This is a genomic window from Aliivibrio sifiae (assembly GCF_002954705.1).
Lineage (GTDB): Bacteria > Pseudomonadota > Gammaproteobacteria > Enterobacterales > Vibrionaceae > Aliivibrio > Aliivibrio sifiae_A.
Genome location: NZ_MSCO01000001.1, coordinates 649,361 through 696,258, shown reverse-complemented (window position 1 = coordinate 696,258; position 46,898 = coordinate 649,361). Strand labels below are relative to the sequence as shown.

Annotated in this window: 44 protein-coding genes; 25 read left to right on the top strand and 19 right to left on the bottom strand. The window is 38.8% G+C overall.

The genetic code is table 11. From position 1 onward, the window contains the following. Positions 1–260: 260 nt before the first annotated feature. Positions 261–1,415: a 2-octaprenyl-3-methyl-6-methoxy-1,4-benzoquinol hydroxylase gene (locus BTO22_RS03205; RefSeq protein WP_181044606.1), complete on the bottom strand. Its 1,155-nt coding sequence runs from the start codon at positions 1,413–1,415 to the stop codon at positions 261–263. Positions 1,416–1,645: 230 nt separating this feature from the next. On the opposite strand from BTO22_RS03205, the gene miaB reads away from it, so the two are divergent. The 5 genes from miaB to lnt all read left to right on the top strand — a co-directional run bounded on the left by miaB (position 1,646) and on the right by lnt (position 7,329). After that, positions 1,646–3,070, top strand: coding sequence for a tRNA (N6-isopentenyl adenosine(37)-C2)-methylthiotransferase MiaB (gene miaB / locus BTO22_RS03200; protein ID WP_105054246.1), 1,425 nt, complete (start codon positions 1,646–1,648; stop codon positions 3,068–3,070). Positions 3,071–3,214: 144 nt separating this feature from the next. Beyond that, positions 3,215–4,285 carry a PhoH family protein gene (locus tag BTO22_RS03195; RefSeq protein ID WP_105054245.1) on the top strand — a complete coding sequence of 357 codons (1,071 nt, stop codon included), beginning with the start codon at positions 3,215–3,217 and terminating at the stop codon, positions 4,283–4,285. 21 nt (positions 4,286–4,306) lie between these two features. Then, entirely contained in the window at positions 4,307–4,768 is a 462-nt protein-coding gene (gene ybeY / locus BTO22_RS03190) for an rRNA maturation RNase YbeY (RefSeq protein ID WP_105054244.1), read from the top strand. 69 nt (positions 4,769–4,837) lie between these two features. Next, positions 4,838–5,713: a CNNM family magnesium/cobalt transport protein CorC gene (gene corC, locus BTO22_RS03185; protein ID WP_105054243.1), complete on the top strand. Its 876-nt coding sequence runs from the start codon at positions 4,838–4,840 to the stop codon at positions 5,711–5,713. 110 nt (positions 5,714–5,823) lie between these two features. Continuing rightward, positions 5,824–7,329, top strand: coding sequence for an apolipoprotein N-acyltransferase (lnt, locus tag BTO22_RS03180; RefSeq protein ID WP_105054242.1), 1,506 nt, complete (start codon positions 5,824–5,826; stop codon positions 7,327–7,329). A 64-nt stretch (positions 7,330–7,393) separates the two neighbouring features. Here lnt and BTO22_RS03175 read toward each other — a convergent pair whose 3' ends face one another. Then, positions 7,394–7,876: a zinc ribbon-containing protein gene (locus BTO22_RS03175; protein ID WP_105054241.1), complete on the bottom strand. Its 483-nt coding sequence runs from the start codon at positions 7,874–7,876 to the stop codon at positions 7,394–7,396. Positions 7,877–8,043: 167 nt separating this feature from the next. Here BTO22_RS03175 and leuS point away from each other — a divergent pair, with 167 nt between their 5' ends. From leuS to lipA, 12 genes are all read left to right on the top strand, one after another. Beyond that, complete coding sequence (gene leuS, locus BTO22_RS03170; RefSeq protein ID WP_105054240.1) at positions 8,044–10,620, top strand: leucine--tRNA ligase; 2,577 nt, start codon at positions 8,044–8,046, stop codon at positions 10,618–10,620. 254 nt (positions 10,621–10,874) lie between these two features. Further along, positions 10,875–11,435, top strand: coding sequence for an LPS-assembly lipoprotein LptE (locus BTO22_RS03165; RefSeq protein ID WP_172795098.1), 561 nt, complete (start codon positions 10,875–10,877; stop codon positions 11,433–11,435). A gap of 2 nt (positions 11,436–11,437) precedes the next feature. Next, positions 11,438–12,472 carry a DNA polymerase III subunit delta gene (gene holA / locus BTO22_RS03160; protein WP_105054239.1) on the top strand — a complete coding sequence of 345 codons (1,035 nt, stop codon included), beginning with the start codon at positions 11,438–11,440 and terminating at the stop codon, positions 12,470–12,472. A gap of 52 nt (positions 12,473–12,524) precedes the next feature. After that, positions 12,525–12,842: a ribosome silencing factor gene (gene rsfS / locus BTO22_RS03155; RefSeq protein ID WP_181044551.1), complete on the top strand. Its 318-nt coding sequence runs from the start codon at positions 12,525–12,527 to the stop codon at positions 12,840–12,842. Between the two features lie 4 nt (positions 12,843–12,846). Further along, entirely contained in the window at positions 12,847–13,317 is a 471-nt protein-coding gene (rlmH, locus tag BTO22_RS03150) for a 23S rRNA (pseudouridine(1915)-N(3))-methyltransferase RlmH (RefSeq protein ID WP_045101495.1), read from the top strand. Positions 13,318–13,319: 2 nt separating this feature from the next. Beyond that, entirely contained in the window at positions 13,320–15,197 is a 1,878-nt protein-coding gene (mrdA, locus tag BTO22_RS03145) for a penicillin-binding protein 2 (protein ID WP_105054238.1), read from the top strand. Continuing rightward, entirely contained in the window at positions 15,197–16,318 is a 1,122-nt protein-coding gene (gene rodA / locus BTO22_RS03140; RefSeq protein ID WP_105054237.1) for a rod shape-determining protein RodA, read from the top strand. Before mrdA ends, rodA begins: the two co-directional genes overlap by 1 nt. Beyond that, complete coding sequence (locus BTO22_RS03135; RefSeq protein ID WP_105054236.1) at positions 16,318–17,124, top strand: septal ring lytic transglycosylase RlpA family protein; 807 nt, start codon at positions 16,318–16,320, stop codon at positions 17,122–17,124. The genes rodA and BTO22_RS03135 overlap by 1 nt, the downstream gene beginning before the upstream one ends. Positions 17,125–17,384: 260 nt before the next feature. Beyond that, positions 17,385–18,560, top strand: a complete 1,176-nt coding sequence (locus tag BTO22_RS03130; protein ID WP_105054235.1) for a serine hydrolase — start codon at positions 17,385–17,387, stop codon at positions 18,558–18,560. Between the two features lie 155 nt (positions 18,561–18,715). Continuing rightward, positions 18,716–18,985: a DUF493 family protein YbeD gene (gene ybeD / locus BTO22_RS03125; protein ID WP_105054234.1), complete on the top strand. Its 270-nt coding sequence runs from the start codon at positions 18,716–18,718 to the stop codon at positions 18,983–18,985. A gap of 139 nt (positions 18,986–19,124) precedes the next feature. Further along, a complete protein-coding gene (lipB, locus tag BTO22_RS03120; protein WP_181044550.1) occupies positions 19,125–19,811 on the top strand; it encodes a lipoyl(octanoyl) transferase LipB in 687 nt (228 codons plus the stop codon). Further along, complete coding sequence (lipA, locus tag BTO22_RS03115; protein ID WP_061005116.1) at positions 19,804–20,769, top strand: lipoyl synthase; 966 nt, start codon at positions 19,804–19,806, stop codon at positions 20,767–20,769. The genes lipB and lipA overlap by 8 nt, the downstream gene beginning before the upstream one ends. 90 nt (positions 20,770–20,859) lie before the next feature. Here the strand turns inward: lipA and BTO22_RS03110 are convergent, their stop codons facing one another. The 5 genes from BTO22_RS03110 to BTO22_RS03090 form a co-directional block, all read right to left on the bottom strand. Further along, positions 20,860–22,116, bottom strand: a complete 1,257-nt coding sequence (locus BTO22_RS03110) for a glutamate-5-semialdehyde dehydrogenase (RefSeq protein WP_181044549.1) — start codon at positions 22,114–22,116, stop codon at positions 20,860–20,862. 15 nt (positions 22,117–22,131) lie between these two features. Then, positions 22,132–23,241 carry a glutamate 5-kinase gene (gene proB / locus BTO22_RS03105; RefSeq protein WP_105054233.1) on the bottom strand — a complete coding sequence of 370 codons (1,110 nt, stop codon included), beginning with the start codon at positions 23,239–23,241 and terminating at the stop codon, positions 22,132–22,134. A gap of 164 nt (positions 23,242–23,405) precedes the next feature. Next, positions 23,406–24,647, bottom strand: a complete 1,242-nt coding sequence (frsA, locus tag BTO22_RS03100) for an esterase FrsA (RefSeq protein WP_105054232.1) — start codon at positions 24,645–24,647, stop codon at positions 23,406–23,408. Positions 24,648–24,790: 143 nt separating this feature from the next. Then, complete coding sequence (gene gpt, locus BTO22_RS03095) at positions 24,791–25,249, bottom strand: xanthine phosphoribosyltransferase (protein ID WP_045101484.1); 459 nt, start codon at positions 25,247–25,249, stop codon at positions 24,791–24,793. Between the two features lie 37 nt (positions 25,250–25,286). Next, positions 25,287–26,579, bottom strand: a complete 1,293-nt coding sequence (locus tag BTO22_RS03090) for an NCS2 family permease (protein WP_105054231.1) — start codon at positions 26,577–26,579, stop codon at positions 25,287–25,289. 825 nt (positions 26,580–27,404) lie between these two features. Between BTO22_RS03090 and BTO22_RS03085 the strand changes: the two genes are divergently transcribed. Then, the gene (locus tag BTO22_RS03085; protein WP_105054230.1) at positions 27,405–28,859 is read left to right on the top strand and encodes an aminoacyl-histidine dipeptidase; all 1,455 of its coding nucleotides are present in this window, start codon (positions 27,405–27,407) and stop codon (positions 28,857–28,859) included. Between the two features lie 69 nt (positions 28,860–28,928). On the opposite strand, the gene alr is transcribed toward BTO22_RS03085, so the two are convergent. The 11 genes from alr to bolA form a co-directional block, all read right to left on the bottom strand. Then, a complete protein-coding gene (gene alr / locus BTO22_RS03080; protein ID WP_105054229.1) occupies positions 28,929–30,140 on the bottom strand; it encodes an alanine racemase in 1,212 nt (403 codons plus the stop codon). 213 nt (positions 30,141–30,353) lie between these two features. Then, positions 30,354–31,451, bottom strand: coding sequence for a DNA polymerase IV (gene dinB / locus BTO22_RS03075; protein ID WP_061005128.1), 1,098 nt, complete (start codon positions 31,449–31,451; stop codon positions 30,354–30,356). Positions 31,452–31,578: 127 nt separating this feature from the next. Then, a complete protein-coding gene (nqrM, locus tag BTO22_RS03070) occupies positions 31,579–31,812 on the bottom strand; it encodes a (Na+)-NQR maturation NqrM (RefSeq protein ID WP_060993542.1) in 234 nt (77 codons plus the stop codon). Between the two features lie 11 nt (positions 31,813–31,823). Further along, positions 31,824–32,858, bottom strand: a complete 1,035-nt coding sequence (locus tag BTO22_RS03065; protein ID WP_105054228.1) for an FAD:protein FMN transferase — start codon at positions 32,856–32,858, stop codon at positions 31,824–31,826. Positions 32,859–33,022: 164 nt separating this feature from the next. Beyond that, positions 33,023–34,249 carry an NADH:ubiquinone reductase (Na(+)-transporting) subunit F gene (gene nqrF, locus BTO22_RS03060; RefSeq protein ID WP_105054227.1) on the bottom strand — a complete coding sequence of 409 codons (1,227 nt, stop codon included), beginning with the start codon at positions 34,247–34,249 and terminating at the stop codon, positions 33,023–33,025. A 29-nt stretch (positions 34,250–34,278) separates the two neighbouring features. Next, complete coding sequence (nqrE, locus tag BTO22_RS03055) at positions 34,279–34,875, bottom strand: NADH:ubiquinone reductase (Na(+)-transporting) subunit E (protein WP_060993545.1); 597 nt, start codon at positions 34,873–34,875, stop codon at positions 34,279–34,281. Positions 34,876–34,882: 7 nt separating this feature from the next. Next, positions 34,883–35,515 carry an NADH:ubiquinone reductase (Na(+)-transporting) subunit D gene (locus BTO22_RS03050; RefSeq protein WP_060993546.1) on the bottom strand — a complete coding sequence of 211 codons (633 nt, stop codon included), beginning with the start codon at positions 35,513–35,515 and terminating at the stop codon, positions 34,883–34,885. Beyond that, positions 35,515–36,282: a Na(+)-translocating NADH-quinone reductase subunit C gene (locus tag BTO22_RS03045; protein ID WP_105054226.1), complete on the bottom strand. Its 768-nt coding sequence runs from the start codon at positions 36,280–36,282 to the stop codon at positions 35,515–35,517. Before BTO22_RS03045 ends, BTO22_RS03050 begins: the two co-directional genes overlap by 1 nt. Further along, positions 36,272–37,516, bottom strand: coding sequence for an NADH:ubiquinone reductase (Na(+)-transporting) subunit B (locus tag BTO22_RS03040; RefSeq protein ID WP_105054225.1), 1,245 nt, complete (start codon positions 37,514–37,516; stop codon positions 36,272–36,274). The genes BTO22_RS03045 and BTO22_RS03040 overlap by 11 nt, the downstream gene beginning before the upstream one ends. A 3-nt stretch (positions 37,517–37,519) precedes the next feature. Beyond that, positions 37,520–38,860, bottom strand: coding sequence for a Na(+)-translocating NADH-quinone reductase subunit A (locus tag BTO22_RS03035; RefSeq protein WP_061005130.1), 1,341 nt, complete (start codon positions 38,858–38,860; stop codon positions 37,520–37,522). Positions 38,861–39,254: 394 nt separating this feature from the next. Further along, complete coding sequence (gene bolA, locus BTO22_RS03030; protein ID WP_105054224.1) at positions 39,255–39,569, bottom strand: transcriptional regulator BolA; 315 nt, start codon at positions 39,567–39,569, stop codon at positions 39,255–39,257. 92 nt (positions 39,570–39,661) lie between these two features. Between bolA and BTO22_RS03025 the strand changes: the two genes are divergently transcribed. The 7 genes from BTO22_RS03025 (at position 39,662) to BTO22_RS02995 (ending at position 46,111) form a co-directional block, all read left to right on the top strand. Next, positions 39,662–40,807: a methyltransferase gene (locus BTO22_RS03025; RefSeq protein WP_105054223.1), complete on the top strand. Its 1,146-nt coding sequence runs from the start codon at positions 39,662–39,664 to the stop codon at positions 40,805–40,807. 13 nt (positions 40,808–40,820) lie between these two features. Then, positions 40,821–41,390: a YajG family lipoprotein gene (locus BTO22_RS03020; RefSeq protein WP_105054222.1), complete on the top strand. Its 570-nt coding sequence runs from the start codon at positions 40,821–40,823 to the stop codon at positions 41,388–41,390. Further along, a complete protein-coding gene (locus BTO22_RS03015) occupies positions 41,390–41,950 on the top strand; it encodes a peptidylprolyl isomerase (RefSeq protein ID WP_105054221.1) in 561 nt (186 codons plus the stop codon). Before BTO22_RS03020 ends, BTO22_RS03015 begins: the two co-directional genes overlap by 1 nt. A gap of 81 nt (positions 41,951–42,031) precedes the next feature. Then, positions 42,032–43,375, top strand: a complete 1,344-nt coding sequence (locus tag BTO22_RS03010; RefSeq protein ID WP_105054220.1) for an AmpG family muropeptide MFS transporter — start codon at positions 42,032–42,034, stop codon at positions 43,373–43,375. Between the two features lie 284 nt (positions 43,376–43,659). Then, positions 43,660–44,523, top strand: coding sequence for a nucleoside-specific channel-forming Tsx family protein (locus BTO22_RS03005; protein WP_105054219.1), 864 nt, complete (start codon positions 43,660–43,662; stop codon positions 44,521–44,523). Between the two features lie 107 nt (positions 44,524–44,630). Further along, positions 44,631–45,524 carry a 2-dehydropantoate 2-reductase gene (panE, locus tag BTO22_RS03000; RefSeq protein WP_181044548.1) on the top strand — a complete coding sequence of 298 codons (894 nt, stop codon included), beginning with the start codon at positions 44,631–44,633 and terminating at the stop codon, positions 45,522–45,524. Then, positions 45,521–46,111, top strand: coding sequence for a DJ-1 family glyoxalase III (locus BTO22_RS02995; RefSeq protein WP_105054217.1), 591 nt, complete (start codon positions 45,521–45,523; stop codon positions 46,109–46,111). The genes panE and BTO22_RS02995 overlap by 4 nt, the downstream gene beginning before the upstream one ends. 113 nt (positions 46,112–46,224) lie before the next feature. Here the strand turns inward: BTO22_RS02995 and BTO22_RS02990 are convergent, their stop codons facing one another. Beyond that, positions 46,225–46,623, bottom strand: coding sequence for a LysM peptidoglycan-binding domain-containing protein (locus tag BTO22_RS02990; RefSeq protein WP_105054216.1), 399 nt, complete (start codon positions 46,621–46,623; stop codon positions 46,225–46,227). Between the last annotated feature and the right edge of the window lie 275 nt (positions 46,624–46,898).

Here is a 46,898-nt window from a genome sequence, read left to right as displayed (position 1 = left end):
TTTAAAAAAGCTCATCATTAATTTGATGGGCTTTTTTTTCGTCTGTACTATTCCTTTCACTATCTCTTCTCCTATATCCATGTTCTCTTTGTACCAATAACAGTAAGTAAGTGTTTATAAATAGCGCTGGAACAAGGCCACACTTTTCAAAAAATAGTGATTCTACAAATAAAAAAAGGGGGACCAAATGATCACCCTACTTTGTACAGATTCGTTTTTACTCGTCCCTAAGCTCTAGTCCCTGATATGATTTAATATTTCTATAAACCTAATGCATACTTCAACGCTTGCGTTTTTAACGCCCCTGAAGAGTCAGCGAATTTCAAACCTACATTACGTAAAAATTTAACTGACGGTAAAGAGTTACTGAATAACGTATAAAACAAATCCATACTTGATTGCATCGCTAAATTATCTGTTTTTCGTCTTGATTCATAAATACGTAACGCCCTATCTGTCTCTGCGCCTTTGGATTCAATTTCTTCCAATAGCACCTTTACATCTTTAAAGCCCAAATTCACCCCCTGTCCTGCTAAAGGATTAATAGTATGAGCTGCATCCCCTAATAAAACACAACGCTGAGCGACATATTTTTGAGCATGTCGACGCGTTAAAGGAAAAGAACCATGCTGCTCTACAGTAAATTCTCCCAATTCCTGTGGGAAATAGGCTTTAATTTCTTTTTCTAATTGAATTGAACTCATAGAAGAAAGCTGTTTAATACGCTGAGGGGAGTCATACCAAACTAAAGAGCCTTTATTTCCATGTAAGGGAAGGAATGAGCGAGGACCAGAAGGAGTAAACCACTGCCAAGTTATATCTTGTTGATTTTTTTCTGTTTCTATATTAATTAACATGCAGTGCTGACGATAATCCCAAGCAGTGATACCTATTTTTGCTTTCTGACGGACATAAGAATTCGCGCCATCAGCACCAATAACCCATTTTGCTTTAATTTTATCGCCACTTTCCAATGTCAGTACATTGTGGTCAGTAAAAAACTCAAGATCAGCGATTTTTGCAGGAGTAATAATCGTCAGATTTTCAAAAGTAGAAAACGTCTGCCATAGCCCTAATTGCATAAGGCGATTTTCAACAATAAAACCAAGCTGATCCATATTTAATGCATTTGAATGAAAACGAGTTCTGCATTCGGGGTGCTCCCATGTTTCTAATCGCTTATAAGGACATACACGCATTTCTTTAATAGATTGCCAAGCCCCCAATGCTTCAAGTAAGTCAACGGAAGATTGAGAAATAGCAGAAACACGAATATCCATTGCTTGACTATCATCAAAAGAATCGGGAGCTTTATATTCAATAACAGCAACTTGATACCCTAATTTCGATAAACCAATAGCGGTAGCGGCTCCCACCATTCCACCACCAACGATAGCGTAATCATATTCTTTCATCATCCATAGACCTTATATGAGTCAATAATTTCCTTCATTCTACCGTGATTCACTCTTAATCTAAATCATTCAGATAAGTCATGCCCTAATACCCTTAAAATATTCAAGGACGTCTACATCTAGTCATTAAGCGTGGAAAGCAGTACAATACGCGCCCTATCCGTTTTGATTGAGCTTGTCTCTCAAAACTGTACCGAATTCTAGTAATAAAATACGAGTGAAAAAGTTACATGACTAAGAAACTGCTAATCAAAACCTGGGGCTGCCAGATGAACGAATACGATTCATCTAAAATGGCCGATCTTTTAGGTGCCGCAAATGGTTATGAATTAACTGAAGATCCAAAAGAAGCGGATGTTCTGTTATTAAATACCTGTTCAATTCGTGAAAAAGCACAAGAAAAAGTGTTTCACCAACTGGGCCGCTGGAAACATTTAAAAGATAAAAAACCAGACTTAGTTATTGGTGTTGGCGGTTGTGTTGCTACACAAGAAGGCGATCATATTCGTCAACGAGCTCCTTATGTAGATGTTATTTTTGGGCCTCAAACGCTTCACCGTTTGCCTGAAATGATCAAACAATCTCAATCAAATGAAAAACCAGTAATGGATATTTCATTCCCTGAGATAGAAAAATTCGATAACCTTCCTGAGCCAAAAGCCGATGGCGTATCTGCGTTCGTTTCTATCATGGAAGGTTGTTCAAAATACTGCACTTATTGTGTAGTTCCTTATACTCGTGGTGAAGAAGTTAGCCGTCCATTAGATGATGTATTGTTCGAAATTGCACAGCTGGCCGGTCAAGGTGTACGTGAAGTAAACCTACTAGGTCAAAACGTAAATGCTTACCGCGGTCCTACCTATGATGGTGACATTTGTACTTTTGCTGAATTACTTCGCATGGTTGCCTCTATTGATGGTATCGACCGCTTGCGCTTTACAACAAGCCACCCATTAGAGTTTGGTGACGACATTGTTGCGGTTTATGAAGATACACCTGAACTAGTAAGCTTCTTACATTTACCAGTACAAAGTGGCTCAGATCGCATTCTAACGATGATGAAACGCCCTCATACTGCTATTGAGTATAAATCTATTATTCGTAAACTACGTAAAGCACGTCCTGATATACTAATAAGTTCGGATTTCATCGTTGCTTTCCCTGGTGAGTCAGAAAAAGACTTCCAAGACACAATGAAACTAATTAAAGACGTAGATTTTGATATGAGCTACAGTTTTGTCTTCTCTCCACGTCCAGGTACACCTGCTGCTGATTATCCATGTGATATCCCAGAGCAAACGAAAAAAGATCGTTTGGCTGAACTTCAACAACAAATTAACTTCCAATCAGCGCGTTTCTCTCGTCAAATGCTAGATACAGAAGTTCGTGCGTTAGTTGAAGGTCCATCAAAACGTAACCCAATGGAGTTACGTGCTCGTACTGAAAATAACCGTGTTGTTAACTTCATCGGTAGTCCTGAGTTAATCGGCCAGTTTGTTGATATTCATATTACTGAATCATTCACTAATTCACTACGTGGTGAGCTAGTTCGCACCGAAAAAGACATGGGACTACGCGTTGCAGTTTCACCTTCAGAGATGATAGAAAAAACTCGTCGTGAAGATGATCTAGGTGTAGGTACTTTTACACCATAATGTGATCACCTCAATAAAATCAAACACTAAAAAAGATGATTAAGGTTACTTGATCATCTTTTTTCTTATTCGGTCTTGAGAAAGTTTAGTATTTACCCAATAAATAATAGACATACCCCATAGTTACCAATACGCGAGGCGACATTGAGCATTAAAACAACCAAATTAGAGTTGACCTTAGAGCCAGCAAATAATCAGAGATTATCAAGCCTGTGCGGCCCATTTGATGACAATATAAAGCATCTTGAGCGCCGTTTAGGTGTAGAAGTAAACTATCGCGGCAATCTTTTTACTGTCGTAGGTAAGCCTCATACCGTTTCGGCTGCTGTTAATATTTTAAAAGATTTGTATGTTGATACTGCACCCGTTAAAAACCAGTACCCTGATATTGAGCCAGAACAAATACATTTAGCAGTAAAAGAATCAGGCATATTAGAGCAAGACAAAGAAGACGTTTCTACCATCCCTTATGGCAAAGAAATCTTTATCAAGACTAAGAAGGGCCTTATAAAACCACGAACAGAAAACCAAGCGCAATATGTAACCAATATGGTAACTCATGATATTACGTTTGGTATTGGTCCTGCGGGTACTGGTAAAACCTATTTAGCAGTTGCAGCAGCAGTTGATGCACTTGAACGACAAGAAGTTCGTCGTATTCTTCTAACCCGTCCAGCGGTTGAAGCAGGCGAAAAACTGGGTTTCTTACCAGGTGACCTAAGTCAGAAAGTCGACCCTTACCTACGCCCTCTTTATGATGCGCTATTTGAAATGCTTGGGTTTGAGCGTGTTGAAAAACTCATCGAACGTAATGTAATTGAAGTAGCACCACTGGCCTATATGCGTGGTCGTACATTAAACGATGCTTTTATTATTTTAGATGAGAGCCAAAACACCACTGTAGAACAAATGAAAATGTTCTTAACTCGTATTGGTTTTAATTCTCGTGCGGTAATTACAGGCGATGTCACTCAAATAGATTTACCCCGTGGAGCTAAATCAGGTTTACGTCACGCTATTGAAGTATTATCTGAAGTTGATGAAATTAGCTTCAATTTCTTTATTGCCGATGACGTTGTCCGCCACCCGGTTGTCGCCCGTATTGTAAATGCTTATGAAAAATGGGAAGCAAATGATCAAAAAGAGCGTAAACTAGAAGAACAGCGTCGAAAGCAAGAACGTGAAGCATATTTAATCGACTCTGAAAATAACTAGTACCATAATTTTAGGTGAACGATGAGCATTGAACTCGATCTACAAATTGCATGTGAAAATGAAAAAGATCTGCCTTCAGAAAAAGACATGATGTCTTGGTTAAATGCAGTAATTCCTCAATTTCAACCACAAGCAGAATTAACGATTCGAATTGTAGATGAAAAAGAAAGTCATGAGTTAAACCATCAATATCGTGGAATGGACAAACCAACAAATGTGCTGTCTTTCCCATTTGAAGCACCACCAGAAATTGAAATTGATTTACTTGGTGATTTAATCATCTGCCGTCAAGTCGTTGAAAAAGAAGCTGTTGAACAAAACAAGCCTTTATTAGCACATTGGGCGCATATGGTTGTACATGGCAGCCTCCATCTGCTAGGTTATGACCATATCGAGGATGAAGAAGCTGAAGAGATGGAATCACTCGAAACAGAATTAATGCAAGGCATGGGATTTGAAGATCCATATCTTGCTGAGAAATAATTATTGGAATGATCCAATAGTTACCTATGTGAGCTATCCACATTGATAGCAACTACTTTTAAAGAAGCCATGAACGACGAAAATTCACAGAATACAGAAGGTCCGAGTAGAAAGTCCTTCTTAGGACGCCTTTCACAACTGTTCCAAGGAGAACCTAAAGATCGCCGAGAATTGGTAGATGTATTTAGAGATTCTGAGGAAAATGAAGTTATTGACCACGATACCCGAGACATGCTCGAAGGTGTAATGGAGATATCTGAAATGAGAGTTCGCGATATTATGTTACCGCGGTCCCAGATGGTCACTGTAGAAAAAACGCAAAATCTTGAATCACTGATAGCGACAATCATAGAAGCGTCACACTCACGCTACCCTGTGATCAGTGAAGACAAAGACCATGTTGAAGGAATACTCCTTGCGAAGGACTTACTAAGATACTTAGGCTCAGATTGTGAAGCCTTTGAAATCGAACAAGTTATTCGACCTGCTGTTGTAGTACCAGAAAGCAAACGTGTTGATAAACTTTTAAAAGAGTTTAGAGAAGAGCGTTACCACATGGCCATCGTAGTCGATGAGTTTGGTGGAGTTTCTGGTTTAGTTACCATTGAAGATATCCTTGAAGAAATTGTTGGGGATATTGAAGATGAGTTTGATGACGAAGAAGAAAAAGACATCCGTCAGTTAAGCAAACACACTTTTGCTGTGAAAGCCTTAACTGAAATCGATGACTTTAATGACGCTTTTTCAACACACTTCAGTGACGAAGAGATTGATACCGTTGGCGGTTTAGTATTAACCAGTTTTGGGCATTTACCTGAAAGTGGCGAAACTATCGAAATATCAGGCTTTACTTTTAAAGTAACCGCTGCCGATAACCGTCGCATCATACAACTTCAAGTGACGATTCCTGAAAAAGAATCGGAAAAGAAACACGAAGAAGAGTAATATCCTCAGCCGCTTAGCAATAAGCGGCTGAACTTTATCAGACTTTTGAAGACTAATTACAACAACTGATATTACCTAACTGTTCTTTCATTATTTGTTTGAGACCTTTCATGCCATTTTCGAACCATTACCTTATTCGCCTTCTTATTGCCATTCTCTCTGGTGCAAGTGCCACTCTGGCTTTTGCTCCCTATTCTTTATGGCCTTTTGCTTTTATTTCCCCACTTTGCCTATTTTTATTATTGCACCAACAAACAACCAAGCGAGCAACTTGGCTCGGATTCTTTTGGGGTTTAGGCTATTTTGGTTGTGGGATCAGTTGGGTTCATATAAGTATTGATAACTTTGGCGGGATGCCAATGGCTGCTGGGCTTTTCTTAATGATTGGTCTTATCAGTTATCTTGCTCTTTATCCGATGCTATTTACTTTTCTAGCAACCCGATTATTTTCACACTCATCATTAAGTAAATACTTACTTGCTTTACCTGCACTCTGGTTGATCACTGATTGGCTTCGTGGTTGGGTCTTTACTGGTTTTCCGTGGCTGTGGCTCGGTTATAGTCAAATAGACAGCCCATTATCCGCATGGGGTCCTATCTTTGGTGTTGAAGGTATAACCGCCATTATCATTATCTCTGTTGGCGCTATCACCTATTCTTTATTAGAAAAAAAATGGTGGCTTTTACTTATTCCCGCAATTTTAGTGGTTACTTCTTTTGCGATAAAGCCTTTTGATTGGGTAACTCCGCAACCAGAAAAAGTCACTAAAGTTGCCTTAATTCAAGGGAATATTAATCAAGCCTTGAAATGGTTACCTAGCGAACGCTGGCCGACCATCATGAAGTACATGGATTTAACTCGTCAAAATTGGGATGCTGATTTAATTATTTGGCCTGAAGCGGCAATACCAGCTTTAGAAATGGAAATACCGAGTTTTCTACGTAATCTTGATAGTGCAGCTACAATGAACAACAGTACAGTCATTACTGGAATTGTAGGCGAAAGCCCGACAGGAAACTTCTATAACAATATTATTTCTCTAGGCGTAAACGGAACTGGTGGTTACAACTATCTCGACCAACCAAGATATAGTAAGCATCACTTACTTCCTTTTGGTGAATTTGTACCATTCGAAGCATTACTTAGACCATTAGCGCCAATATTTAATCTACCAATGTCATCATTTAGTCGTGGTGATTATATTCAACCAAATATGGAAGCTAGCGGCACCCATTTAGCTCCTGCATTATGCTACGAAATCGTTTATGGTGAGCAAGTGAGAGAAAACATCACACCGCAGACTGATTATATTTTAACGCTGTCTAATGATGCTTGGTTTGGTACTTCTATTGGTCCATTACAACACATGGAAATGGCTCAAATGCGAGCTTTAGAGATAGGAAAACCAGTTATTCGCTCAACCAATAATGGTGTAACCGCCATTACCGACCATAGAGGTAATATTACCAAGCAAATTCCACAGTTTACAACGGCAGTATTGCGTGGTGAAGTGATCCCGACAACAGGGACGACCCCTTATCGCTATTGGGGAACATGGCCCCTGTATCTACTCGTCATGCTATCGTTGGTTATTGCTTGGCGTAAGCGTCAATAATCACACTAAAGGGTCTGTATATCATCTTGAGATACAGACCTTCTCTCTTTTAAATAGTGGAGAACTATGGTTTCAATGACACACGCGTAAACGCTTCATTTTCACAATGTGTGCATGGTTGAATAATTTGAGCATGATTAAATTGCTCACGGTGACCACATTTTTCACACACTAAAATACCTAAACCGACAACTTCACCTGCTTGATAAACACCTTGATGCTCTATATCATCAAACACCTCTTTCCATTCCACTTGTGTTTTGTCGGTTATTTCAAGTAACCCATGCCAAACTGAATCTGCAATTAATCGGTAAAAAGGAGAATCAGGAAACGTTGTTTTACTCTCCTCATAGCTTTGCGCAAACTCCTTAATATCTCTTCTTACATAACTCGATATTAATTCCAATTCGTCTTTCGTCATATCAGAGGCCGCTTCAATGACTTCTTCTGATGATTTAGCCCAATGCTGAAATTCTTCAGGACTTCTTTCCAATACGTTCATCACACGCTCAAAGACAGCGTTATAACCTGTTTTTTGCTTAGACATAAGTCACCTCCAAGAATTCGCTAGATTTATTATAGCGAAGAGTGAGTTAAAGGTTATCAGGTCGCTTGAGTATAAGCGCTCCATTAGTTATTCTATGCTGATCAAGTATTATCTGATCAAACCGATCTCACAAATTTTGTGATCCACTGACATAACTGGGTAAATCGATGCAAGAACAATATAATCCACAGGATCTTGAACAAAAGATCCAAAAACATTGGGACGACAACAAAACATTTGTTGTAACTGAAGACGCAAGCAAAGAAAAATTCTATTGCCTCTCAATGTTCCCATACCCAAGTGGTCGTCTACACATGGGTCACGTTCGTAACTACACCATTGGTGACGTAGTTTCTCGTTATCAGCGCCTTCAAGGCAAAAACGTAATGCAACCTATCGGTTGGGATGCGTTTGGTCTTCCTGCTGAGAATGCGGCTGTTAAAAACAACACAGCACCAGCACCTTGGACTTACGAAAACATCGAATACATGAAAAACCAGCTTAAGCTATTAGGCTTTGGTTACGATTGGAATCGTGAGTTCGCAACATGTACGCCTGAGTACTACCGTTGGGAACAAGAGTTCTTCACAAAACTGTACAACAAAGGCCTAGTTTACAAGAAAACCTCTTCTGTAAACTGGTGTCCTAATGACCAAACTGTTCTTGCAAACGAACAAGTTGAAGACGGTTGTTGTTGGCGTTGTGATACCCCTGTTGAACAAAAAAAGATTCCACAGTGGTTCATTAAAATCACCGAATACGCACAAGAACTTCTTGACGATCTAGATAACCTTGATGGTTGGCCTGAAATGGTTAAAACCATGCAACGTAACTGGATTGGTCGTTCTGAAGGCGTTGAGCTATCTTTTGCTGTTAACGGCGAAGAAGCACCTTTAGAAGTATATACCACACGTCCAGATACGCTAATGGGCGTGACTTACGTTGCTATCGCAGCTGGTCACCCTCTTGCAGAAAAAGCAGCAGCAACAAACCCAGAGTTATTTGCTTTCAATGAAGAATGTCGCAATACCAAAGTTGCTGAAGCTGAACTAGCAACAATGGAAAAGAAAGGCATGGATACCGGCTTAACGGCAATTCATCCTCTTAATGGCCGTGTTGTTCCTGTTTTTGTCGCTAACTTTGTACTAATGGACTACGGCACAGGTGCGGTAATGGCGGTTCCTGCTCACGATCAACGTGACTATGAATTTGCAACTAAATACAGCATCGACATCATCCCTGTAATCAAGCCTGAAGATGGTTCTGATGTTGACGTATCTGAAGCCGCTTACACTGAAAAAGGCGTTCTGTTTGATTCAGGTGAATTCGACGGTCTTGCTTTCCAAGAAGCGTTTGATGCTATTGCTGCGAAATTAGAAGCAGAAGGTAAAGGCAAGAAAACAGTAAACTTCCGTCTACGTGACTGGGGTGTTTCTCGTCAACGTTACTGGGGCGCTCCAATCCCAATGGTAACAACTGAAGATGGTGAAGTTCACCCAGTGCCTGCAGATCAATTACCAGTTATTCTTCCTGAAGATGTAGTAATGGATGGCGTAACTAGCCCTATCAAAGCCGATAAAGAATGGGCGAAAACCACATTCAATGGCGAGCCAGCACTTCGTGAAACAGATACCTTTGATACCTTCATGGAATCATCTTGGTACTATGCACGTTACTGTTCACCACAAGCTGACGATATTCTAGACCCAGAAAAAGCAAACTACTGGTTACCAGTAGACCAGTACGTTGGTGGTATTGAACATGCATGTATGCACCTTCTTTACTCTCGCTTCTTCCACAAGCTTCTACGTGATGCGGGCTATGTAAACTCTGATGAACCATTCAAGCAACTTTTATGTCAAGGTATGGTACTTGCAGATGCATTTAGCCACACTAATGAAAAAGGCACAAAAGAGTGGATCGCACCAACAGATGTAACGATTGAGCGTGACGCAAAAGGTCGCATCGAGAAAGCAATCGACAACCAAGGCCGTAACGTTGACCACTCAGGCATGATCAAAATGTCTAAGTCTAAAAACAACGGTATTGACCCTCAAGAGATGGTTGATAAATTTGGTGCAGATACCGTTCGTCTATTCATGATGTTTGCAGCGCCTGCTGATATGACACTTGAATGGCAAGAATCAGGTGTTGAAGGCGCAAGTCGCTTCCTAAAACGTGTATGGAAATTAGTTCACGAGCACACAACAAAAGGTGCAACTGAAGCGTTAGATATTGCAGCTCTTTCTGGTGACCAAAAAGCACTACGCCGAGATGTTCACAAAACCATTGCAAAAGTAAGTGATGATATTGGCCGTCGCCAAACATTCAACACTGCGATTGCTGCAATCATGGAATTGATGAACAAACTAAATAAAGCACCTCAAGAATCAGCACAAGACCGTGCCCTTCTTGATGAAGCATTAAAAGCGGTTGTTGTAATGCTTTACCCAATGACTCCACACGCAAGCTTTGCAATGTGGGATGCATTAGGTGAATCAAATATCGATACAGCGGCATGGCCAACATTTGATGAAAAAGCACTTGTTGAAGATGAAAAAACTATCGTTGTTATGATTAACGGTAAATTGCGTGCAAAACTGATTGTTGCTGCTGATGCAACAGAAGAGCAAGTTAAAGAGCTTGGTCTAAAAGATGAAAACGCAATTAAATTCTTAGATGGTTTAACTATCCGTAAAGTTATCTATGTACCGGGCAAACTATTAAACATTGTAGCTAACTAATTTTACCAATTTACTGGTTTATTAATTAGCAGCAAAAAAGTAATTTGAACCTTTTTTCTAATTACTTTTCTATTTAAAACATAAGCGGAATTATCCGCTTATGTTTATTTAAGTGTTTTATCTTATGCAAGATATCGCATTACCTATAGAATAATTAAATAAACATTTTTATCACCATTTGAGGGAGTTACTCGGTGAAACGACTTTTATCTCTATTTTCTCTTCGTACAACAATTGTATTAACTCTATCACTCATGATCTCTGCATGTGGTTTTCATCTACGTGGAAATTACCTTCTTCCTGAAGAATTGCACGAAATATCACTAACCAGTTTTGACCAATACAGTGATTTAACCCGTAACGTACAAAAACAACTTAGAATGAATGGGATCAGCCAAGTTGCTCCAACAACCGTTACACCTAGCTTGAACTTAATTAGTGAAAGTATCAGTGAAAGAACGCTCTCTCTTTATCAAAACAGTCGCGCTGCTGAATTAGAATTAACCTACACTGTTAGTTATAGCGTACTTATTCCTGAGCATGACATCAAAGCCTACACAACAACCGTAAACCGTAATTACCTTGATAACCCATTAACTGCATTGGCAAAATCAGTTGAACGAGACATGATTGAAGATGAAATGCGCACTCAAGCTGCAGAGCAAATCTTACGTCAAATGGCTCGCCTGAAAGCTGATGATAATGATGAAACAGTGCTAGATGACACCATTACGAACGCTGATAAATCCGAAACAACAGTAGCAACAAAAGAAGTCATTAAAACAATGAACTCATCAGCAGACAACGCACAATAACGATGAGAATATTCCCAGAACAATTAGTGCAAAATTTAGAACGTGGTTTACGTCAATGCTATCTTTTATTTGGTAATGAACCACTTCTAAAACAAGAATGTCTTGATCAAATTCGTCAATGCAGCCAAAAGCACGGCTTCGAAGAAAAACACCAATTTGTATTAGATAAACAACTTGATTGGAATGTAATCTTCGATTGCACTCAAGCCTTAAGCTTATTTTCATCTCGACAAGTATTAGAGTTAACCATTCCAGATACAGGGTTAACTACTGCACATACCAGTAAAATAAAAGAACTGGTACCAGCTCTTCACGATGATATTTTATTAGTCGTTCAAGGGCCAAGAGTTAATAAAGCTCAAGAAAATAGCCAGTGGTTTAAAGCATTAGTTCAGCTTGGTTTGTTTGTTCCTTGTAATACGCCCGATAATCAACAGCTACCTCGTTTTATTCAACAGCGTTGTAAAAAGCTAAAATTACAACCAGATGCAGAGGCAATACAAATGCTTGCTCAATGGCATGAAGGTAACCTACTTGCCCTTGCACAAAGTTTAGATAAGTTAGCTCTTTTATACCCTGACGGCTTACTAACTTTAATTCGTATTGAAGAAGCGCTAAATAGAAATAATCATTTCACACCTTTTCAATTAGTTGACACTTTACTGTCAGGTCAAGCAAAACGAGCACAAAGGATCCTTCGTCAATTAGAGAGCGAAGGTACTGAAATGGTGATTCTTTTAAGAACATTGCAAAAAGAACTCTTTGTATTACAGAACTTTCAACAAGCAATCACTCAAGGTGAAGCTATATTTACTGTTTTTGACCGCCATAAAGTTTGGCAAAACCGCCGTGCTTTGTACCAAGCTGCCTTGCAACGTTTATCAATGGTGCAAATACAACATTTAATTCGCTCACTAGCGAGAATGGAAATTGCGACAAAAACAGATTTTGATACTAATTGTTGGCCACAACTTAGCCAATTGACATTAGACATGTGTAATATTCACATTTCAGTGACACCCAACTTCTCTCATTAACCGAGTTTCACTGATATACTCCTTATAAATAACCCATTTCTAGGTGATTACTTTGCAAGATAAAGAACTGCATGATTTTCTGTTCAACCACGTTGATGATATGAAAGCTGAAAACATCATAACTCTTGATGTTCGTGACAAATCAAGCATTACCGATTTTATGATTGTATGTACAGGCACATCAAAACGCCATGTAAGCGCCATTGCTTCTAATGTTTCAGATAAAGTAAGAGAAGTGGGTTTAATGCCATACGGTGTTGACGGCGAAGCTGAAGGTGAATGGGTTGTTGTTGATATGGGTGACGTCATGATTCATATCTTACAAGAAGAACATCGCGAGCTATATCAACTAGAAAAATTATGGAGCTAATTCTTTGAAACTTCAATTAATTGCTGTTGGTACTAAAATGCCAAAATGGGTTGAAGAAGGCTATAAAGAATATAGTCGTCGATTCCCAAAAGACATGCCTCTTGAACTTATAGAAATCACTGCTGGTAAGCGTGGAAAAAATGCTGATATCGCACGCATTCTTCAAAAAGAAGGGGAAGCGATGCTTGCTGCTGTCCCAAAAGGAAATCGTATCGTCACTTTAGATATTCCAGGTAAACGTTGGGATACTGAACAACTTGCTGAACAGTTAGAAGTATGGAAACTGGATGCCCGTGACGTGTCTATATTGATTGGTGGCCCTGAAGGATTATCTCCAGCATGTAAGGCTGCAGCTGAACAAAGTTGGTCCCTATCTCCTTTAACACTGCCTCACCCTCTTGTTCGTGTTGTTATGGCTGAAAGCCTATATCGAGCATGGAGCATTACAGCCAATCACCCTTACCATAGAGAATAGAGTTGATTAAACGCAAACGTACACAAATTCGTGATTATCACGCCGAAACGAGATTATTTGCTTCCCGCGCAATAGTCTCGTTTGCGGGGATCATTGCGCTTATTGGTCTGCTATTGACCAATTTGTACAATATTCAAATCAATGAATTTCAAGATTATAAAACACGCTCAAATGATAACAGAATCAAAATTGTCCCTATTGCACCTAATCGAGGACTTATTTTTGACCGTAATCACGTTCCTTTAGCGGAAAACCGCCCTGTTTTTAATTTAGAAATCAGCCCAGACAAAGTAAAAAACTTACCTTTATTATTCACAGAATTGCAAAAAATCCTACCAATTACTCAAGATAATATTGATGATTTCCAAAAAGAACGTCGCCGCACTCGCCGTTTTAAATCTGTTCCTATTTTATCTCAACTAACTCAAGAGCAAGTGGCTGTCTTTGCGGTTAATCAACACAAATATTCAGGCGCTGAAGTCAAAGCTTATCTAAAACGTTTTTATCCCTATGGTAAAACCTTTACTCATGTACTTGGCTATGTTGCTAAGATTAATGACCGCGATCTCGCTCGTTTAGCTCGTGAAGAAAAAGACGCGAATTATCAGGCTACTCGTGATATCGGCAAACTAGGTATTGAACGTTATTATGAAGACGTTCTTCACGGCACTGCTGGCTATCAAGAAGTCGAGGTTAACAGCCGTGGTCGTGTTGTTCGTACTCTTAAATATGTACCGCCGATCCCTGGTAAAAACATCGTATTAAACCTGGATATTGAATTACAACAATTTGTTGAAAAACAACTTGATGGTCGACGTGGTGCTGCGATTGTTTTAGAACCAAATACAAGTGCGGTATTAGCTATGGTCTCTAGTCCAAGTTATGATCCCAACTTATTTGTACATGGTATTTCAAGTAAAAACTACAATGCCTTATTAAATGACATAGATCGTCCATTAGTTAACCGAGCAACCCTTGGTATATACCCACCCGCATCAACAGTAAAACCGTTTATTGCAGTATCGGCATTAGAAGATAAAATTGTCACCCCAATGACGACGCGTAACGACCCTGGTTATTGGCGTATTCCAAACTCAAAAACCCGACCATTTCGAGACTGGAAACGTTGGGGACATGGCACTGTTAATTTAAAACAGGCCATTGAAGAATCCGTTGATACTTTCTTCTATCAAATCGCTTTTGATATGGGAATTGACCGTTTATCTGCATGGATGATGAAATTTGGCTTTGGCGATTACACCGGCATTGATATTCATGAAGAAAGTAAAGCGAACATGCCTACTCGTGATTGGAAGGTCGCTCGTTTCCGTACCCCTTGGTATCAAGGAGATACAATCCCAGTTGGTATAGGTCAAGGTTATTGGACAGCAACACCAATGCAAATAGCTAAAGCAACGTCAGTACTGGTGAATCACGGAAAGGTCCAAGCTCCGCATTTATTAAAAGCAATCGTTAGTAATAATGCCGAAACGCCATTTGAACCAGAGCCATACCCTCCAATTCAAGGAATTAGAGACAGCTATTGGCAATTGGCTATAGATGGTATGATTCTAGTAAACAATGGTCCGAAAGGTACCGCAAGACGTATTTTTGCTGGTACGCCTTATGTCAGTGCAGGGAAATCAGGTTCATCTCAAGTATTTGGCTTAAATGGTCAAGAATATAATGCAGACGAGATTGCTGAACGCTTACGAGATCATGCTTTATTCACTGGCTTTGCTCCTGCAAAAGATCCAAAAGTCATCATTTCACTCGTTCTAGAAAACGGGGGTGGCGGTTCAACACAAGGTGGACCAATTGCACGTAGTGTATTTGACCATGTACTGCTTCCGAATTCAGAAGAGGTAAGTAAAAAATAATGAGAGTAGATATCGCATCAGGAAAGAACCGAGATTTTTTTCACCGTATTCACATCGACTTACCATTGCTATTAGGCATTTTATTATTAATGGCTTGCGCCCTTGTCATTATGTACAGTGCCAGTGGTCAAAGCTTATTGATGATGGATAAACAAGCGATGCGTATGCTTCTCTCATTAGGCGTCATGTTTGTATTAGCCCAAATATCTCCCAGAGCATATGAGGGTGCAGCTCCTTACTTATTTACTATTGGTATTGTTTTATTATTAGGCGTTCTCTTTTTTGGTGAAGCATCTAAAGGTGCTCAACGATGGCTTAACCTTGGATTTATCCGCTTTCAGCCTTCGGAATTAATAAAACTCGCGGTCCCTTTGATGGTCGCAAGATATATTGGCAACAAACCACTACCACCAAGCGTTAAAACTCTTTTTTGTGCTTTATTAATGGTATTTGTTCCAACAATTATGATTGCTAAACAACCAGATTTGGGCACCTCAATACTGATTGCCGCTTCTGGTATTTTTGTTATTTTCTTGGCAGGGATCAGTTGGAAAATAATCTGTGCAGCAGGGGTGGCCGTTGGTGGTTTTATCCCTATTTTATGGTTCTTCTTAATGCGTCCCTATCAAAAAGTAAGGGTACAAACATTATTTAACCCAGAATCAGACCCACTTGGGGCTGGATACCATATTATCCAATCAAAAATTGCAATTGGTTCAGGAGGCCTAGTTGGTAAAGGATGGTTACATGGAACGCAATCTCAATTAGAGTTTATTCCTGAGCGCCATACCGATTTCATCTTTGCCGTCATAGCTGAGGAATGGGGCTTAATTGGGGTTATGGCTTTACTCTCCATTTATTTATTCATCATTGGCCGTGGTTTATTCTTAGCAAGCCAAGCGCAAACTGCTTTTGGTCGAATGATGTCAGGCAGTATCGTATTAAGCTTCTTTGTTTATATTTTCGTAAATATAGGCATGGTAAGCGGCATTCTTCCCGTTGTTGGCGTCCCACTTCCATTAGTCAGTTACGGCGGAACCTCAATGGTAACTCTAATGGCAGGTTTTGGTATTCTGATGTCAATTCATACACATAGAAAAGTTCACTCAAAGGCTAATTAATGCGCATTTTTTTACTCGCACTGACTCTTGTATTAGCAGGCTGTGCTTCTGAGCCTCCAGTAAATAAAGATGAACCGAATACTGGTCGCTATCAAATAGATAGTGATATAGCTCCTCATGTACCTATTTCCGTTGAACACATTGAAGATGCTCATCCTCGTTATGAGCCGAAAAGTTTATACGGCAATAAAGATTACACTTTATTAGGTAAAGACTATCCAATAGTTAAAGAGCCAAAAGGCTTTACTCAAGAAGGAAAAAGCTCTTGGTATGGTAAAAAATTTCATGGGCACAAAACATCAAATGGTGAAGTATATGATATGTACTCAATGAGTGCCGCTCACAAAACACTGCCCATTCCAAGCTATGTAAAGGTAATCAATAAAGACAATGGCAAAACTGCAATTGTTCGCGTTAATGATCGTGGGCCTTTTCATGAAGGTCGCATTATTGATTTAAGTTTTGCGGCAGCAACAAAGTTAGATGTCATAAAAACAGGCACAGCGAACGTAAAAATTGAATATATCTCAGTTGATAAACCTAAAAATGCCCATGAGTGGCATGCAATAGACCCAAACCAGTATTACATTCAAATGGTTGCATTAAAAAGTGAAGATGGTGCAAAAAAGGCAGCCGAAAAACTACAAAAGCAATTCAATAGTCCAACAAATATTGTGAAATCCAACTCTGTTTACCGTGTACGTTTAGGTCCATTTTTAGATCGTGATATTGCAGACTCAACACTATTAGACGTCAAGAATAGTAGCTACATTTCTGCATTTATAATTCAAGAACTTAAAAAATAGCCCTCTTGAATGTCAACGTTAAGTAAATATTGTAACTGGATATCATATAAAATTTAGAAAGACAGCATTAATTGAACTAGTTTAAATTAGCATTGTCTTTATATAACAATAAGATATCCTTTAAGTAAAACGTACGTCTATGAATTTTTATTAGCTTTCCTTTCATAGAAAATCAGTTATTTAATTACACATCTGGTCATGATATTCAAATCTGCTATTATGTATTCAGTTTCACTACCTCACAGTGCAAAGTTATTATTATGAAAAATTCAGCGAAACAGTTAAAACGAATCATTTTATCGAGCTTAATTCTTGGCTCAACCGTTGCCGTTGCGGCACCTGCAGTTATCCCGAATGCACCTCAAATTGCAGCAAAGGGTTACGTACTAATGGATTACCATTCAGGAAAAGTTCTTGCCGAAAAGAACATGAATGAACGTATGAATCCAGCAAGTTTAACGAAGATGATGACAAGTTATGTTATCGGTCAAGAAATTGAGAGTGGTAATATCTCAATGGATGACGATGTTGTTATCAGTAAAAATGCATGGGCCAAGAACTTCCCAGGCTCATCAAAAATGTTCATCGAAGTCGGCAGTACAATTAAAGTACGTGACTTAAACCAAGGTATTATTGTTCAATCAGGTAACGATGCTTGTGTTGCTATGGCTGAACACGTTGCTGGATCTGAAGATGCTTTTGTTGATCTAATGAATGCTTGGGGTAAAACTCTAAAACTTGAAAATACACACTTTGGTAATGTTCATGGTTTAGATAGCAAAGACCTATATTCCACTCCTTATGATATGGCACTTATTGGCCAAGCTTTAATCCGTGACGTACCTGAAGAATACCGTGTTTATTCTCAAAAATCATACACCTACAATGGTATTACACAATATAACCGTAATGGCTTATTGTGGGATAAAAGTATGAATGTTGATGGTATCAAAACAGGTCATACTGATGGCGCAGGTTACAACCTAGTAAGTTCTGCCACTGAAGGGAAAATGCGTTTAGTTGCCGTAGTTATGGGCACTAAATCTGGTAATGCTCGTAAAGCAGAGAGCAAAAAGCTGCTTAATTACGGCTTCCGATTCTTTGAAACAGTTTCTCCACACAAAGCAAACGAAACCTTCGTTACTGAAAAAGTATGGATGGGTAGCACTGATGAAGTTGCTCTAGGTGTTGCTGAAGATACTTATGTAACTCTTCCTCGTGGTCAAGCTAAGAAAATGACAGCAAGCTTTGTCCTAGAAAAAACGCTTGAAGCTCCTATTTACAAAGGTGATGTTGTTGGTAAACTTTTCTACCAAGTTGATGGTGAAGATATTGCTGAGTACCCATTACTAGCTCTACATGATGTAGAAGAAGGTGGTATCTTTAGCCGTCTGATTGATTACATTGTTTTAATGTTTAAAGGTTGGTTAAGCTAAATTCTAGCTAACTAATTGATTAAAGCGGCTTCGGTCGCTTTTTTTATATCCGATTTTTAGTGATATAAGCTCGATAACTGATAACTCTTGTTATCTGACTTAGGTCACAGTAAAATTGCTCTCTAATATTTATCCACTCTCGATTGGAGACGGTTATGCAAGAGCAACCAAAGCTAAAAGATCTTCTTGAATTCCCATGTAACTTTACTTATAAAGCCGTTGGCCTTGCTCATGAAGACCTTCCTGTACTTGTACTTGAAGTAATTCAACGTCATGCACCTGGTGATTACACACCACAAGTAAAAGCAAGTGGCAAAGGTAACTACAACTCTGTATCTGTAAGCATTACAGCAACATCGATTGAACAAGTAGAAACACTATATAAAGAGCTAGCAGAAATCGAAATGGTTCGCATGGTTCTTTAATATACTTGGTAGGTAATAACCCGCTCTATTTAGCAGAAAATATTGCCTACCATTTTTAACTTTTGATATACCCCTACATTTCTTATCTATTCCTTCCTTTCTATCCTTGCTATCATTGGCGTAAATTTTCAAATCAAGTGTGATCCTATTGAACAAGCGTCTAGTAGTTAAAAACCTTGGCCGACAAGATTATGAGCCGGTATGGAAGGCAATGCATACTTTTACTGATGAACGCGATGAAAATACGTGTGATGAAGTTTGGTTAGTAGAGCATAATCCTGTATTTACACAGGGACAGGCAGGCAAAGAAGAACACGTTCTTGCCGCTGGTAATATTCCAATTGTCAAAAGCGATCGAGGTGGGCAAGTAACCTACCACGGTCCTGGTCAGCTAGTCGCTTATGTATTGATCAATTTACGCCGAAAAAATATCGGCGTTCGAGAACTCGTCACTCATATTGAAAATACAGTGATTAACACCTTGGGGCAATTTAATATTATCTCAGCAGCACGACCTGATGCTCCGGGCGTGTATGTTGATAATAAAAAAATCTGCTCGCTTGGTCTGCGTATCCGTAAAGGTTGCTCCTTCCATGGATTAGCACTAAACGTGAATATGGATTTATCTCCTTTCCTTCGTATTAACCCTTGCGGATATGCAGGAATGGAAATGATACAACTACACGATTTACTAAAAGAAAATGATACAGTAGAGAATAAAGCAGAACACGTTGAAGATGTTCATCCTCTATTAATTAAACAATTAACAACATTACTTGATTACACTGATATTGAGTACATAACGGAAAGCAGCCATCATGAGTAAGCCAATTCAAATGGAAAAAGGCGTGAAATACCGCGATGCCGACAAAATGGCATTAATTCCAGTTAAAAATATGCCAACCGAGAAAAAAGAAGTATTACGCAAGCCTGAATGGATGAAAATTAAACTTCCGTCAAGCAGCAAACGTATTGATGAAATCAAATCTGCAATGCGTAAAAATAACCTTCATTCTGTATGTGAAGAAGCTTCTTGCCCTAACCTAGCAGAATGTTTTAACCACGGTACAGCTACCTTTATGATCTTAGGTGCAATTTGTACTCGTCGTTGCCCTTTCTGCGATGTTGCTCATGGCCGCCCAGTGACTCCTGAAGCAGAAGAGCCGAAGAAGTTGGCAAAAACGATTCAAGACATGAAACTGAAATATGTTGTAATCACTTCTGTAGACCGTGATGATTTACGTGATGGTGGTGCACAGCATTTTTCTGATTGTAACCGTGAAATTCGTGAATTAAACCCTGAGATCCGTATTGAAACACTAGTACCTGATTTCCGTGGCCGAATGGATCGTGCATTAGATGCTATGCATGGCAACCCACCAGATGTGTTTAACCACAACTTAGAAACTGCACCGCGTTTATATCGTAAAGTGCGACCTGGTGCCAATTACCAATGGTCACTTGATCTATTGAAGAAATTCAAAGAACAGCATCCCACAGTACCAACAAAGTCTGGTGTTATGATGGGGCTAGGTGAGACAAAAGAAGAGATTGTTCAAGTACTAAAAGACTTACGAGCTCATGGTGTAACGATGTTAACACTAGGTCAATATTTAGCACCAAGTCGCCACCACTTACCTGTTGAACGTTACGTTCCACCTGCTGAGTTTGATGAACTAAAAGAAATCGCACTTGAGCTTGGGTTTACTCATGCCGCTTGTGGACCCTTTGTTCGTTCTTCTTACCATGCAGATCTTCAAGCAAAAGGCGAAGAAGTTAAATAGGGTCTAGGGTCTAGGGTCTGGATAATAAAAAAGGTTGACGTTTTGGCGTCAACCTTTTTATTTATTTGCTAGATGCTAATTGAAGAAAGATTAACTACGGATTAGATAATCCGCTTTACCTACCCATTTATAGCTTGTTAGCTCTTCTAAGCCCATAGGACCGCGAGCATGAAGCTTCTGAGTAGATACAGCAACTTCTGCACCTAAACCAAACTGAGCGCCATCAGTAAAGCGTGTTGACGCATTCACATACACAGCAGCAGAACCAGCTGTATTAATGAATTTCTCTGCCGACTCAATATTATTTGTTAAGATCGTATCTGAATGGCTCGCATTATGTGTTTGCATGTGCGCTGCAGCTTCATTTACATCAGCAACTACTTTTACGCCTAACGTATAACTTAACCATTCAGTATCAAAGTCACCGTCTTGCGCTTCACGTAGTGACACGCCTTTACACTCTTTCAGTAACGAATAAGCTTTTGGTTCAGCAACTAATTCAACACGACCGGCCATCTTATTTGCTAACAATACTAAGAATTGTGGAGCCACAGCTTCATGAACTAACAATGTATCAAGCGCATTACATGCAGATGGGCGTTGTGCTTTTGAATTATCAACAACCGCTAATGCTCTTTCTAAATCAGCACTGTCATCAACAAACGCATGACTAATACCAAAGCCACCAATGATCACTGGAATAGAGCTGTTTTCTTTACACATTTTATGTAAACCAGCACCACCACGTGGAATAATCATATCTACATAATCATCAAGACGCAGTAATTCAGAAACTAATTCACGATCTGGTTTCTCAATATATTGTACTGACGCAGCTGGTAAACCTGCTTTTTCAAGAGCGACTTGAATCACCTTAACTAACTCCATATTAGAAAAGAACGTCTCTTTACCACCACGGAGAATACTCGCATTACCTGTTTTTAAACATAACGAAGCGATATCGATCGTCACATTTGGACGTGCTTCATAAATTACGCCAATAACACCAATTGGTACACGGCGACGCGAAAGCGACATACCGTTTTCAAGCATTTTGCTGTCAATTTCACTGCCAACAGGATCATTCAAATTAATCACATTACGAACGTCGTTAGCAATAGCGATTAAACGCTCTTCTGTTAGTAATAAACGATCTTGCATTGCATCTGAAATACCCGCTTCTACCGCTGCACTAATATCTTTTGCATTCGCAGCAAGAATCGCTTCTTTGTTCGCTTCAAGTTCATCAGCAATAATCGCTAATGCTTTGTTCTTCTGGGCTGTTGGTACAACCGCTAAATCAAAAGCAGCAGCTTTTGCTGCCTGACCCATATTCGTTAAATTCACACTATAATCCCTTTACTAAATCAGTACTAAATCATCACGGTGGATAGCTACAGGCCCATACTCGTAACCTAATACTGCGTAAATATCCTGACTGTGTTTACCTAAAATCTTATTTAAATCGTCACTTGAGTAACGAGAAATACCACGGGCAATAAGCTCACCTTTAGTATTTACAATCTTAGCAACGCCACCACGGACAAAAGACCCCGAAATAGAGGTAATCCCTTTGCTCAATAAGCTGCTGCCTTTTTGCTGTACCGCATTAACTGCACCGTCATCAATTACGATATTACCATTAGAGGCAGGGCCAGCCAAAATCCAACGCTTACGGCTCTCAAGGGCACATTCAACCGGTAAGAATTTTGTGCCTTGTGGTTTGGAATGCACTACATCACTAATAACATTTTCAGCACTACCAGCAGCAATAACGACTTCAATACCTGCACGGCGTGCAATGTCTGCTGCCTGCAATTTAGTCGCCATGCCACCAGTACCTAAAGTCGTACCACTGCCACCTGCAATCTTACGTAATGTTTCATCAATAGTGTGAACTTCTTTAATCAATTCAGCTTTTGGATCTTTACGCGGATCTGCGGTAAATAGACCAGACTGATCAGTCAACAATAATAATTTATCAGCACCTGCAAGAATCCCCACTAAAGCAGATAGATTATCATTATCACCCACTTTAATTTCATTTGTTGCTACCGCATCGTTCTCATTCACAATAGGAACGATGTTATTTTTAAGTAGTGCTTTAAGCATGTCACGAGCATTCAAGTAACGCTCACGGTCATCTAAATCTGCACGAGTTAACAGCATTTGACCAACATCAACGCCGTAGATTGCAAATAAACTTTGCCATGCTTGAATTAAGCAACTTTGACCAACTGCAGCCAATAACTGCTTGTTGGCCATGGTTTTGGGTAGTTCGGGGTAGTTAAGATGCTCACGACCAGCAGCAATCGCTCCAGATGTAACAACAATAACTTGGTGGCCCAACTTTTTAAGATGAACACATTGGCGAACAAGTTCAACCATATGAGCTCTATCAAGTTTTAATGTGCCACCGGTGAGTACACTTGTACCAAGTTTAACGACTATGGTTTGAGATTGTGTATTCAATTCCCTACTACCTATTTAACTAATAATGTTTTGAGTTACGAAAATATATTCATCGTAACAATAATGGAAAAAACACCCTATTTTTAGCAAGCAAATCAGAACAGTACAAGCCAAAAATACGATTTAATGATATTTCACTTTAATAAGAGAAATAAAATGTCAGATTATTGCTTCATTTCTTCTTTTATCCACTCAATCATCTGATTTAACGCTTCTTCATAACCACTATGCAAGGTCTTACTTTTTAACTCAATACCTTTACCATACTGGCTAAATAAAGCCGCAAGTTTGTTATCTGATTTAGGAGAGACAGGATCATCTTGCAAACCAATCGAAAGAACCGATACTGACGTTTTACGGCCACCAGACAGAAAACCTTGATTCTTTAAAGACCACGCTTGCATTTGGCTAGTTAAGCTATTTATATCAACTACTTGCTTGCCTAATCTAGACGCCAAAATATCCAAGTACATTTTAGGCATTTTCTTCAATTGTGCAGAATTAGATAAAATATGATGGATCGGAGCACCAAGAGCCACACACGCTTTTAATCTATCCGGTTCTAAAAAAGAAAGGCGTAACGCTACATTTCCGCCAAATCGAAATCCCATTACCGCCGCATGAAAACGATCAACCCATGGTATATTCGGTAAATGGTTTAGTACAGCTTGATGTAAACAACTAGAATCTTCCGTTAATGGCCAATGAGAGCTGTGGCCAATCGATGGCATATCCAGCGTTAGCATCGCCATATTATTTGGCGCAAGAAAGTCACGATACAGTCGCCACATATCTGTTTGTAATGAATCCATTCCACCACTAACAATGACAACTGGTAACGGTTTTTCTGTACTTGGTAAGTGCAAATAACAGGTTATTTTTTTGCCCTTATATGGCACTTGAATTTTCTCTATTCGATGAGACGTTTGCTGTGCAGCCATGTCATATGCTTTATTTGCAAGAACCTGAGCTTGCGTTGCTAAATTATCCCCTTTTATATGTGGATAACCAGCGATGCTAAAATATAAGCTGGCTTTAAAGCACTCCTCAGCAGCCTCATCGCCCGTTAATTCTGCTGCTTTTTTTTGATGTTCTGTTCCTGCATGGATCCACTCATAAGCCCAATTACCGGTATGGTAGCCACTGACTGTATCTAACCATTCATCACGAGTTCGATTTTTATCACTGCTTGCTATTCTCGAAAGAATAGATTCCAACTCTATTGGGTCAACCCCCTGCCAAATCCACTGTGGACGACGAAGTTCGCGATACCAACTTCTTTCACCACTTGCAGAAACTTTTTCTAAACTACTTGGAAGATAAGGAACGAGACCTGATGTCTCTAAGGCTTGCTTCTGGTTTTTAAATAACGTTACGGAGAGGTTTTCACTTTCAGATTGAGACATAGCCAACACCAATAATACGAAGGTTCATTGCCTTTACTATATACTGAAAGACCTAAGAGAAATACGCCGTTCACAATAAAATCAAACGCCAAACAAAAAAAATGACCCTACAAGAGAGTCATTTTTTATCAATTTGATTTCAATTACTTTTTACAAATAGGATCTACGTATGTTACCGCCATATCCCATGGTTGCTCAATCCACGTATCTTGTGGAATATCGACAACATAAGCGTCAACTAAATGAATACCTGCAGGTTTAGCACATACTGTTACTAATTTACCTTTAGGGTACATTTCACGTAGTTTAACCGCCGTATCACCACTATCAACTAAATCATCAATGATGATGAAGCCTTCGCCGTCACCTTCCATTGCTTTAACAACCGTCATATCACGCTGATGATCATGATCGTAACTTGAGATACAAACAGTATCAACGTAACGGATATTTAACTCACGAGCTAAAATAGCAGCTGGTACTAGGCCACCACGGCTCACAGCCAAAATACCTTTCCATTGTTCCGCAGGAAGTAACTGTTCAGCAAGCTGACGAGTGTACATCTGCATGTTATCCCAAGTAATTACAAATTTATTAGCCATAATTGACAAAACCTCTAAGTGACACAATCATCAACGACTATGCCGTAAAAATAAATTTCAGCGTGAATAGTGCAGCAAGAACCCAAACACTGATATGAACATCGCGACCTTTACCACTTAATAATTTGATTGCAGCATAAGAGATAAAGCCCAAAGAAATACCATCAGCAATAGAGAAGGTTAAAGGCATAAGCAAGCATACCACAACAACAGGGGCTGCTTCAGTAAGATCTCGCCAATCTATGCTCACAAGACCTGACATCATTAAAATCGCGACATAAAACAATGCACCAGCAGTAGCATAAGCTGGAACCATCCCCGCTAAAGGGGAGAAAAACAAAGCCAAAAGAAATAACACACCAACAACAACTGCAGTTAAACCTGTGCGACCACCAGCGGCGACACCTGCAACACTTTCAATGTATGACGTAGTATTTGATGTACCTAAAAGCGCACCAACAGATGTTGCTGTTGAATCTGCTAATAATGCTTTATTTAAGCGTGGAATATTACCATCTTTATCCATGATCCCTGCTTTTTGAGAAACACCAACTAGCGTTCCAGCAGTATCAAATAAATCGACAAATAAGAAAGCAAAAACAACCGTTAACATACTAAGTTCAAACGCACTAGAAAAGTCTAATTGTAAAAATGTAGGTGCGATACTTGGTGGCATTGACATGATACCGGCATACTGAACATCACCGAAAAGTAGTGAAATAGCCGTTACTGCTAAAATTGCAATCATAACCGCTGCTTTATAACCACGGTGAACCAGTGCAATCGTTAAAAAGAAAGCCAACGCCCCCATTGCAGCAGGGAAACTATTTATATGCCCCATTGAAACAAGTGTTGCTGGGTTATCGACCACGATACCTGAATTTTTTAAGGCAATAAAAGCAAGAAATAAGCCGATACCAGCTGAGATTCCTGTTCGTAGAGAAAGAGGGATTGAATTAATAATCAACTCTCTAATTTTAAACAAACTTAATAGTATGAATAAAACTCCTGACATAAACACAGCAGCTAATGCAACTTGCCATGTATGACCCATACCAAGAACCACGGTATAAGTAAAAAAGGCATTAAGCCCCATACCTGGCGCTTGAGCAATTGGAAAGTTAGCAACAAATCCCATAATAAAACAACCAATGGCAGCAGCAATACAAGTTGCTACAAATACTGCGCCTTTATCCATGCCCGCATCAGCTAAAATTGCTGGGTTAACGAAAATGACATAAGCCATGGTTAAGAAGGTGGTTAACCCTGCAATAATCTCAGTACGAACATCCGTACCGTTTTCTTTTAGTTGAAATAGTTTCTCAAGCATTTGAGTAATTCCTAGCGTTTTTTTGCAATCTAAACGTTTGCGTAATCGATTGGCTGAGGATTATAAAGAGGAATTATATGAATTTCTAGCGATAGTTACCCATTTAATGAGCTTATGGTAAATAAAGTGAATACACTAATTTTAGTTAAGTTATATTTATCATTTAAATCAAACGGATAAATACAATTAAAAAAGAAAAGGATAGAGAAGAAATTATTTAAAGACAAAAAAACGCCACCCAAATGATATGGATGGCGGAGAATATAAATCACCCTAGTTGGGTAAAATAGAATTCCAATTATAGGGGTATTACTTTACGCATAAAACCGAAGTTTTATTAGTAACCAAAGCAAGCTGGGTAAACAAATTGACTTGTGTAAACAGAGCGTTGGTTCCAGAAACTTGAAGAACTTAAAAAAGACATAACATCACCTTATCAATTGACAGTTAAAAACAATAAAATTGATCTCGGTTCCTTGGAGGCGATAAATCGGACTCATCCTTTGAGCATTTACTTCCCGCTATTAAGCAGGTGGAATAACTATATCACCATGAAATTTAATTACAACAAAAACATGACCTAGCTCACACAAAATAACAAATAAGCCTAAATAACACACCGGCAATGTAATTTTGTTACGTAACCGTTTGCGATTAAAGAAATAAAGATATTCTCCCTATGCTTTCATAAAATCTGATAATGTAATTACAATATCAAACAGAGTAATTGACTAAATTCAGGGGTATACTGAGTTAAATTAATAATCAATTGCTCACGTTAATAGAGCATTTCTAAATAAATATTGTTTTAAAAAGGAGATCCTTGTGTCAGAGATCACTCAACTTAGCCCTCAACCACTGTGGCAATTTTTCGACAAAATTTGTTCAATCCCTCACCCTTCTAAATATGAAGAAGCATTAGCTCAATATATTATTGAGTGGGCAACAAATGAAGGTTTAGAGGTTCGTCGTGATCCTACAGGTAATGTCTTCATTAAAAAGCCAGCAACCGAAGGAATGGAAGATCGTAAAGGTGTGGTTCTTCAAGCTCATATAGACATGGTTCCACAGAAAAATGAAGATACAGGCCATGACTTTACTAAAGATCCAATTCAACCTTACATTGATGGAGAATGGGTCACAGCCAAAGGAACTACACTTGGTGCTGATAACGGTATGGGTATGGCTTCTTGTCTTGCTGTATTAGCCTCAAACGAGCTAAAACACGGCCCTCTTGAAGTTTTACTGACTATTGATGAAGAAGCAGGCATGACTGGTGCTTTTGGCTTAGAAGCTGGTTGGTTAGAAGGTGATATCCTTTTAAACACAGATTCAGAGCAAGAAGGTGAGATCTACATGGGTTGTGCTGGTGGTGCTGATGGTGCTATCAAACTAAATATTGAACGTGAAGTATTACCAACAGGCTATGTTACTCGTCAAATTACATTAAAAGGTTTAAAAGGCGGTCACTCTGGCTGTGATATTCACACCGGCCGCGGTAATGCAAATAAGTTACTAGGCCGCTTCCTTGCTGGGCACGCAGCTGAACTTAATTTACGCCTTGTAGAATTCCGTGGCGGTAGCTTACGTAATGCTATTCCTCGAGAAGCATTTGCAACGGTTGCTGTTCCTGCTGAAAACGAAGCTAAGCTATCTAAATTATTCAGTTTTTATACTGAGTTATTAAAAGAAGAATTAGGCCGAGTTGAAACTAATATTGTAACATTCAATGAAGCTGCATCTGCTAAAAATACACTAACGCCAGTAACTCAAGCACGCTTTATTGCTACTCTTAATGCATGTCCAAACGGCGTCATCCGTATGAGCGATGACATTGAAGGTGTCGTTGAAACTTCTTTAAACGTTGGTGTTATTACAACAGATGAAGATTCGATTACTATTCTTTGTCTTATCCGTTCACTAATGGACTCTGGCCGCAGCATGGTTGAAGGAATGCTTACTTCTGTTGCTGAACTGGCTAGTGCACAAGTTACTTTCTCAGGGACTTACCCTGGTTGGAAGCCTGATGCTGATTCTGAAATCATGCATGTTTTCCGTGATGTTTATGAAGGTATCTACGGAAATAAACCAAACATTATGGTTATTCACGCAGGTCTTGAATGTGGTCTATTTAAGAAGCCTTATCCAGAAATGGATATGATTTCATTTGGTCCAACAATCAAATTCCCTCACTCTCCAGATGAGAAAGTGAAAATTGACACGGTTGCTCTTTATTGGGAGCAAATGGTTGCTATCTTAGAGAACATCCCTAAGAAATAATCCATTAGTTGTTAATAAAAAAACGGTCAGCATATGCTGACCGTTTTTATTTATACTAACTACAATTAATTAGAAATATACTTTTGGATTAGTTGCGCCCCAAATAACGTATAACTCAGGCATGCTACGACTACTAAATGCTTCCATTTCTTTAGTTTCAATTGTTTCTTCATTTTGAGAGCCAAAAAGAACAACCTCATCACCCGGTTGAACATCTGCAATATCAGTGACATCAACCATTGTTGTATTCATTGAAGTAACACCAACAACATTTGCCTTTTGACCATTAATTAATACATAACCATTATTACCAATAGAACGTACATAACCATCAGAATAACCTAATGGTAAGTTGGCAAGAATAGAATCACGACCTAATACATAAGTACTGCTGTAACCAATAGTACTGCCTTTTGGCAAGTAGTTTAAAGACGCTACAGATGTTTTAAAGCGAACGATACGTTTGTACTCGGGGTTACTTGGCATATCACCATAAAGTAGACCACCAGGGCGAACCATATCTAAGTGTGCTTCAGGTAAGTTAATTGTAGTGTAAGAATTGGCAACATGAAGAGTAATATTTTCACGATTTAACTGAGCTTCATCGATAAGCCATTGGCTTTCTTGTTTGAATAAATTCAGCTTTGTGCGAATCTCATCAACAGATTCATTAGGGAAGTGAGTCATAATACCAACGATATTAATGTGGCCATTAAAAGCAATATTTAATGCTTCCTTCTTTCCTTGTAATTGAGTTAAATCCAAGCCATTACGCCCCATTCCACCAGCATTGATCGCTAAATGAACGGGAATAATCGTATTGTTTTGTTTTGCTAATTTAGCGATCGTATTTGCTTGCTCACTCGATCCTATCAGTTCTTCAATTTGGTAAGTTAACCCTGATTCAATCTCATTTGGTGTAGCAGCGCGAACACGCATGATTTCGCCTTCGAAACCTTTAGCTCGAACAATGCGAGCTTCTTCATTACTGGTAATACCGATACAATCTACATTGCGGTCAATAACAGAAGCCATTAATCCTTCAATACCATTACCATAAGCATCCGCTTTCATGATCGCACATACTTTTGTGCTTTCAGATAATGTTTGTTTTAATGTATCAATATTATGCTGGAATGCTTTTGTATCTATTTCTAACCATGCATTGGTTTGTTGAATTTTCTCTTGATTCGTTAACGTATCTAAAGAAAGTAGTGGCGCAGAAACTGCCACTGTAGGAAAAACTAAACTTAACGCCAACGCACATTTTGTAAATTTCATAAACAACCGTTTCTGTATAATTATTATCTTATAAATTTTGAAACGGAATTATATAGTGCTGCTTTTGTAACCTATAGAAAAAACACTTTATATTACAAACACCTAAATTATCGCTAACGATAAAAAACAAAGTAAGAACGAGTCACTCACACTCAAGTCTCACTTTATAAACATAAGTATCATTAACGTCACATCAAGCTTAATGGATAATCTTTAAATTAAGCTTAATTGCTGAAATACCTCTTTATCTTTTAGCATTACACTTACGCCTATTAATCTAATTTCTCGCCCTTTTTTCCTTTCTAAAACTTCAATAAGTAATTCTTCGAAAAAAGGTAAAGTAAGGTGATGATGTACGTGCTCTATCGTCGTTTGTTGAAAGTCTGCAAATTTAATCTTTATACCCTGTTTAGCGATATCTAATGAACCATTTGCTTTTAAGAGTCGCTTTTCTAGTTCAGGATACAGTCGAGCTTGAATCACTGACCAGCATTCTTCAAACGAACTAATATTATGAGTAAAGGTTCTTTCTACTCCTACTGACCTTCTATTTCTCTCTGTAATTACTTCACGCTCGTCAATGCCATGAGAGCGCTTCCATAAAGAAGCCCCCATTTTTCCAAACCTCAACAACAGATCTCGTTGATCACTGTTTTGAACATCATTACACGTATATAGCCCACATTGATGTAAGCGCTCTAAGCTAACCTTTCCAACCCCAGGTATTTTCTCTAAGGGTAATTTATTAACTTCCGCCATAACCGTCTCAGGAGTTATGACATATTGACCATTGGGCTTATTAAGGTCAGAGGCTATTTTTGCTAGAAATTTGAGTGGCGCGATACCTGCAGATGCCGTTAAGGCTAACTCGTTAAAAATATCTTTACGGATTTGCTCTGCTATTAATGTCGCAGAACCATGTAAAAGTGAGCAGTTACTCACATCTAAATAAGCTTCATCTAAAGATAAAGGCTCTATTTTATCGGTATATCGTCTGAATATACGATGGATATGATGAGATACCTCTTTGTATACCTGCATTCTTCCAGGAACAACAATAAGGTTAGGGCAAAGCTTTAAGGCTTTACCTGTTGGCATTGCTGAATGGATACCAAACTTTCTAGCTTCGTAGTTACAAGTACTTAATACACCGCGCTGTCTTTCATGACCACCAACTGCCAAAGGAACATTACGCAAAGCAGGGTTATCCCGCATTTCTACTGCTGCGTAAAAACAATCCATATCAATATGAATTATCTTTTGCACCCGTGGTTTCTCTTGTAATGGTAAGCTTTTGCTTTCAGCGCTCATGTCAATAAACTGTATAAATACACAGTTAAATAATAGCGTTGAACTATTTAATATACAAACTATTAATCATTAAATAAAAAAACAGCACCTATAGTAGGTGCTGTTTGCTTTTATTTAATGATGATGATTATGCTATACGATCTTTTTCCCACGCAGCCAGTTTCTCAGCTCTAATCGCTTCTTTCGCTTCACGTTTCTTACGCGCATCACATGGTTCAGGACAGTTACATACCTTATCAATACCAACTGCACCAAGACCGCCACAGCTCCCCTTAACGACTTTACGTTGCACAATATAGCCAATAGCCATTGCGCCAATTACCGCTAAGAAAACACCAAATGTAATTAGAAAAGTACTCATTATCTACTCACTTATTTCAAAAAAGGCTTAAAGGCTTCAGAAGCTATCTCTTTAAAGCCATCTTTTGTTTTCACTATCATGAAAACAGGAATATTGTTTTTGTTGGCGATTTCCATGCCCTTCTCTTCACCTAACACCATTAGGCCTGTTGCTAAGCCATCAGCGGTCATTGAAGATTTATCAAGTACTGTAACTGAGACAACTTTATTAGCAATTGGTTTACCTGTAATTGGGTTAATGATATGAGAATAACGAACACCCTCTTTTTCAAAATAAATACGGTAATCACCAGATGTAGCTACAGCATGATGTCCAGGTTCAATAATCTCTTGGATCGAACGTTCATCTACTGATGGTTTTTCAATTGCGATACGCCAAGCAACATTCTCTTTATTGTTGCCTTTAACTCGCATTTCACCACCGACTTCAACCATGTAGTCAGTAATGCCTAATTCTTCTAAATAATTAGCTACAACATCAACACCCCAACCTTTTGCAATGGTTGAAAGATCCACATAAAGATTTGGGATATCTTTTGTCGCTGTTATCGCTGTCGCACTTAAATGTTGGATACCAACGATCTCACGACGAGCATTTAGTTCTTCTTCAGTAGGAACTACTTCAGGGCGAGCTTCTGGACCAAAACCCCACAAATTAACTAATGGACCAACCGTAATATCTAATGCACCTTCCGTCATTTGATTTAAACGAATCGCTTCGTTGATTACTGTTGCAGTATCTTTAGAAACAGTAAACGGGGTTAAATCTGTACTTTGATTAAATAGGCTTAACTCAGAATCTTGGCGATATGTCGACATTTGATCATTAACAAGTTCGAGTTTTCTATCCACTTCTGCATGGATTTCTTCTGTTGTAGGTAAACCTTCTTTATTAATGAATTTAATATTGTAGCTAGTCCCCATTGTCGGACCATTTATATATATTTGCTCACGTTGATCACCACAACCTGAAAGCAAAACTAACGCTAAGCAAGATAACAAAACAATTTTAGTTTTATTCACTAAATGAGTAACACTGACAATCACTGCCAACTCCTTAATTAAAATACATTAAAATAACGTAAACAATACACAGGAATATAGATTTAAAAAACCTATAACCCTGTACTTTGTCAGGTTAAATATAGCTCGTTAATACGAAAAAAGGCTGACTCAGTAATGAGTCAGCCAATGTTTCTTACTTCAATGGATTAACCACCGAAGTCATCTAGTAAGATGTTTTCATCTTCAACACCAAGATCTTTCAGCATACCGATTACAGCAGCGTTCATCATTGGTGGACCACACATGTAGTATTCACAATCTTCTGGAGCTTCATGATCTTTCAAGTAGTTTTCATAAAGTACGTTGTGAATAAAGCCAGTGTAACCATCCCAGTTATCTTCTGGCATAGGATCAGACAGAGCACAGTGCCATACGAAGTTTTCATTGTTAGCCGCTAGACCATCAAAATCTTCAACGTAGAACATTTCACGCTTAGAACGTGCACCATACCAGTAAGACATTTTACGTGTTGATTTAAGACGTAAAAGTTGGTCAAAGATATGAGAACGCATTGGCGCCATACCTGCACCACCACCGATAAATACCATTTCATTATCAGTATCTTTCGCAAAGAATTCACCAAATGGACCAGAAATAGTACATTTGTCACCTTCTTTTAAAGACCAGATATAAGATGACATAACACCAGGAGCTACGTCAGGATTATTTGGCGGCGGAGTTGCGATACGCACGTTAAGCTTGATAATGCCTTTCTCTTCTGGGTATGAAGCCATAGAGTAAGCACGGATCGAATGCTCTTTAACGATAGATTCGTAACGGAACAAGTTAAACTTATCCCAATCACCACGATATTCTTCTGGAATATCATAATCTGAGTATTTCACATGATGTGGTTCAGCTTCAATTTGAATGTAACCACCAGCACGGAATGGAACTTCTTCGCCATCAGGGATAGCAAGAGCAAGTTCTTTGATGAAAGTAGCTTCGTTATCATTAGAGATAACCGTACATTCCCACTTTTTAACACCAAAGATTTCTTCAGGAAGTTCAATTTCCATGTCAGTTTTCATTGCAACTTGACATGCTAGACGCTCACCTTCGCGAGCCTCACCTTTAGAAATGTGATCAAGCTCTGTAGGCAGAATATCACCACCGCCAGATTTCACTTTCACACGACACTGACCACAAGAGCCACCACCACCACACGCTGATGATACAAAAATACCAGCGCTACCAAGAGCGTTAAGTAATTTGCTACCAGGTTGTGTAATGATCGCTTTTTCAGGATCACCGTTTACAGAGATAGTAATGTCACCTGATGGCACTAGTTTAGATTTAGCGAATAAAATCACCAATACCAAAGCCAATACTATAATGGTAAACATCGCTACACCAAGAATAATGCTTTGCATTTGTTATTCCTTATTATTGGGTGCTTACCCTACAGTTGAACACCAGAGAAAGACATAAAGCCTAACGCCATTAAACCTACTGTAATGAAAGTAATACCTAAGCCACGAAGACCAGGAGGTACGTCTGAATACTTCATTTTCTCACGAATACCAGCAAGTGCGACAATAGCCAACATCCAACCAACACCAGAACCGAAACCGTATACTACTGATTCAGCAAAGTTATAGTCACGTTGAACCATGAAAGATACACCACCGAAAATCGCACAGTTAACTGTGATTAACGGAAGGAAAATACCTAACGCATTGTACAAAGGTGGGAAGAAACGGTCTAAGATCATTTCTAGAATTTGTACAAGGGCAGCGATAACACCAATAAAGGTAATGAAGCTAAGGAATGTTAAATCAACACCAGCAACAATCGCATTTTCTTTCAGTAAGTAAGTGTATACAAGGTTGTTCACTGGTACAGCAATTGTTAGAACAACAACTACCGCAACACCAAGACCAAACGATGTTTTTACTTTCTTAGACACAGCTAAGAAAGTACACATACCTAGGAAGAATGAAAGCGCCATGTTTTCGATGAAGATCGATTTAACAAGTAAACTAATATAATGTTCCATTTCGACCTTACTCCTTCGCTTCTACTTGTTCAGGTTTAATGATACGGATAGCCCAGATCATGAAACCAATTAAGAAGAATGCAGATGGCGCTAGAAGCATCATACCATTTGGTTGGTACCAGCCACCGTTAGAAACAAGTGGAAGAACTTCAACACCAAACAGTTTACCTGAACCTAAAAGTTCACGGAAAAATGCAACTGTCATCAATACAAAACCGTAACCAAGACCGTTACCAATACCATCAATGAAAGATGGAAGTGGTGCCGACTTCATTGCGAACGCTTCAGCACGACCCATTACAATACAGTTTGTAATGATCAAGCTAACAAATACAGAAAGCTGTTTAGAGATATCATAAAGATATGCTTTCAATACTTGGTCAACAACGATTACCAAAGAAGCAATGATCGCCATCTGTACGATGATACGAACGCTGTTTGGCATGTGATTACGAATTAGCGAAACGAATAGGTTAGACAACGCAGTAACAAACATTACCGCTAACGTCATAACAAAAGCCGTCTCAAGTTTAGTAGTTACAGCTAGAGCCGAACATACACCAAGAACTTGAAGCGCGATCGGGTTGTTATCCAACACCGGCGCTAAAATGCTCTTTTTAATTTCTTTTGCGCTAGCCATTAGTTCAGACCTCCATCACGAACTTTAGCAAGGAATGGACCAAAGCCATCATTACCTAACCAGAAGTCAAACGTGTGTTGAACACCGTTACCTGTTAGCGTTGCACCAGAAAGACCATCTACACCGTGCTCAGAACCAGCTGGAGCACCGCCTTTAACAATCTTAATTGCAGGGTTATGATTTTCATCAAACAATTTCTTACCTACAAATTGTGCACGCCACGTTGGGTTTTCAACTTCACCACCAAGTCCTGGAGTTTCCGCTTGATCGTAGTAAGTGATACCCGCAACTGTGTTACCGTCAGTCTCAACTGCAACAAATGCATACATCATTGACCATAAGCCAGTACCATGAACAGGGATAATAACTTTAGATACTGTATCACCGCTCTTAACTAGGTAAACAACACCTAAGTTAGCACGACGAATGATCTTCGCTTTATCTTGCTCAGCGGTTAGCTTGATTGATTGTTTTGGATCTTTTGCTGCTTTACGTTGATCGTAAGTCGCAGCATCACCGTCAACAAACTCACCGGTTTTAAAATCAACAAGACGAGGTTCGATGTTCGCTGCAAATAACTCAGGAATAGTACCTTCGCCAGTCACACCAGCAACTTGAACAATTTTGCTTTGCTTATCAAGCACTGCGTTCGCTTTTTGCTTATCACGCAGGCCAACAGCAGCTGTTGATACGATGATTGAACACACTAAGCTCAAACCAATAACAACACCGAGTGTTTTTTTAATGCTATCGTTATTACTTGCCATAGCGTTTTAGTCTCCGTTTCACGTTACCTTCAACTACAAGGTTATCAAACAGTGGAGCAAATAGGTTTGCAAACAGAATAGCTAACATCATACCTTCAGGGTATGCAGGGTTAACTACACGGATCATTACAGCCATACCACCGATTAAAATACCGTACCACCACTTACCTTTATTGGTAAATGACGCCGATACAGGGTCTGTTGCCATAAAGATCATACCAAATGCAAAACCACCTAGAACTAGGTGCCAATGCCAAGGCATGCTAAACATTGCGTTTGTATCAGAGCCGATCAGGTTAAACAGTGTTGATACTGCAACCATACCGATCATAACACCCGCAATAATACGCCAAGATGCAATACGCATATAAACGATCATTAGACCACCAAGGATCAAAGCAAGAGTCGAAACCTCACCAATTGAGCCTGGGATATTACCAATGAATGCATCCATCCAAGAGATAGTGTTGCCAGTTACCGTATTAACTAGACCACCTTGGCCGCCTTGTGCCCATTGGCTAAGTGCAGTTGCACCAGAAAAGCCATCAGCAGCAGTCCAAACCGCATCACCTGAGATTTGAGCTGGGTATGCAAAGAATAAGAATGCACGACCCGCAAGTGCTGGGTTAAGGAAGTTACGACCAGTTCCACCAAAGATCTCTTTAGCAACAACAACACCGAAGGTAATACCTAACGCTGCTTGCCATAAAGGAAGTGTTGGCGGAACGATCAATGCGAAAAGAATAGAAGTAACAAAGAAACCTTCGTTTACTTCATGCTTACGCACCATACAGAACAATACTTCCCAGAAACCACCAACCAAAAATACGGTTGCATAGATAGGTAAGAAGTAAGTAGCACCCAGTAGCATGCTACTGCCCCAGCCTGCATCAGCACTTACCGTGCCGCCAAGCATTTCAGTCAACCAGTAATGCCAGTTGCCAGAAATTACCGAAGCCAGTTCAGCACCAGAATACATGTGCTCAAGAGCAACAATTGCTTGGTTACCTGCGTTGTACATGCCCCAGAACATTGCTGGGAATACTGCAAACCAAACCATGATCATGATACGTTTTAAGTCAACACTATCACGAACATGTGAACCACCTTTTGTTACCGTACCAGGTGTATAAAAAAGAGTTGCTGCTGCTTCATACAGAGCAAACCATTTTTCATGCTTTCCACCAGGTTCGAAATGAGGTTCAATTTTTTCAATAAACTTTAAAAGGCTCATCGATTACCCTTCCTTCTCGATGGTATCCAAGATCTCACGAAGCATTGGACCATACTCATATTTACCAGGGCACACATAAGTACATAAACCTAGATCATCTTCATCTAATTCTAATGCACCTAAACGCGCAGCACTGTCAACATCACCAGCACAAAGATCACGTAGTAACATTGTTGGTTCCATATCTAATGGCATTACACGCTCGTAACTACCGATTGGCACCATTGCACGATCACTACCATTAGTAGTTGTCGTCATGTTAAACACTTGACCAGAGAATAGATGACTCAAGAATGAACGAGTAACTGAGAATTTGTTTTTACCTGGGACAGCCCAACCAAACAATTCTTTCTCACGACCTTCACGAAGCACACATACTTGTTGATGGTAACGACCAAGGTAGCCATGAGGACCAGACGCTTGAGTACCGTTTAATACAGAACCAGAAATGATTCGTACTTCACCAGGCATAACTTCGCTGTCTGTTAATTCAAGTAAGCTAGCACCAGTAATAGTACGAACTAAACGAGGATTATTTACTGCAGGTCCAGCTAGAGAAACGATTCTGTCCGAGTAAATTTCACCCGTTAAGAAAAGTTGACCAAAAGCAATTACATCTTGGTAGCCAATACTCCACGCAACATTATTTACATCCACTGGATATAAATAATGCATGTGTGTACCTGCTAATCCTGCTGGATGAGGTCCATCAAATACATGTTCTTCAACATTGCTTTGAGAAGAACGAGGTAAACTACCCCCTTTCTTACATACATAAACCTTCTCACCTGTTAATACAGATAATAGATCTAAGCCTGCAACAAAAGCTTCTTCTTGTTGGTTAATGATCACTTCTGCATCAGCTGCTAGAGGATTAGTATCCATAGCAGTCACAAAGATAGCCTTTGTTTCAGAATCGATCGCTGGAACCTTGCTGAACGGACGAGTACGTAATGCAGTCCATGCACCTGAATCAATAAGCTGTTGCTTAACCGCATTACGGTCAAGAGAAGCTAACTGATTTGCTGCATAGCTATTAAAAGTAACCTGCTCTTCGCCTTCAACTGCAATAACTACAGATTGAAGTACACGTTTTGCACCACGGTTAATTTCAATAACTTTACCACTTACTGGAGCAGTAAAAATAACGCCAGGATTCTTTTTATCAGCAAAAAGAATTTGACCTTTTTTTACTACATCTTCCACGCGGACATGCATCGTAGGACGCATACCAACGTACTCTTCGCCAAGCAAGGCGACTTTACTGATGGCTTTACCATCATTAATCACCTGAGTTGGAACTCCTGCAATAGGAAGATCCAAACCCTTTTTTATTGTAATCATACGCACTTGCACTAATTTTATTGGGAAAAAGGATTCTATATAAGACACGACATTACTAATCTGCTCAATCCAAAGTAGAAAAACCACCACAGATATAACATTTTAGCAATATGCTTTTTACATAAAGACGAAAAAAGCTATTTTAAGGCGGAAGATTCTAGCATTTTTTATGGTGTGGATGCCACGTTCAATAGCCAGATTCCCACAATTTTTTGCTCTTCATTGTTAGAAATCATTGAAATGGTTTAAGCATTTTAGATCCAGTGCACAATTATTGTCCAAAATCAAAAAATACCACCTTAGTAGCAATGACATCGATAGTTAGTCATTTTTTAACAATTGAAAGTAACATTTATTTATTTTACGTTAAAAATTAAACATTTTTATTTCATTGTTAACCTTTTGAACCACCCATACAGTTAGGTGATAATGGAACTTTTTCAGCATCTAACGCTTCCCACTCAGCTTCTGTATAGGTATGGATAGCAAGAGCATGGATATAATTCGCTAGTTCATCCGCCAAAATTGCATTTATCATGCGATGGCGAGCTAATAAACGCTTTCCTTCAAACTCATCACTAACAACAATCACTTTAAAGTGACTCTCTGAGCCTTCTGGCACATTATGCATATAACTCTCATTTAGTACTTTTAAGTAAGACGACGACAGTTCAGTGCGTAATTTATGTTCAATTTGATGCTGAATCATATAATTCCTTTCTTTATTTGAATTCTTCTATTTCCACTTTATACACCATTTGCGACAATAGCCAGAAGCGTACCTTATTGAAGACCTAAATTATGAAAACCGAATTATGTTTATTTGACCGAAGCTTGAATTTACAGCGTTACCCAAAACGCGCTCAAGAATTATTACAAGCTTGGGATGCTGGTGATGAATACATCATTAATCACATTGAAGAATTAAACTTAGAAGATGGAAAAAACATTCTTATCTTAAATGATAATTTTGGTGCTTTATCTTGTTGGTTCTCTGAAAAACATAACGTTACTATGATGACTGATTCTTTTGTTGCTCAACGTGGTACCTTAAAAAATCTACAGCGTAACCAATGTAATCGTGTACAGCTAATCACATCAACAGAAGAAATGCCTCAAGGGTTTGATCTTGTACTAATGCAAATCCCTAAAAATAACCGCATGCTAACGTGGCAACTTCAACAACTTCGCCAATCGATGACAGCTGAATGTCCAATCATTGCGGTTAATAAAGCAAAAGAAATTCACAGTTCAACACTTGAGTTGTTTGAAGATTATCTAGGTGAAACTAAAACCTCTTTAGCTTGGAAGAAGCATCGTTTAGTGTTTTCAAATGCAAATGCAACGAACCCAGCAACCATTGCAGAAGCAGTATGCTGGAGTGTTGATAATGAATGCATTGATTTATTAAACTACCCTAATGTCTACTCTGGTGAACGTTTAGATCAAGGGGCTCGCTTTATGCTTGAGCACATCCCAGTTGATCCTGAATTACGCCATATTATTGATTTAGGTTGTGGTAACGGTGTTCTTAGCGTTAAAGCAGCTCAACTAAACCCTGAAGCTCGTATTACCTGTGTTGATGAAAGCTTTATGGCTGTTGAATCTGCTCGCCGTAATCTAGAAGTCAATTTAGGCAAAGAGCGTCAATTCCAATTTATTGCCAACAATTGCTTAGATGGCTTTAAAAAACACAGTAGCTATTTAGTACTATGTAACCCTCCTTTCCATCAAGGGCAAGCCATTACTGACCATATCGCGTGGCAAATGTTTTGTGATGCTAAGCACATCTTATGTAAAGAAGGGAAATTATTAGTTATTGGAAACCGTCATCTTGATTATGATGATAAATTATGTCGCTTGTTCGGTGAAGAAAATGTCACCACTATTGCTAGCAATTCAAAATTCGTTATTTTAGAAGCTGTTAAAGCTGAAAAATCAAAATAAAAAGGATATCCCAATGAAAAAGGCAATTATCGCCCTTTCTGCTTTATTTTTAGCCGCATGTAGCGCTCCTTCTGATCCTCAGCTGGATATCCAACCTGTTGCTTCATCAAATGCACATCAGATCGTGGACGATGTAAAACTGACTTTAGATAGCAGTGACTTACGTACAGCACAATACGTTGCGGTCATCGATAACGGACGCCAGAACGTACAACCAATCCACGCTAAACAAAACCTACGTGTAACACTTGAAGATGCATTGGCTACACAACTAAAAACACAAGGGTTTGTTATTACTGTAGATAGTGATAACACACTGCGTTTAGACATCATTGAAGCTCTAGTGAGTGTTCAGGACTCACTAATGAGCAATGAAATCAAAACTCAAGTTAAACTGCAAATTACCGCAGAAACACCACAAGGTAAATTTGTAAAAACATACAACGGTGTATCTGAAAAAACAGGCGCAATGAGCGCTGACAATCAGGATATCGAAGCAGTTCTTAATGATCTTTTAAATGCAGTACTAGATAAGATTGCAGTAGATGAAGAACTACAAACCTATATTAAAGGTAATTTCTAATGATGAAATGGACTTCTAAAGCCGCACTATTAATTGCAGCTCTTGGATTCACTAATGCCGCATTTGCTGAATCTGTAAAATTCGAAACAACACTAGGTAACTTCACTGTTGAACTAAATTCAGAGAAAGCGCCTATTTCTGTTGCCAACTTTATCCGTTATGTAGAAGACGGTAGCTACGTAGGCACTCAATTTCACCGTGTAATTCCGGGCTTTATGGCTCAAGGTGGTGGTTTTGATAAAAACATGCTGAAAAAATCAAGTTATGGTCCAATCAGAAATGAAGGCGATAATGGATTAGAAAACGATACAGCAACGATTGCAATGGCTCGTACTAATAACCCTGATTCAGCCACTCGTCAATTTTATATTAATCTTAATGACAATGACTTTCTAAACGGAAGTCAACGCCCACCAGGTTATGCTGTTTTTGGTAAAGTAACTCAAGGTTTTGATGTTATCCAAAAAATGGCAACAAAAAAAACCAAAGCACTTCCTAATGGAATGCGAGATATACCGGTTGAGCCAATTATCATAACTAAAGCAACATTGATTAAATAATCACGTTAAAATAACCAAATTACAGAGCAGCTTTCGGGCTGCTTTGCTTTTTCTATCTCTTTTAATAACAAGGAGCGTTTCATGTCTCATTCCATGCAATGGAAAACAGCCATAAAAAGCTACATGGATAAACGCCTGCTTTGGGTTTTCATGCTCGGTTGTTCGAGTGGTTTTCCATGGGTACTTATTGGCTCAAACATGTCAGGTTGGCTTAAAGATGCAGGGTTAACTCGTGCTGCCATTGGCTATTTTGGATCTGTTTTTGCTGTTTATGCTATTAATTTCATGTGGGCTCCACTTGTTGACCGTGTAAAATTACCTTTTCTAGGAAATAAATTAGGCCAACGTCGTAGTTGGATTTTCTTGTGCCAGTCAATTGTTTTCGTTTGTACCTTGCAAATTGCAGGCTTAGATCCTGCAAATAATTTAGCACTAACATCTATGTTTGCCCTAGCTATTGCTACCGCATCTGCTACACAAGACGTCGCTATCGACGCGTTTCGTATTGATACTTTTCCTAAGTCAGAATCCAGTAAAATGCCACAAGCATCAGCAATGGCAGTAATCGGTTGGTGGACAGGCTATTCTCTTCCTGGATACCTAGCGTTTGTGAATGCTGACAGCATTGGCTGGAATGGTGTTTATTATGGAATGGCTGGAATTGTGGCTTTATTAATGGTCTTTACTTTACTTGTTGGCGAACCAAAAACAAAACGTGACGAACTTCAACATGAAGCAGAAGAGCGCCATAATAAAGTTGTAGGATCTAAAATTGCTGCTTGGTTTACGGTAACCGTCATTGAGCCGTTCTATGACTTCTTTAACCGTAATGGTGTTAAAACAGCCTGTACCTTATTACTCTTTGTTTTCTTATTTAAGATCGGTGAAGCTTTCCTAGGCAGGATGTCGATTACTTTCTATAAAGAAATTGGCTTTAGTAATGAGCAAATTGGTTACTACTCAAAACTGATTGGTTGGGGCGCGACGGTCTTCTTTACTTTATTAGGCAGTTTAATCAATGTTCGATTTGGTGTAATTAAGGGCCTTATGATCGGCGGCATCGCCATGTCTGCAAGTAATCTAATGTTTGCTTTAATCGCAAATGTAGGCCCTAACGAGCACTTATTTTTAGCGACAATTCTCGTGGATAATTTTACAACGGCTTTCTCTACTGTTGCATTTGTGTCTTTCTTAACGATATTAACGGGAGAGGCTTTTTCCGCCACTCAATATGCCTTACTTGCCTCATTAGGTAACTTGGGTAGAACCACTCTCGCTTCTTTCAGCGGGGAGCTTGTTGACTACTTAAATAGCTGGCCATTGTTCTTTATATTAACTGCCGTTATGGTTATCCCAAGTTTGGTTATGTTACTTATGCTTAAAGGGCATTTCAAAGCGCTACTTGATAAAGCTCAAGGTTCTTAAGCTACATATTTAGATAACAACTATGCTACTAAAGCCTCCGAATTACGGGGGCTTTTTTGTTCTTGTTCACACTTTACCGTCATAATAATGTCAAGTAAGTGACAAGGATCACCTTATTATTGAACTTAACAATAGAAACAGGATCAAGATCTATATATAACATCATGATTACATAAATTGCATTTAAAAAAGTGAACTTTATCTATAATATGTGCTCATCTGAAAAACAGTATTAATTCTACTGGTTTTTATTTTTAGTAATACATAACTATAGAGATGCCATTATGCGTAAATCCCTTTTAGCTCTATCTGTTCTTGCTACTCTTTCTGCACCTACTTTCGCTGCTGATTATACAGACGGTGATACTCATAAGAATGATTTCAAATTCATGCAGTTTAACTACATGTATTCAATCGATGAGAAACCAGCTTCAAGCACTGCTGCAGAAAATACACATGACTATTTAGAAATGGAATTTGGCGGTCGCTCTGGCATTTTTGATCTTTATGGCTACGTTGATGTATTTAACCTAGCTAACAAAGACGACACTGATAAATCTACATCACCAGACAAAATGTTCATGAAATTTGCACCACGCATGTCTTTAGATGGATTAACTGGTAAAGATTTATCAATAGGTCCAATTCAAGAACTGTACGTTGCGACATTATTTAACTGGGGCGGTAATACTAGTTATAATGAAAAAACAGGTAAAACAGAAGGTGTTAATAACTCTTTCTGGGGTTTAGGCTCTGACATCATGGTTCCTTGGTTAGGTAAAGTTGGTCTTAACTTCTACGGTCTTTACGATTTAAACACTAAAGATTGGAACGGCTACCAAGTATCGGCTAACTGGTTCAAACCATTCTACTTCTTCGATAACGGTTCATTCATTTCTTACCAAGGTTACATTGATTACCAATTAGGTATGGATGATAGTCAAGCTGGTACAAAGAGCAACGGCGGCGCTATGTTTAATGGTATCTACTGGCATTCAAACCAGTTTGCTGTTGGTTACGGCCTAAAAGCTTACCAAGACATCTACGGCTTAGAAGATGGTGCAGCTACTAATTTCTTCCCTGGCGATACTGGTAAGTGGGAATCATCAGGCGTGAGTCACTACCTAAGTGTTACTTACAAGTTCTAATCTAATTTAGAATATTAATTTTACAGAGGCGCTCATCATGAGCGCCTTTGTTTTTTCTGGTAAACATATTACACTGTTTTGATTATTTATTCTTAATGGATAGTCGCGTGAATATCACTATTCTTGGTCCCGGAGCTGTAGGCTCCCTATGGGCATGTTATCTTCAAAAAGCAGGACATAATGTCTCGTTGTGGACCAGAAGAACCACACCTTCTGAACTTTCTCTTACTTTAAATACACAAGAAAACTCTTCGTATTCTTTTTCCTGTGATAACAAAGAATCACTCATTCACTGTGATTTGCTTTTTATTACCGTTAAAGCATGGCAAGTAGAAAGCGCATTACTCCCTATACTTCCATTATTATCACAAGAAACCATATTGCTCTTTATGCACAATGGCATGGGGGCGATTGATGCAATAGAAAATCAAATCAGTCATCACCCTATCCTACAAGCCACCACGACACATGGTGCATTAAAAGAAAATGCCCACACAGTAAAGCATACTGGTTTTGGCCATACCGTCGTTGGGCCATTCAATTCATTAGGTAATCAATGCCAATTTATCCAAGATGTACTACAACACAGTTTGCCAAGTACTGAATGGAACTCTGATATCCAAACGGCATTGTGGAAAAAGCTTGCCATTAACTGTGCGATTAATCCCCTAACTGCAATTTATCAATGTCAAAATGGGGAACTATCTCAACCAAGTCGGCATCAAGACGTAAACCGTATTTGCCATGAAGTGCATCAAGTGTTGCAACAAGAACAAATACAATGGACAGAAGCAGAATTGCTCTCGACGGTATACCAAGTAATATCAGCAACTTCAGCTAACTATTCTTCAATGAATCGTGATTGCTTTTATCAGCGAAAAACCGAGATCGATTTCATCACAGGTTATTTATTACAAAAAGCAAAGCAACATGCTATTTCAACACCAATCAATGAAACGTTATATAATCAAATAAAACAATTAGAAGAGAACTTGTTATGACCACTAAAATTCTCGTTTGCTTAGCTCCTGGAACAGAAGAGCTAGAAGCTATCACGGTAATTGATATTCTAGAACGCGCTAAATTTGAAGTTACGATTGCCAGTACCGCATTTGATGGTGCATTAACAATGAAAGCAGCACAACGAGTCACGCTAACTGCTGATGTAAAATTAGTCGATGTGGCTGATGAAGAATTTGATTGTATTGTTCTTCCCGGAGGTCTTGAAGGCTGTGAAAATTTCCGTAACAGTACTTTATTAATCGAAATGCTAAAACAACAAAAATACGATAAAAAATGGGTCGCCGCTATCTGTGCAGCTCCGGCTATCGTATTACAGCATCATGATTTATATCCAGATGCTCTAATGACTTGCTATCCAAGCTTAATGGAAGCGATTCCTGAAAAAAATCGTCGTATTAAACGTGTTTTTACTGATGTATTAAACCATTTAATTACAAGCCAAGGTCCAGGTTCCTCACTTGAGTTTGCAATGGAAATTGTTACATTATTTGGTGGAAAAGAATTAACAGCTAAACTAGCTGCGGATTTAGTGACACTACCAAATTTAAATTATCATCAAGTCTAAATTAACTTAATTAAAAACCCAATACCTATCGGCATTGGGTTTTTCTTTATTTTCAATAAAATACACATCCCTAATTACTAGTAATGAGATTTTCTTTATCTAAATAGATAGCTCTATTTAATATTAATTTCTTCACCAATTGATAAATAATTAGGATTTTCAACCTGTGGATTTAAGTTAATTATATCTTCTAACTCCATCCCCTGAGCTATAGCTATCTTAGATAATGTGTCATTTTTATTAACTAAATACGTTTTCACTTCTTGAACGTCCTGATTATCTGATTTAGCCTGTTCCTGCTCCACGCCTAACTGATTCACAGCCTCAGTAATCTCTTCATCTGTCTCTTGTTGTTTTTGTAGTTCAAGTTCTAATGTGCTTATTTTTGATTCTAATTCATCAATCTTACTTGTATTTTGCTTCTGTTGGTCAATTGCATCATCACTTGATGCACAACCAAAAAGAAAACCAACGGTAATAATTGAACATATTAACTTAGTCACATAACTCATACTTTCAAATCCTTATAAATATTATAATCACATTATTATTAAGCGATGAAAAAATAATGACATTTTTATCACTAAAAGTTTGAATCATCACATTCATGAACTTACTAAAAGTAGCTACATGTCCATGAATATTATTGATGCCAATTTAAGCTTAGTACACTACGTCAATATTGAAAGTAAATCATTACATCGCTATTTCGTCATTATGATATCGAAATTGATAAATTAATTATAAAAATCAGAATAATATGGAAGAATTAAAAACGATAGGATGG

Excerpts from the sequence above, each read along its gene's own strand:
- BTO22_RS03205 (WP_181044606.1), bottom strand. The coding sequence starts at position 1,415 with ATGAAAGAATATGATTACGCTATCGTTGGTGGTGGAATGGTGGGAGCC.
- miaB (WP_105054246.1), top strand. The coding sequence starts at position 1,646 with ATGACTAAGAAACTGCTAATCAAAACCTGGGGCTGCCAGATGAACGAA.
- ybeY (WP_105054244.1), top strand. The coding sequence starts at position 4,307 with ATGAGCATTGAACTCGATCTACAAATTGCATGTGAAAATGAAAAAGAT.
- corC (WP_105054243.1), top strand. The coding sequence starts at position 4,838 with ATGAACGACGAAAATTCACAGAATACAGAAGGTCCGAGTAGAAAGTCC.
- lnt (WP_105054242.1), top strand. The coding sequence starts at position 5,824 with ATGCCATTTTCGAACCATTACCTTATTCGCCTTCTTATTGCCATTCTC.
- BTO22_RS03175 (WP_105054241.1), bottom strand. The coding sequence starts at position 7,876 with ATGTCTAAGCAAAAAACAGGTTATAACGCTGTCTTTGAGCGTGTGATG.
- leuS (WP_105054240.1), top strand. The coding sequence starts at position 8,044 with ATGCAAGAACAATATAATCCACAGGATCTTGAACAAAAGATCCAAAAA.
- BTO22_RS03165 (WP_172795098.1), top strand. The coding sequence starts at position 10,875 with ATGATCTCTGCATGTGGTTTTCATCTACGTGGAAATTACCTTCTTCCT.
- holA (WP_105054239.1), top strand. The coding sequence starts at position 11,438 with ATGAGAATATTCCCAGAACAATTAGTGCAAAATTTAGAACGTGGTTTA.
- rodA (WP_105054237.1), top strand. The coding sequence starts at position 15,197 with ATGAGAGTAGATATCGCATCAGGAAAGAACCGAGATTTTTTTCACCGT.
- BTO22_RS03135 (WP_105054236.1), top strand. The coding sequence starts at position 16,318 with ATGCGCATTTTTTTACTCGCACTGACTCTTGTATTAGCAGGCTGTGCT.
- BTO22_RS03130 (WP_105054235.1), top strand. The coding sequence starts at position 17,385 with ATGAAAAATTCAGCGAAACAGTTAAAACGAATCATTTTATCGAGCTTA.
- ybeD (WP_105054234.1), top strand. The coding sequence starts at position 18,716 with ATGCAAGAGCAACCAAAGCTAAAAGATCTTCTTGAATTCCCATGTAAC.
- lipA (WP_061005116.1), top strand. The coding sequence starts at position 19,804 with ATGAGTAAGCCAATTCAAATGGAAAAAGGCGTGAAATACCGCGATGCC.
- frsA (WP_105054232.1), bottom strand. The coding sequence starts at position 24,647 with ATGTCTCAATCTGAAAGTGAAAACCTCTCCGTAACGTTATTTAAAAAC.
- gpt (WP_045101484.1), bottom strand. The coding sequence starts at position 25,249 with ATGGCTAATAAATTTGTAATTACTTGGGATAACATGCAGATGTACACT.
- BTO22_RS03090 (WP_105054231.1), bottom strand. The coding sequence starts at position 26,579 with ATGCTTGAGAAACTATTTCAACTAAAAGAAAACGGTACGGATGTTCGT.
- alr (WP_105054229.1), bottom strand. The coding sequence starts at position 30,140 with ATGAAATTTACAAAATGTGCGTTGGCGTTAAGTTTAGTTTTTCCTACA.
- dinB (WP_061005128.1), bottom strand. The coding sequence starts at position 31,451 with ATGAGCGCTGAAAGCAAAAGCTTACCATTACAAGAGAAACCACGGGTG.
- nqrM (WP_060993542.1), bottom strand. The coding sequence starts at position 31,812 with ATGAGTACTTTTCTAATTACATTTGGTGTTTTCTTAGCGGTAATTGGC.
- nqrF (WP_105054227.1), bottom strand. The coding sequence starts at position 34,249 with ATGCAAAGCATTATTCTTGGTGTAGCGATGTTTACCATTATAGTATTG.
- nqrE (WP_060993545.1), bottom strand. The coding sequence starts at position 34,875 with ATGGAACATTATATTAGTTTACTTGTTAAATCGATCTTCATCGAAAAC.
- BTO22_RS03050 (WP_060993546.1), bottom strand. The coding sequence starts at position 35,515 with ATGGCTAGCGCAAAAGAAATTAAAAAGAGCATTTTAGCGCCGGTGTTG.
- BTO22_RS03045 (WP_105054226.1), bottom strand. The coding sequence starts at position 36,282 with ATGGCAAGTAATAACGATAGCATTAAAAAAACACTCGGTGTTGTTATT.
- BTO22_RS03040 (WP_105054225.1), bottom strand. The coding sequence starts at position 37,516 with ATGAGCCTTTTAAAGTTTATTGAAAAAATTGAACCTCATTTCGAACCT.
- BTO22_RS03035 (WP_061005130.1), bottom strand. The coding sequence starts at position 38,860 with ATGATTACAATAAAAAAGGGTTTGGATCTTCCTATTGCAGGAGTTCCA.
- bolA (WP_105054224.1), bottom strand. The coding sequence starts at position 39,569 with ATGATTCAGCATCAAATTGAACATAAATTACGCACTGAACTGTCGTCG.
- BTO22_RS03025 (WP_105054223.1), top strand. The coding sequence starts at position 39,662 with ATGAAAACCGAATTATGTTTATTTGACCGAAGCTTGAATTTACAGCGT.
- BTO22_RS03020 (WP_105054222.1), top strand. The coding sequence starts at position 40,821 with ATGAAAAAGGCAATTATCGCCCTTTCTGCTTTATTTTTAGCCGCATGT.
- BTO22_RS03015 (WP_105054221.1), top strand. The coding sequence starts at position 41,390 with ATGATGAAATGGACTTCTAAAGCCGCACTATTAATTGCAGCTCTTGGA.
- BTO22_RS03010 (WP_105054220.1), top strand. The coding sequence starts at position 42,032 with ATGTCTCATTCCATGCAATGGAAAACAGCCATAAAAAGCTACATGGAT.
- BTO22_RS03005 (WP_105054219.1), top strand. The coding sequence starts at position 43,660 with ATGCGTAAATCCCTTTTAGCTCTATCTGTTCTTGCTACTCTTTCTGCA.
- BTO22_RS02995 (WP_105054217.1), top strand. The coding sequence starts at position 45,521 with ATGACCACTAAAATTCTCGTTTGCTTAGCTCCTGGAACAGAAGAGCTA.
- BTO22_RS02990 (WP_105054216.1), bottom strand. The coding sequence starts at position 46,623 with ATGAGTTATGTGACTAAGTTAATATGTTCAATTATTACCGTTGGTTTT.